This window comes from Halomonas eurihalina, assembly GCF_008274785.1.
Taxonomy (GTDB): Bacteria; Pseudomonadota; Gammaproteobacteria; order Pseudomonadales; family Halomonadaceae; genus Halomonas; species Halomonas eurihalina.
The window spans coordinates 1-46,801 of sequence record NZ_VTPU01000023.1 but is presented as its reverse complement, the minus strand read 5'-3'; the positions used below and the strand labels follow the sequence as shown (position 1 = coordinate 46,801).

Annotated in this window: 37 protein-coding genes and 2 tRNA genes; 9 read left to right on the top strand and 30 right to left on the bottom strand. The window is 64.0% G+C overall.

The window, feature by feature from the left end; genetic code table 11:
* Positions 1-75: 75 nt before the first annotated feature.
* The 4 genes from parC to pgi all read right to left on the bottom strand — a co-directional run bounded on the left by parC (position 76) and on the right by pgi (position 6,832).
* Positions 76-2,328 (bottom strand): DNA topoisomerase IV subunit A, encoded by a 2,253-nt coding sequence (gene parC, locus FZZ93_RS16870; protein ID WP_149323462.1) that lies wholly within the window; start codon positions 2,326-2,328, stop codon positions 76-78.
* 151 nt (positions 2,329-2,479) lie between these two features.
* Positions 2,480-4,360, bottom strand: a complete 1,881-nt coding sequence (parE, locus tag FZZ93_RS16865; RefSeq protein ID WP_149323461.1) for a DNA topoisomerase IV subunit B — start codon at positions 4,358-4,360, stop codon at positions 2,480-2,482.
* Between the two features lie 106 nt (positions 4,361-4,466).
* Positions 4,467-5,093 (bottom strand): YqiA/YcfP family alpha/beta fold hydrolase, encoded by a 627-nt coding sequence (locus FZZ93_RS16860; RefSeq protein ID WP_223111802.1) that lies wholly within the window; start codon positions 5,091-5,093, stop codon positions 4,467-4,469.
* A 53-nt stretch (positions 5,094-5,146) separates the two neighbouring features.
* On the bottom strand, positions 5,147-6,832 hold the full coding sequence (gene pgi, locus FZZ93_RS16855) for a glucose-6-phosphate isomerase (protein ID WP_149323460.1): 1,686 nt from the start codon (positions 6,830-6,832) through the stop codon (positions 5,147-5,149).
* An 86-nt stretch (positions 6,833-6,918) separates the two neighbouring features.
* Between pgi and cmoA the strand changes: the two genes are divergently transcribed.
* The gene (cmoA, locus tag FZZ93_RS16850; RefSeq protein ID WP_149323459.1) at positions 6,919-7,662 is read left to right on the top strand and encodes a carboxy-S-adenosyl-L-methionine synthase CmoA; all 744 of its coding nucleotides are present in this window, start codon (positions 6,919-6,921) and stop codon (positions 7,660-7,662) included.
* A gap of 2 nt (positions 7,663-7,664) precedes the next feature.
* Entirely contained in the window at positions 7,665-8,672 is a 1,008-nt protein-coding gene (gene cmoB / locus FZZ93_RS16845) for a tRNA 5-methoxyuridine(34)/uridine 5-oxyacetic acid(34) synthase CmoB (protein ID WP_149323458.1), read from the top strand.
* A 123-nt stretch (positions 8,673-8,795) separates the two neighbouring features.
* Here cmoB and cysN read toward each other — a convergent pair whose 3' ends face one another.
* The 6 genes from cysN to FZZ93_RS16815 form a co-directional block, all read right to left on the bottom strand.
* Positions 8,796-10,223 (bottom strand): sulfate adenylyltransferase subunit CysN, encoded by a 1,428-nt coding sequence (cysN, locus tag FZZ93_RS16840; RefSeq protein ID WP_149323457.1) that lies wholly within the window; start codon positions 10,221-10,223, stop codon positions 8,796-8,798.
* A 227-nt stretch (positions 10,224-10,450) separates the two neighbouring features.
* The gene (gene cysD, locus FZZ93_RS16835) at positions 10,451-11,422 is read right to left on the bottom strand and encodes a sulfate adenylyltransferase subunit CysD (protein WP_149323456.1); all 972 of its coding nucleotides are present in this window, start codon (positions 11,420-11,422) and stop codon (positions 10,451-10,453) included.
* Positions 11,423-11,592: 170 nt separating this feature from the next.
* Entirely contained in the window at positions 11,593-12,324 is a 732-nt protein-coding gene (locus FZZ93_RS16830) for a metallophosphoesterase (RefSeq protein ID WP_187774562.1), read from the bottom strand.
* Positions 12,324-12,770, bottom strand: coding sequence for a DUF1249 domain-containing protein (locus FZZ93_RS16825; RefSeq protein ID WP_149323454.1), 447 nt, complete (start codon positions 12,768-12,770; stop codon positions 12,324-12,326). Before FZZ93_RS16825 ends, FZZ93_RS16830 begins: the two co-directional genes overlap by 1 nt.
* A gap of 1 nt (position 12,771) precedes the next feature.
* The gene (locus tag FZZ93_RS16820; protein ID WP_246146264.1) at positions 12,772-13,419 is read right to left on the bottom strand and encodes an NUDIX domain-containing protein; all 648 of its coding nucleotides are present in this window, start codon (positions 13,417-13,419) and stop codon (positions 12,772-12,774) included.
* Positions 13,420-13,498: 79 nt separating this feature from the next.
* Entirely contained in the window at positions 13,499-14,134 is a 636-nt protein-coding gene (locus FZZ93_RS16815) for a TRAP transporter TatT component family protein (protein ID WP_149323452.1), read from the bottom strand.
* A gap of 176 nt (positions 14,135-14,310) precedes the next feature.
* On the opposite strand from FZZ93_RS16815, the gene greB reads away from it, so the two are divergent.
* Positions 14,311-14,850 carry a transcription elongation factor GreB gene (gene greB, locus FZZ93_RS16810; protein ID WP_149323451.1) on the top strand — a complete coding sequence of 180 codons (540 nt, stop codon included), beginning with the start codon at positions 14,311-14,313 and terminating at the stop codon, positions 14,848-14,850.
* A 66-nt stretch (positions 14,851-14,916) separates the two neighbouring features.
* Here the strand turns inward: greB and FZZ93_RS16805 are convergent, their stop codons facing one another.
* Positions 14,917-15,906, bottom strand: a complete 990-nt coding sequence (locus tag FZZ93_RS16805; protein WP_149323450.1) for a methyltransferase — start codon at positions 15,904-15,906, stop codon at positions 14,917-14,919.
* Positions 15,906-16,712 carry a methyltransferase gene (locus FZZ93_RS16800; protein WP_246146263.1) on the bottom strand — a complete coding sequence of 269 codons (807 nt, stop codon included), beginning with the start codon at positions 16,710-16,712 and terminating at the stop codon, positions 15,906-15,908. Before FZZ93_RS16800 ends, FZZ93_RS16805 begins: the two co-directional genes overlap by 1 nt.
* A gap of 119 nt (positions 16,713-16,831) precedes the next feature.
* Between FZZ93_RS16800 and FZZ93_RS16795 the strand changes: the two genes are divergently transcribed.
* Positions 16,832-16,908, top strand: a tRNA-Arg gene (locus FZZ93_RS16795).
* Positions 16,909-16,912: 4 nt separating this feature from the next.
* Here FZZ93_RS16795 and FZZ93_RS16790 read toward each other — a convergent pair.
* The 9 genes from FZZ93_RS16790 to FZZ93_RS16750 form a co-directional block, all read right to left on the bottom strand.
* A complete protein-coding gene (locus FZZ93_RS16790; RefSeq protein WP_149323448.1) occupies positions 16,913-18,895 on the bottom strand; it encodes a sensor domain-containing diguanylate cyclase in 1,983 nt (660 codons plus the stop codon).
* 219 nt (positions 18,896-19,114) lie between these two features.
* A complete protein-coding gene (locus FZZ93_RS18360) occupies positions 19,115-20,182 on the bottom strand; it encodes a hypothetical protein (protein ID WP_246146261.1) in 1,068 nt (355 codons plus the stop codon).
* Positions 20,183-20,282: 100 nt separating this feature from the next.
* Positions 20,283-21,383 carry a porin gene (locus FZZ93_RS16780; protein ID WP_149323447.1) on the bottom strand — a complete coding sequence of 367 codons (1,101 nt, stop codon included), beginning with the start codon at positions 21,381-21,383 and terminating at the stop codon, positions 20,283-20,285.
* A 391-nt stretch (positions 21,384-21,774) separates the two neighbouring features.
* Positions 21,775-22,866, bottom strand: coding sequence for a ProQ/FINO family protein (locus tag FZZ93_RS16775; protein ID WP_246146259.1), 1,092 nt, complete (start codon positions 22,864-22,866; stop codon positions 21,775-21,777).
* A gap of 64 nt (positions 22,867-22,930) precedes the next feature.
* Positions 22,931-23,470 carry a dihydrofolate reductase gene (locus tag FZZ93_RS16770; protein WP_149323446.1) on the bottom strand — a complete coding sequence of 180 codons (540 nt, stop codon included), beginning with the start codon at positions 23,468-23,470 and terminating at the stop codon, positions 22,931-22,933.
* The gene (locus tag FZZ93_RS16765) at positions 23,467-24,321 is read right to left on the bottom strand and encodes a thymidylate synthase (protein ID WP_149323445.1); all 855 of its coding nucleotides are present in this window, start codon (positions 24,319-24,321) and stop codon (positions 23,467-23,469) included. The genes FZZ93_RS16770 and FZZ93_RS16765 overlap by 4 nt, the downstream gene beginning before the upstream one ends.
* Positions 24,322-24,496: 175 nt before the next feature.
* Complete coding sequence (lgt, locus tag FZZ93_RS16760) at positions 24,497-25,276, bottom strand: prolipoprotein diacylglyceryl transferase (RefSeq protein ID WP_149323444.1); 780 nt, start codon at positions 25,274-25,276, stop codon at positions 24,497-24,499.
* 157 nt (positions 25,277-25,433) lie between these two features.
* Positions 25,434-26,228, bottom strand: coding sequence for a sulfite exporter TauE/SafE family protein (locus FZZ93_RS16755; RefSeq protein WP_149323443.1), 795 nt, complete (start codon positions 26,226-26,228; stop codon positions 25,434-25,436).
* Positions 26,225-27,316: a response regulator gene (locus FZZ93_RS16750; protein ID WP_187774561.1), complete on the bottom strand. Its 1,092-nt coding sequence runs from the start codon at positions 27,314-27,316 to the stop codon at positions 26,225-26,227. Before FZZ93_RS16750 ends, FZZ93_RS16755 begins: the two co-directional genes overlap by 4 nt.
* A 107-nt stretch (positions 27,317-27,423) precedes the next feature.
* Between FZZ93_RS16750 and FZZ93_RS16745 the strand changes: the two genes are divergently transcribed.
* Positions 27,424-28,188, top strand: a complete 765-nt coding sequence (locus tag FZZ93_RS16745; protein ID WP_187774560.1) for an NRDE family protein — start codon at positions 27,424-27,426, stop codon at positions 28,186-28,188.
* 23 nt (positions 28,189-28,211) lie between these two features.
* Here the strand turns inward: FZZ93_RS16745 and ptsP are convergent, their stop codons facing one another.
* Complete coding sequence (ptsP, locus tag FZZ93_RS16740; RefSeq protein ID WP_149323463.1) at positions 28,212-30,473, bottom strand: phosphoenolpyruvate--protein phosphotransferase; 2,262 nt, start codon at positions 30,471-30,473, stop codon at positions 28,212-28,214.
* A 77-nt stretch (positions 30,474-30,550) separates the two neighbouring features.
* Positions 30,551-31,045 carry an RNA pyrophosphohydrolase gene (locus FZZ93_RS16735; RefSeq protein ID WP_013331451.1) on the bottom strand — a complete coding sequence of 165 codons (495 nt, stop codon included), beginning with the start codon at positions 31,043-31,045 and terminating at the stop codon, positions 30,551-30,553.
* Positions 31,046-31,203: 158 nt separating this feature from the next.
* Between FZZ93_RS16735 and FZZ93_RS16730 the strand changes: the two genes are divergently transcribed.
* A complete protein-coding gene (locus FZZ93_RS16730; RefSeq protein ID WP_149323440.1) occupies positions 31,204-31,860 on the top strand; it encodes a histidinol-phosphatase in 657 nt (218 codons plus the stop codon).
* Positions 31,861-32,155: 295 nt separating this feature from the next.
* Here the strand turns inward: FZZ93_RS16730 and FZZ93_RS16725 are convergent, their stop codons facing one another.
* Entirely contained in the window at positions 32,156-33,130 is a 975-nt protein-coding gene (locus tag FZZ93_RS16725) for a malate dehydrogenase (protein WP_149323439.1), read from the bottom strand.
* Positions 33,131-33,353: 223 nt separating this feature from the next.
* On the opposite strand from FZZ93_RS16725, the gene FZZ93_RS16720 reads away from it, so the two are divergent.
* Both FZZ93_RS16720 and FZZ93_RS16715 read left to right on the top strand, forming a co-directional pair.
* Positions 33,354-34,460 (top strand): efflux RND transporter periplasmic adaptor subunit, encoded by a 1,107-nt coding sequence (locus tag FZZ93_RS16720; protein ID WP_149323438.1) that lies wholly within the window; start codon positions 33,354-33,356, stop codon positions 34,458-34,460.
* A 1-nt stretch (position 34,461) separates the two neighbouring features.
* Entirely contained in the window at positions 34,462-37,581 is a 3,120-nt protein-coding gene (locus FZZ93_RS16715; protein WP_149323437.1) for an efflux RND transporter permease subunit, read from the top strand.
* Positions 37,582-37,634: 53 nt separating this feature from the next.
* Here FZZ93_RS16715 and rsd read toward each other — a convergent pair whose 3' ends face one another.
* From rsd to rnr, 6 genes are all read right to left on the bottom strand, one after another.
* The gene (gene rsd, locus FZZ93_RS16710; protein WP_149323436.1) at positions 37,635-38,147 is read right to left on the bottom strand and encodes a sigma D regulator; all 513 of its coding nucleotides are present in this window, start codon (positions 38,145-38,147) and stop codon (positions 37,635-37,637) included.
* A gap of 63 nt (positions 38,148-38,210) precedes the next feature.
* The gene (locus FZZ93_RS16705; protein WP_149323435.1) at positions 38,211-38,762 is read right to left on the bottom strand and encodes a disulfide bond formation protein B; all 552 of its coding nucleotides are present in this window, start codon (positions 38,760-38,762) and stop codon (positions 38,211-38,213) included.
* Complete coding sequence (gene gshA, locus FZZ93_RS16700; RefSeq protein ID WP_149323434.1) at positions 38,759-40,390, bottom strand: glutamate--cysteine ligase; 1,632 nt, start codon at positions 40,388-40,390, stop codon at positions 38,759-38,761. The genes FZZ93_RS16705 and gshA overlap by 4 nt, the downstream gene beginning before the upstream one ends.
* Positions 40,391-40,608: 218 nt before the next feature.
* Positions 40,609-42,966 (bottom strand): Tex family protein, encoded by a 2,358-nt coding sequence (locus FZZ93_RS16695; protein WP_149323433.1) that lies wholly within the window; start codon positions 42,964-42,966, stop codon positions 40,609-40,611.
* Between the two features lie 117 nt (positions 42,967-43,083).
* Entirely contained in the window at positions 43,084-43,875 is a 792-nt protein-coding gene (gene rlmB, locus FZZ93_RS16690; RefSeq protein ID WP_149323432.1) for a 23S rRNA (guanosine(2251)-2'-O)-methyltransferase RlmB, read from the bottom strand.
* A 35-nt stretch (positions 43,876-43,910) separates the two neighbouring features.
* Positions 43,911-46,340, bottom strand: a complete 2,430-nt coding sequence (rnr, locus tag FZZ93_RS16685; RefSeq protein ID WP_149323431.1) for a ribonuclease R — start codon at positions 46,338-46,340, stop codon at positions 43,911-43,913.
* Positions 46,341-46,574: 234 nt separating this feature from the next.
* On the opposite strand from rnr, the gene FZZ93_RS16680 reads away from it, so the two are divergent.
* Positions 46,575-46,661, top strand: a tRNA-Leu gene (locus tag FZZ93_RS16680).
* The last annotated feature ends 140 nt before the right edge of the window (positions 46,662-46,801 follow it).

Genomic DNA, 46,801 nt, shown 5'->3' with positions numbered 1-46,801 from the left:
GTAGCTCGTAGCTCGTAGCTCGTAGCTCGTAGCTCGTAGCTCGTAGCTCGTAGCTCGTAGCTCGTAGCTCGTAGCTCAGGATTCTACTTCTAGGCGGTCGACTTTCTGCAATCCCCTCGGCAGTTTGCTGCCGCGGCGGCCACGCTCTCCACGATAGTAGTCCAGGTCGCTGGCCTTGAGTGTCAGCTTGCGCTTGCCGGCCTGCACCACCAGTGCTTGATCGGGGCCCAGCAGCGTCAGGTCGCGCAGGAACTCCTCGCGACGGGCGGCGCGGGCGCCGGGAATGTCGATCATCTTGTTGCCCTTGCCCTTGGCCATCTCAGGCAACTGGTCGAGTGGGAAGACCAGCAGGCGTCCTTCGTTGGACACCGCCGCCACGCTGACCCCGTCTCCTTCGGGCACAATCAACGGCGCCAGCACGTTGCAGCCCTTAGGCACCGAAAGAACGCCCTTGCCCGACTTGTTCTTGCCGATCAGCGCCTCGATCGGCGCGACGAAGCCGTAACCGCCATCCGACGCCAGCAGGTAGCGCGTCGTGGGCGGCGCCAGCATCACGCCGGCCATGTGGGCACCGGCGGCCACATTGACCCGACCGGAGACTGGCTCGCCCTGGCTGCGCGCGCTGGCCAGGTTATGAGCGCTCAGCGTGTAGGCACGCCCGGTGTCGTCGAGCAGCACCAACGGCTGGTTGGTCTTGCCCCTGGCGGCCAGCGCGAATCGGTCACCGGCCTTGTAGGAGAGCCCGGTGGGATCGATGTCGTGCCCCTTGGCGCTACGAATCCACCCCTTCTCGGAGAGCACGACGGTGACGGGATCGGCGCCGACGAGCTCGACCTCGGACAGGGCGCGGGCTTCCTCGCGCTCGACGATCGGCGCGCGACGCGAATCGCCGTATCCCTCGCCGGCGGCACGCAGTTCGCGCTCGATCAGATCGGTCAGGGCCGCCTCGTTGCCGAGCAGCTCCATCAGGTGCTTGCGCTCTTCCTCCAGCTCGTCCTGCTCGCCGCGGATCTTCATCTCCTCGAGCTTGGCCAGGTGGCGCAGGCGCAACTCGAGGATCGCCTCGGCCTGACGCTCACTGAGATCGAAGGCCTTGATCAAGGCGGGTTTGGGCTCATCCTCCTCACGGATGATGCGAATCACCTCGTCGATGTTTAGGTAGGCAGCCAACAGCCCCTCAAGGATGTGCAGCCGGTCCTCCACCTTGCCGAGCCGGTGCTCGAGACGCCGCCGCACCGTGCTGCGCCGGAAATCCAGCCATTCGCCGAGCAGTCCGGCCAACGATAGAACCCGGGGGCGGCCGTCCAGGCCGATCACGTTCATGTTGACGCGGATGTTCTTCTCGAGATCCGTGGTGGCAAACAGGTGCGCCATCAGCGACTCGATATCCACCCGGTTGGAGCGCGGTTCGATCACCAGTCGCGTCGGCTCCTCGTGGGTCGACTCGTCACGCAGGTCGGCGACCATCGGCAGCTTCTTGGCCTGCATCTGAGCGGCGATCTGCTCCAGCACCTTGGCGCCGCTCACCTGGTACGGCAAGGCGGTGATCACCACATTGCCCTCTTCACGCACGAAGCGGGCCCGCACCTTCACCGAGCCCCGGCCACTCTCGTAGATCTTGCGCAAGTCGGATGCCGGCGTGATGATCTCGGCCGCGGAGGGGAAGTCCGGCCCGGGCAGATGGGCCATCAGTTCGGCGGTGGTCGCCTCGGGCTGACGCAGCAGATGACAGGTAGCCTCGACGACCTCGCCCACGTTGTGCGGCGGGATGTCGGTAGCCATGCCCACGGCGATACCGGTGCCGCCGTTGAGCAGCACATGGGGCAAGCGCGCCGGCAGCACCACCGGCTCGTTCATGGTGCCGTCGAAATTGGGGGCCCAGTCGACGGTGCCCTGGCCGAGTTCACTGAGCAGCACCTCGGCGAACTTCGATAACCGCGCCTCGGTATAGCGCATGGCGGCAAAGGACTTGGGGTCATCGGGGCTACCCCAGTTGCCCTGACCGTCCACCAGCGGGTAGCGATAGCTGAAGGACTGCGCCATCAGCACCATGGCCTCGTAGCAGGCGCTATCGCCATGCGGATGGAACTTGCCCAGCACATCGCCGACGGTACGCGCCGACTTCTTGTACTTGGCATTGGCACTGAGCGCCAGCTCGCGCATGGCATAGACGATGCGCCGCTGCACCGGCTTCATGCCATCGCCGATATGCGGCAAGGCGCGGTCGAGGATGACGTACATCGAATAATCGAGATACGCCTTCTCGGTATACTCGCGAAGGGACAAGCGCTCGACGTCGCCCTCCGCCACCTGGATATCCATGGTCATGGCACCTTGACCTTATTCACGATCGTGGAATCGTCGAGGACAACGCCTCATGAAGTTTTCGCTTCGAGCTGCGAGTCTCGAGCCACGAGCCGTCCTGAGCCAACCCAAGAGCTCGAAGCTCGTAGCTCGTAGCTCGTAGCTCGTAGCCGGATCAGACTTCGATCTCCGCGAGGTTGCCGTAGTCTTCCAGCCAGCTCTTGCGGTCGGAGGCACGCTTCTTGGCCAGCAGCATGTCCATCATTTCCAGGGTGCCGTCGCCGACTTCGCGGGTCAGCTGCACCAGCCGCCGGGTCTCGGCCGCCATGGTGGTTTCGCGCAGTTGCAGCGGGCTCATCTCGCCGAGGCCCTTGAAGCGCTGGACGTTGGGCGTGCCGCGCTTACCCTCGAGTCGACGCAGGATGGCGGCTTTCTCGCTCTCGTCCAGGGCGTAAAAAACTTCCTTGCCAAGGTCGATGCGATACAGCGGCGGCATCGCCACGAAGACGTGGCCGGCATCGACCAGCGCCGGGAAGTGGCGCACGAAGAGTGCGCACAGCAGGGTCGCAATGTGCAGGCCGTCGGAGTCGGCATCGGCGAGGATGCAGATCTTGTGATAGCGCAGTTTGGAGAGGTCGTCGCTGCCCGGCTCCATGCCGATGGCCACGGCAATGTCGTGGACTTCCTGGGAACCGTAGATGTCGTGGGACTCGACTTCCCAGGTATTGAGGATCTTGCCACGCAGCGGCAGGATCGCCTGGGTCTCGCGCTGGCGCGCCTGCTTGGCGCTGCCCCCGGCGCTGTCGCCCTCGACCAGGAAGAGCTCGCTGCTCGCGGGATCCTGGCCACTGCAATCGGCCAGCTTGCCGGGCAACGCCGGACCGGAGGTGACCTTCTTGCGCGCCACCTTCTTGGCGCTCTTCTGGCGTCGCTGGGCGGCGCTGATCACCAGCTCGGCGAGCGCCTCGCCCTGATCGACGTGATGGTTGAGCCACAGCGAGAAGGCATCCTTGACCACCCCGGACACGAAGCCGGCCACGGTGCGCGACGACAGGCGTTCCTTGGTCTGGCCGGCGAACTGCGGTTCCAGCATCTTCACCGACAACACATAGGAAACCCGTTCCCAGAGGTCTTCGGCGGTCAGTTTCACCCCGCGCGGCAGCAGGCTGCGGTATTCGCAGAATTCACGCAGCGCCTCCAGCATGCCGGATCGCAGACCGTTCACGTGCGTTCCGCCCAGTGGCGTGGGGATCAGGTTGACGTAGCTCTCGAGCAACGGCTCGCCGCCTTCGGGAAGCCACTGGATGGCCCAGTCCACCGCCTGCTCTTCATCGGCGAAGTGCCCCACGAAGGGCGAGGCCGGCAGCACCTCGTAACCATCGGTGGCCTGGGCGAGGTAGTCGCGCAGGCCATCCTCGAACTGCCATACGCTCTCGGTGCCATCGGCCTCGACAAGCGTCACCTGGAGCCCCGGACAGAGCACCGCCTTGGCTCGCAGCAAATGCTTGAGCCGGGTCAGCGACAGCTTCGGCGAGTCGAAATAGCTCGACTCGGGCCAGAAGCGTACCAACGTGCCCGTGGCACGCTTGGCGGCGGAACCGATCACCGTCAGGTCGGAGGCTCGCTCGCCATGCTCGAAGGCCATGTGATGGCGACTGCCATCCTTGAGCACTTCCACCTCGAGGCGCCGGGACAGGGCATTGACCACCGAGACACCGACGCCGTGCAGCCCTCCGGAGAAACGGTAACTGGACGCCGAAAACTTTCCGCCGGCATGCAGCTTGGTCATGATCAGCTCGATCCCGGAGACACCGTGCTCGGGATGAATGTCGATGGGCATGCCGCGACCGTCGTCGCTGACCTCGACGCCACCGTCCTCGAACAGGCGTACGGCGATCGCCTTGGCATGGCCGCCCAGCGCCTCGTCGACACTGTTGTCGATGACTTCCTGAATCAGATGGTTGGGCCGGGAAGTGTCGGTGTACATGCCGGGGCGCTTGCGCACGGGCTCGAGCCCGGCAAGCACCTCGATCGAACTGGCGCTGTACTGTGTCATGCGTCACCCAGACTGGTTACGGTCATTCGATTGTCTCCTGGACGCGGGCTCGTCCCTTCCGTGAATGCTTGACGCGCCAAGATGCCCCATGGCGCGACGCCACCACTCAACGCTGCATCGCCACCGCCCCGACCGGCAGAGCATGGCCGCCGTGGGCCAGAATCGCCGGCAGGTAGTCGGCCAGGGCGGCAAACCCATGATCTCCTCCCGGATGCAGGATGCTTGCCGCACCCCGGTAGAACGCCCAGGCATCCCGCGGGTCCAGCGTCTCGTCGGCCGTGCCCAGCAGCAGCAGATAGCGTCGTGGCTCGACCCGCTCGGGAGTAAGGGCCTCCAGGGCCCAGCGATGCGACTCCTCAATCCGGAAACGCTCGCCGCTGTACGGATTGACGAAGGTCTCGCCGACCCAGGACGTCACCAAGCGGGCAGGCGTCACGGCCGGATTGATCAGGGCGGCCGGCAGGTCGTGGCGCTCGGCGACCAGGGTCGCCAGGAAACCGCCCATCGAGCTGCCCACCACCATGGGAGCCGTGCCCAGCGCTTCGAGGCATGCCTCGGCTACCGCCAGCGCCTGATCCGGCCGGTGCGGCAACTGGGGCGTCGCATAGGGCAGCGACAGGCGCTCGCAGGCCGCGCGCATCAGTGCCGCCTTCGGCGAGGCACTGCCGCTGTTGAAACCATGCAGATAGAGTACGCCACTGGCAGGCATCGGCGATCGCATGGCACTCAGCATACCCGAACCCCTGTATATATGGCCAGCGTCATCATGCCGATCAGTATCGGCCCTCAACTCGACTCTCGCGACTCGGCCTCCCAGACAGCCTCGATGAGGCCGCGCGTGGAAGCATCCATGCCCTCGAGCCCGGCCTGGTGCTCGAGGATGCGTCGCGTCTCGCCGGCCAGCGTCTTGCCGAGCTCCACGCCCCACTGGTCGAAGGGGTTGATGTCCCAGATGGTCGCCTGAACGAAGACCTTGTGCTCGTACAGGGCGACCAGCGCTCCCAAGGTGCGGGGCGTCAGGCGATCCAACAGCAGGGTACTGGACGGCTGGTTGCCGGCATAGCGCTTGTGGCCCGGGCGCGGCCCCTCGTCCTCGAGCGCCGCATCGCCCAGCATCAAGGCCCGAGACTGGGCAAAGCAGTTAGCCAACGTCAGGCGATGCTGGCTCATCAGGTGGTCGCGGGTGGCGGGATCGGCCACGTCATCATAGCGCACCCGGGGCGCGATGAAGTCGCATTCCACAGATTGCGTGCCCTGATGCAGCAATTGGTAGAAGGCATGCTGGGCGTTGGGGCCAAGCTGCCCCCAGAGCACCGGGCAAGTGGAATAGTCCACCGGCTCGCCGTCATGGTTCACCGACTTGCCGTTGGACTCCATCTCCAGTTGCTCGAGATAGGCGGCAAAATATTCGAGGCGTCCGTCATAGGGCAGGATGGAATGCGCGCGAATATCCAGAAAGTTGACGTTCCAGATCCCCGCCAGCGCCAACAGCACGGGCAGATTGTCGCCCAGCTCGGCCTCGCTGAAGTGGCGGTCCATGTCATGGGCGCCGGCCAGCAATTCGCGGAAGTTCGCCATCCCCACCACCAGGGCAACCGGCAGGCCAATGGCCCCCCACAGCGAGTAGCGTCCACCGACCCACTCCCAGAATTCGAGCTGGTGTTCGTCAGCGATGCCCCACTCGCGCATCTTGTCGGGGCTGGCCGAGACGCCGATGAAGTGCTGACGCATCACCAGTGCCTCATCGACGCCCTCCTGCCGGTCGCCGCCGAGCAGCCTGGCCTTCAGCCAATCCCGGGCGGTACGGGCATTGGTCAGGGTGTCGATGGTAGTGAAGGACTTCGAGGACAACACGAACAGCGTCGTCTCGGGATTGAGCCGCGTCAGATAGTCGGCGAGCTGCGAGCCATCCATGGTCGAGGCGAAATGCACATCGATGCGGTGGACACCCTCGAGCCGATGGTCGGCCAGTGCATGAGTAACCATCAAGGGGCCAAGATCCGAGCCACCCACGCCGAGATTGACCACATCGCGAATCGGCTTGCCGGTGGCGCCACGCCACTGACCCGCGTGGAAACGCTCGACCATGGCCGCCATGCGATCCAGGGTCGCGTGCACCGAGGCCACCAGATCCTCGCCTTCCACCTCGAGCCTGGCATCGGCTGGCAGGCGCAGGGCCGTGTGCAGCGCCGGTCGGTTCTCGCTGAGGTTGAGCCGCTCTCCGGCCAGCAGTCCCTGGATGGCATCCGGCACACCGGCGTCGCGCGCCAGTTGCAGCAGCAGCGCAAGCGTTCGCTCGTCCCAGCGCTGTTTGGAAAGATCGAGTGTCAGACCGGCGGCCTGCCGGCTGAAATCGGCGAAGCGTCCCTGGTGCTCGGCGAAGAGCTCGCGCAGGTGCCGCTGGCCCATGTCGTCAGCATGCTCGGCCAGGGCGCGCCAGGCATCCCGCTGTTCGACGGGGGAGTGGCTCATGGATTCCCTCCTGGTGATCCTATCGTGCAGCCCGGGGCAGGGAAGCGTAGAATGGCGGGCTTCCAGCCCAACGCTTCAACCTGCCCATGAGTGACGCATCTTACCGTGACGCCATCTTTTCGACACCCCTCGACCGGGTGGCGAGTTTCTCCTTTGACGAGCGAGTGGTGGCCTGCTTTCCCGACATGATCCGACGTTCGGTGCCCGGATACGGCCAGATACTCGCCATGCTCGGCCCCCTGGCCCGCCGCCATCTGCGCCATGGCGGTCATGTCTACGACCTGGGCTGCTCGCTCGGTGCCGCGGGCCTGGCGCTGGCCGGCCAGCTACCGGTGGACGCCTTTCACTACACCGGCATCGACCTCTCACCGACGATGGTCGAACGCGCCCGCCAGACCCTGAAGGAGGAATGCCCCGGGCACGACATGACGGTGATCGAGGGCGACATCCGACACCAGGCCTATGATGCCTCGGGCATGATCCTGCTCAACTTCACCCTGCAGTTTCTCGACCCGATGGATCGCGACGCCGTGGTCGCCCGCCTCTTCGAAGCCCTGGAGCCCGGCGGCGTGCTGATCCTGTCCGAGAAGATCGTCGCCGACGACGAACAGGACAACGCCTGGCTGGTCGAACGCTACCACGATTTCAAGCGCGCCAACGGCTACAGCGAGCTGGAAATCAGCCAGAAGCGCACGGCCCTGGAGAACGTCCTGGTGCCGGACAGCCTGGCAGCCCATCACGCGCGGCTCGAACGCGCCGGCTTCAGCCGCTCGCTGACCTGGTTCCAGTACTTGAACTTCGCGTCACTGATCGCCTTCAAGGAGGCCTGACGTTGAGCATTCCCGACGTTCACCGCCCCCTCTATCACGCCTTTCTCGACCAGGCCTGTATCAGCCGGGGCTTCGACACCTGGCTGGCGCGGCTGCCCGAGCAGCTCGCCCGGGGGCTCGATCCCAAGCGATACGGCGATCTGAAGGCCTGGGAGAAGGCCGTCGCCAAGCTGCCGCCATTACCCGAGGCGCGCCGCGTCCAGCTCGATGCCGACAGCGTGACGGTCGAGTGCGGCCTGGACGACGCCCGGCGACGCCAGTGCGAGAACCTGCTGCGCGCGCTGGCGCCCTGGCGCAAGGGGCCTTACCGGCTGAGTGGCGTGACCATCGACACCGAGTGGCGCTCCGACTGGAAATGGCAGCGCGTCGCCCCCCACCTGGCGCCACTGCATGGACGCCGAGTGCTCGACGTGGGCGGCGGCAACGGCTATCACGCCTGGCGCATGAGCGGTGCCGGTGCCGCCTTCACGCTGGTGATCGACCCCTCACCGCGCTTCTTCTGGCAGTTCCAGGCCGTGCGCCACTTCGTCGGTGACGCCGACAGCGGCCGCACCCACTTCCTGCCGGTGGGCATCGAGGACGTTCCCGACGAACTGGCCGCCTTCGACACCGTCTTCTCCATGGGCGTGCTCTACCACCGCCCCTCGCCACTCGAGCATCTGCTGCAACTCAAGGCCGCCTTGCGGCCGGGCGGAGAACTGGTGCTGGAAACCCTGGTAGTACGCGGCGACGACACCACGGTGCTGCTGCCGGGCGAGCGCTACGCTGCCATGCCAAATGTCTACTTCCTGCCGTCCTCCGCGGCGCTGGTCGGCTGGCTCGAGCGTTGCGGCTTCGAGAATGCCCGCGTGGTGGACGAGGCCGATACCAGTCTCGATGAGCAGCGCGCCACCGACTGGATGACCTTTCAGTCCCTGGCCGACTTCCTCGACCCCGAGGACGCGACCCGCACCCGCGAGGGCTATCCGGCGCCACGCCGCGCCGTGGTGATCGCCAACCGACCGGCCTGAGCCACCAGCGCTCGATCCAGGCTACGTTAAAATGACGAGGCCCCGCCGCGAATCACACGGCGGGGCCTCGTTGCTTTCGACCAGCGCTGCTCCCCCTTCTCGCTCTGGAAGCAGCGCGGATGCTCAGCGGCTCATCAGCTGGCTGATGTCCTTGGCCTCCCAATGCGGAAAATACTTGCGCACCAGGGCATTGAGCTCGACTTCGAAACTCGCCCAGTCGACCTCGCCTGGCGTTGTATCCTGTGCCTCGGCCGCGCCGCGAATCATGCCAGCCCCCACAGTAACGTTGGACAGGCGGTCAATGACGATGAAGCTGCCCGTACCCGGACTGACGGCGTAGTCATCCAGGGCAATCTCCTCGGTCAGCGCCACTCGGCAACGCGCGATGGCGTTGAGCTCGAGCCGCTCGGCCGGATGACGGGCCAGCGTGTTGACATCGACCTGGTACTCGATGGCCTCGACCCGCCCCGACACGGAACGTCCGGCGAGACGAATGTCGACCTGCCGCCCCGGGTCCAGCGGCTGCTCGTGCATCCACACGATGTCAGCCTCGAAGGCGCTGGCGTGGATGACCTCGGCATCTTCGGCGACGAGCCAATCGCCACGCGAAATGTCGATCTCGTCTTCCAGGGTCACGGTGATCGCCTGCCCCGGCCAGGCGGCCTCGAGATCGCCATCGAAGGTAACGATGCGCTCGACCCTGGAGCGCTTGCCGGAAGGCAGCGCGCGCACGGCCTGGCCAGGGCGCAGAATGCCCGACTCCAGGGTGCCGGCATAACCACGGAAGTCCAGGTTGGGCCGATTGACGTACTGGATCGGCAGACGAAGATCGCGCAGATTCTGGTCGTGGCGCACCTCGATGGTCTCGAGCAGTCCGAGCAGCGTCGGCCCGTCATACCAGGGCATGGCCTCGCTCTTGTTGACCACGTTGTCGCCCTTCAACGCCGAAAGCGGCACGAAGTGGATATCCTCGGCACCGAGCTGCTCGGCAAACTCGCGGTACTCGGCGACGATCTCTTCGAAGCGCGCCTCGCTGTAGTCAACCAGGTCCATCTTGTTGACCGCGATGACCAGATGGCGAATGCCGAGTAGATCCGCAATGAAGCTGTGCCGCCGGGTCTGGGTCTGCACGCCGTGGCGGGCGTCGATCAGGATCACCGCCAGCCCCGCCGTCGAGGCACCGGTGGCCATGTTGCGCGTGTACTGCTCGTGCCCCGGGGTATCGGCGATGATGAACTTGCGCTTGTCGGTCGAGAAGAAGCGGTAGGCGACATCGATGGTGATGCCCTGCTCCCGCTCCGACTGCAGCCCATCCACCAGCAGCGCCAGATCCACTTCCTCGCCGGTGGTCCCGCTGGTCTTCGACGCCTGGGTGATCGCCGCCAGTTGATCGTCGAAGATCATCTTGGAATCGTGCAGCAAGCGACCGATCAGGGTCGACTTGCCATCATCGACACTGCCGCAAGTGATGAAGCGCAGCAGGTCCTTGTTCTCGTGTTCGTGCAGATACTGCTCGATGTTATCGGCAATCAAGCTGGATTGGTGTGACACGTTTCTTTCTCCATCCTGGTGCGGAACACGAGAGCTGCGAGCCTCGAGACTCGGGCTACGAGCAGACCGTGCTCAGAGAGAACTTCAGTTATGAGCTGCGCGCTACGAGCGGCGAGACTCGAACCCCAAACCCCACCTCAGAGCGGTGAGACTCGAGACTCGCAACTGTGTGTTTGCTCGCATCTCGTTGCTCGAGGCTCGCGGCTTTCTAACGCGCCGAAGGCGCGTTAGAAGTACCCTTCCCGCTTCTTCTTTTCCATGGAGCCGGCCTGGTCGTGGTCGATGGCGCGGCCACTGCGCTCCGAGGTCCGGGTCAGCAACATTTCCTGGATGATCTCGGGCAGGGTGGCGGCCTTGGACTCCACGGCACCGGTCAGCGGATAGCAACCCAGGGTGCGGAAGCGCACCCACTTCTCTTCGGGCACCTCGCCGGGCTCCAGCGGCATGCGCTCGTCATCGACCATCACCAGCATGCCATCGCGCTCCACCACCGGGCGCGGGGCGGCATGGTAAAGCGGGACGATGGGAATCGACTCCAGGTAGATGTACTGCCAGATGTCCAGCTCGGTCCAGTTGGAGAGCGGAAAGGCGCGAATGGATTCGCCCTTGTTGACCCGGGCATTGTAGAGGTTCCACAGCTCGGGACGCTGGTTCTTGGGGTCCCAGCGGTGATGCTTGTCGCGGAAGGAGAAGACCCGTTCCTTGGCGCGAGTGGCTTCTTCGTCGCGACGCGCGCCACCAAAGGCGGCATCGAAGCCGTATTTGTCCAACGCCTGCTTGAGCGACTGGGTCTTCATCACGTCGGTGTAGCCGCTCGAGCCATGATCGAAGGGGTTGATACCCGCCTCGACGCCTTCCTGGTTGATATGCTCAATCAGCTCCATACCGGATTCCGCCGCCATGCGATCGCGGAACTCGATCATCTCGCGGAATTTCCAGGTGGTGTTGACGTGCATCAAGGGGAATGGCGGCGGCCCGGGATAGAAGGCCTTGCGCGCCAGGTGCAGCATCACTGAGGAGTCCTTGCCGATGGAGTAGAGCATCACCGGATTGGAGAACTCGGCGGCCACCTCGCGGATGATGTGGATCGACTCGGCCTCGAGCTGCTGAAGGTGAGTCATCCGGCGCGGCGTCAGCCCCGAGGCATGCTCATCGGTCCGAGGGGTACGCTGGTGTGTGGGGGCATCAAGACTGGTCATGGGCCCGACTACCTCGCATGAATTGGGGAAACACGGCTTGCGCCTCACAACGCTCGTCGATTTATGCAGCGTTGCCTTGGGAGGAAAGCGCATCATGCGGGCCAGCTTATCGTGCCATGCAAAATAACGTAAAAGAATTAATATCTATCTTTTTATACTTTAAGAAGATATCAGAACGCCACTCGTTCCACCCTAGTGCTCAGGCCGTCATCCAGATCGAGCACCCGGAACCCCGGCAAGGCCGCCGCATCCACGGCGAACGTCTCGGCGCCGGGCAGGAACTGATCGGACGTGGCGGGACATGCATAGACGGGCACGTCACCATGAGGCGTCGCCCGATGGTACTCGAACGCCTGGTGGATATGACCACACAGGATCGCCTCGATCCGCTCGTGCGTCGCCAGGACTTCCCAGAATGCCTCGGCGTCGACCAGCCCCAACGCATCTACCCAACGCGACCCGACACCGATTGGCGGGTGATGCATGGCGATCAGGGTCGGTCGATCGTCCTCCGCCAGGCGTTCCGCCAGTGCCTCGAGGCGAGCTGCCCCCAGGGCGCCATGGGTCTGGCCGGGAATCTGGGTATCGAGCAGCAACAGGCGCCGCTGCCCCAGAGTCACGCTGTCCTCGAAGGCACGACACTCGGCCATTCGGGCCGGCTCATCATGGTTGCCAGGCAACCAGTACCAAGGACAGTCGAGCCGCGCCAGCTCGCGCGCGGCCAACGCGTAGGAGGCCGCCGTTTCATCCTGGCTGACATCGCCGGTAACCAGCACCATGTCGGGACGCCAGGACGCGACCGCCTCGATCACGCGGACGAACTGGTGATGGGGAATCCCGATACGGGAGCGGGCGGCGGGGTCGGCGTGCAGATGGCAGTCGGAAATCTGGATCAGTCGCATCAAGGCAATTCGGGCAGATCGATGGAATGGCCATGTGCCAGGCCGTGATCCAGCCACTCGCCGAGGAAACGATTAAGCTGGAGTTTCTCGTCGGGCTGATGCATCCGGGAATTGGGGTAGCGGTAGCGACCATCAAAATGCCGCTGCCGCTGGAAGTCGGTCACTTCGGCCATGCGCACGTCGTGATAGAGGTGAACGCGCATCTGCGGCGTCTCCAGTACCGCGTCGAGAACGCCCCGCTGGGAGACACGCACGATGCTGGTATAGGGCGCACGCTCCTGGAGCTTGAGGCACAGCACACCGAGGCGCCGGCCATGGTTGGCCAACACCACCTCACGGGTCTCGCCAGCCTCCAGGTCGCCCAGCAGGCGAGTCAGGCGCACATAGTTGGCAGTGCACTCGCCCTGGAGGCCTTTCAAGTCGGTGACATAGGCGCTTTTCGACACGCTACCTCCTTGCTCTCAGTGAGGCCCGCTCCGAGGCCAGCCAGTGGAAAGCGATCAGACACATGGCATTGTCGAGTCGCCCGGCCAGCAGGAGTTCCCAGGCACGAGCGAACGATAGCACATGCACGCGAATGTCCTCGTTCTCCTCGGCGAGCCCGTGCACGCCTCCCAGACCGCGACTGTCGATCAGGCCGCAGAACAGCGACACCTGCTCATCGCAGGCGCCGGGGCTGGGATAGTAGGTGTGCAGCTCGATCAATTCACCAACCGGGCAGCCCGCCTCCTCCATGGCTTCGCGACGCGCCACCTCGACGGCGCTTTCCCCGCGCTCTACCAGGCCGGCGACGATTTCGAGTTTCCACGGCGAATCAGGATCGTCGATGGCCCCGGCACGGAACTGCTCCACCAGGACCACGGCATCTCGTTCCACATCGTAGAGCAACACGCCCACGGCGTCATGGCGATGATGCACCTCGCGCGTCACCGGCGCACTCCAGCCACCCTCGAAGAGGCGGTGGCGCAGGTGCAGCTCATCCAGACGAAAGAACCCCTCGTGCAAGCAGCGGCGTTCGATCAGCTCCACATCGCCGACGCCGAAAGCGGCGCTGGCCAACCGATGAGAGGGATCGGCGGCATCGGTCTGAGACATGCGGACCTCCGGTGTTCGCGAAAGCCCCATTATCGTGGTCCCGAGGCAGGTTCTCAATGGGACCGCCGCCAATGCCCGCCTAATCCTCCAGACGCTCGACCATGCCCTTCGCTTTACGACGCAGTATCTCGTCGGACGCATGTCGACCTTCGCGAGCCTGCCCTTCCATGGCACGACGCGCGTGCTTCAGAGCTTGCTCGTCGCGCCCTTCATCCGCCAGAAAGGCGGCATAGTAGTAGTGGACATCGATGCCATCGGGGCGGATTTCCAGGGCACGCTGGAACATCCGCTCAGCGGTGTCGTCATTGCCGAAGGCCACCGGCCAACCGGGCGCTCGATCATACAACGCACCCAGGGTGACATAGGCGGAACCTTGATACCCCTCCGAGTCGAGCTCGATGGCACGTTCCAGCACCCGGCGCGCTTCCTTGGCCGGCCCCAGGGCATCCAGCCCACCGACTTCCCGCGCCAGGGAAGCCAGGATGATACCCTGCCAAACCAGTACCTCGCTGGTGTCGGGATTCGCCTCGGCCAGCGCCCCTGCCTCCCCGGCCAGCGACGACAAGGCATCGGCGCGGCGCGCCTCATCCATAGCGGTGGTGATGTTCTCCCAACGATTGCGCAGCGAAAAGACTTCGTTTTCCCAGGCCTGAACGACCGGCGCAAGGCCCAGTCCCAAACACAGGGCGGTGGCGAGCAGATGGCGTTTCGACATAACGGCCTCCTCGGATTATGAGTATCGGAATGGCCCTTCATCTCAGAATGTAACGAACGTTTGATTAAGTCTCCACCTGAATCATCCCCGACACGGTTTTCTGCACATCGGAGCAATTGCCTACCAACGGACCCATGGCGTATGTTGCGGCCTTCGACGAGCAAGAGGCGCGACTCATGAAAGGCCGTAACATGACCCGTTGGCGCGATCCCGCCAAGGACCCGCGCCAGGAACCCAAGAGCAATCTGATCACCGCCGAGGGGGCCGAGCGCCTGCGTGGCATCCTCGATCATCTGTCGCGGGTCAAGCGCCCCGCCCTGTCTACCAAGGTGGGCGAAGCCGCCGCCCTGGGCGATCGCAGCGAGAACGCCGACTACACCTACAACAAGAAGGAGCTCAACCGGGTCATCGCGCGCATCCGCTACCTGACCAAGCGGCTGGACGAGCTGCAGATCGTCGACCGCTTGCCGGCGGATACCGACCGGGTCTTCTTCGGCGCCTTCGTGACACTAGAGGACGAGGATGGCGAGGAGCTACGGCTACGCATCGTCGGACACGACGAGACCGACACTGGCAAGCACTGGATCAGCGTCGACGCACCGCTTGCCAAGGCCCTGCTCGGCAAAGGGCTCGACGACGAAGCAACGGTGGCCGCCCCCGGCGGCGAGACGACCTATCTGATCACCGAGATCGACTATCGCGATCCTCGGGCCTGAGGCTCGCGAGATACGAGCCACGAGATACGAGCCACGAGATGCGAAGCTCGAAGCTCGCATGCAGGATCAGCGCTTGACCGCCCGATAGACCCGGAAACGACGGTCGTCGGCGAGGATCTCGAAGCCGCCGAAGGCGCGTTCCAGCAGGTCCGGATACGGCAGGAAGGCATTGGCGACCATCACGAGCTGGCCACCCGGTTCAAGGCGCTCGGGAGCACCGGCGATCAGCCGCCCGGCGGGACCGTAGTCGACGGCACGCTCCTGATGGAACGGCGGGTTGCTGACGATGGCATCGAAACGCGCCGAGGGCAGGCCGGCATAGACATCGCTGTGAAACACCTCTCCTTCCAGGCCATTCGTCGCCAGGGTCCGCCGGGTCGCCTCCACCGCGAAGCCATTGACGTCCGCCGCCGTCACCGCGAGCCCGCGCCGCGCCAGCCAGGCGGCGATGATCCCGTCGCCGCACCCCATGTCCAGTACCCTGCCTTGGTCCGGCAGGCATGACGCCAGCCGCGCCAGCAACAATCGGGTGCCGTCATCCAGCTTGCCGTGACCAAACACGCCGGGATGGCTGACCAGCGTCAGCCCTTCGGCCTCGAAGCTCGTCCAGGCGGCATCCGGATCGATATCGACCCGATCCAGCCGTGAGGCGAACAGGCTGCACCGGCGAGCGCTGTCCACCTTTCGACAGCCAAGCCCCAGCGCGGCCAGCACCTTGAGCACGCGCTTGATGCCGCCCTGGTTCTCGCCGACGACGTGCAGCGGTGTTCCCGGCGTTAGCCGAGCGCACAGCCACAGCAGCCACCACTCACCCTGGGCGTGTGCCTTGGGCCAGAACAGCACCACGCCCTCCGGTGCCAGCTCGTCCACCGCGAAGGGAGAACTAGCCCCCCTGCCGCCCTCGCGCCATGCCGAGAGCAGCGTCTGATCGGCGGACAGCAGATGACCTTCGCCCTCCTCCAGCCAGCGGTCCTGGGGCGGCGCCACCCACAGCCAGCCACGATAATCGGTCGACTGGCGCTCAAGCAGTTGGCAGACAGGCGTTTCGGCACTCATCAAAGCGTTTCCTCGGTATTGGCAGGAACGGCGCGCAAGGTATAGAGCAAATAACGGCCCAGCCGCCAATACGGTTCACTGCGACTGTAACGCCACTCGAGCTCGAGCAACTTGCGGCATTGCTCGTCGTCGGCCGGTGGATCCTGCAGGTAGTCGTGAAAGATCCGCACCCCGGCGCAATGCGTGACGGCCAGACCATTCTCCCCGGCCCAGGCGAGGATCTCGTCATGACGCAACGGCGAGATGGGCGTCAGCCGCTTGCCGCGCCCCTGACCGGCCAGCCGGTCGGCCAGCACGCGGTCGAGATTGCCCTTGACCACATTGGAGAAACGCAGGGCGTCATAATTGAAGACCATCAACGACAGCTGCCCCTGCGGCGCCAGCAAGCGCGCCAGGATGGCAAGAGCGGCACGCGGGTCGGCCATCCACTCGAGCACGGCATGACAGGTGATCAATGGCCAGGGGCCGGGCACCTGCTCGGGCAATGCCTGGAGCGGCAACGGCAGCGCTGACACCGAGGTGCCGGCAAGCGACTCGCGTGCTCGCCGCAGCATGTCATCGGCGGGCTCGCATAGCGTCACCTCATGTCCGCGCTCCGCCAGCCAGCCGGACAACTGGCCAAGGCCACCGCCGACATCCAGGGCCGGCTGGCCGTCGAGCGTCAGCATCTCGGGTAACAGGCGATCGAGCAGGGCCAAGCGTAGTTCACCGCGCGATTTGCCGTAGAGGCTGTCGGCGAACTTGTCGGCCATGCCATCGAAATAGCGATCACCGTCCGGCGATAGATGTGTCGCGATACCGGTCATTCCCGTCGTGTGCATGAATGGACGGTATTTTAACCGAGAATGCCGAACAACTCATGGCCGCGGCGGGTTTATCTTGCCCGGTCAGGCGCTTATACTATGGCCCGTTTTAAGCTGGCCCCGCCCTCTTAGCTCAGCAGGATAGAGCAGCCGCCTCCTAAGCGGCAGGTCGCAGGTTCAAATCCTGCAGAGGGCGCCATCCGTCATGCTTCCCCATGCATGATCACCCAATCGCCCCCCATGCGCTTGGCACGATAGCTGGCGGCGTCTGCTCGCTGCATCACGCCGCTGATGCGCTGATCACCACGCTCGAAGCAAGTTACACCCATGCTCAGGGTCACGCTGAATACTCGGTCCTCGTGAGCGACCTGTAGTTCGCGGATAGTCTCGCGAAGCGCTTCAGCAATTTCCCGCGCTCGTTCGAAGGAACAGCTCGGCAACAGTACCGCGAACTCGTCACCGCCCTGGCGAGCGACATGATCACTGCGGCGAACCGTCCGCGAGAGTTCCCGGGCAACTCGGCATAACATCTCATCGCCCATAGCATGGCCACCAATGTCATTGATCGGCTTGAAACGGTCCAGATCGAAGATCAGCAGCACCGAGGGCGTACCGGTCTTGCGCCAGTCGGCCAGCGCTTCCTCCAGGCGACGCTCCAGGCCGCGGCGATTGAGCAGGCCGGTCAGCGGGTCATGCTCTGCCTCCCATTGGCGCAGCGCCTCTTCCTCGCGCCGCTCGGTAATATCCTTCACCGTCCCCACGAACCCCAGATAGGTATTGCCGGACGCAACTCGCCTAGCGTGCACTTCGAGCCAGAGCTGCTCGCCGCCACAGCGATGAAAACGATACTGCTGGAGATAATCGTCGCCTCTGTCCAGGCTGTATTGCCACAGGTCCAGCGCCGACTGCCGATCGTCGGCGTGAATGCGCTCTACCCATGCCGCAGCCTGATGCTCCTCGGGATCAAGACCACTCAGCTCAACCAGTGCCGGATTGACATAGGACACCTCACCGTCTCGATCGGTCACGAAGATACCGACCGGCGACGAGGATAGCGTGGCATCGAGAAAGGCCTGGCGCTCCTGCAGTCGGGCGATCGCGTGCTCGCGCTCTACCTCAACCCGATTGAAGGTCCGCGCGACACGCTGCAGCTCCTGCATCCGCGTTGTCAGGGCAACCCGGGAGCGACGGCCACGCCCGACCTCCTCGATCTGCGTCTCCAGCCGATAAAGTGGGCGCAATGCTAACCAGACCAGCCATCCCATGACGGGCATCAGCAAGCTGGCAACCAGCAACGCCCACCAACCCAGCCGGCTCACCCACTCCCACAAGGGCGACATGGCCTGAGACCTGGGCAGGACGACCCCGACAACCCAGTTCGCCGGCCATATCTGGCGATATGCCTGGTAGGCCATGTCACCGCTGAACAGTGTGCCAAGTGCCTCGCCTTCCCAACCATCCAGCGCTAGATTCACCCATGGGTTGTCCTGCGGGTCGGGAACAGAATCGAGCACCAGCGAATCATCGGGATGATAGAGAACCCTGCCGGATGACGTGACGACGACGGCCTCTCCCTCGGCTCCCAAGCGAATGCGATCCAATCGGTTGAAGAGGCCACCTCCGCGGATATTGACGATACCGCCGACCAACCCCTGAAAGGTGCCGTTTTCGTCCAGGCGTGGCGCCATGAACACCACCAGCGGGACGTCACTGGCCCGCCCATGGAGAGGCTCGCTGACATACGGGCGCTTGAAGGCCCTGACATGCCGGAAGTATTCACGATCCTCGATATTCAACCCTGCTCGGCGCTCGACCTCCGGCCAATCGGAGACGACGCGACCTTCGGCATCGATGATCACCAGACCATCGAACCATTCGAGAAGAGCATCGCTCTGGCGCAGGGCACCGCGCGCCCCACCATTGGTGTCTATGGCATCCAGCCGGGCTGCCAGACGCTCCAGCGCCGACAGCCTCGAATCCACTTGCTGGGTCAATTCATCGGCAATCAGCCGAACTTCATAGCGCAGATGAGTACGACTGGACTCACCGACCAACGTCTCGCCGGAGCGCCAGCCAAGACCCAGCAACAAGGCCACGACCACGCCCCAGGTAACCAGCAGGCCCAGTAACAACCGCCCCTTGAGTGACAACGCCCCATGAAGATAACGGGAGAAACACGACGGCATCTCACCTCCTCTCGACAAGGGCCATCTCGATCACTCCAGGAAGACAAGCCGTTCCGCACCTATCGGGGCAATAGCCTGACATCTCCCGCCAGACCGGCAAGCCTTTCCCTCTTTTGTACAGGGTTGAGGCACAATGCCAGCAGGAAACATCGGCATCCCGATCACCGGCCGGGATGCCGATACGCATGACCAGTGGATGTCCCAGGCCCTGACCGACGATCAACGCCGGTCGAGCTGCTCCACCTTCAACTCATAGTTATTGACGCCGGAATGCGCCGAGCCAAATTTCTGGCCCTGTACCTGAACGCGATAGCGTCCCGGCTCGAGCACGGTCTGCATGTCGATATCACCATCGAAGCCTTCTCCGGCACCTTCGGCCACGACACGACCGGATTCATCCAGCACCTCCAGGGTGAGCCGGTAGGTATCCTCTTGGCCGGGCGGGTAAGTGGAAGTGGTGATGGCAATCGTGCCGCGCTCAGCGACATCGAAGGTCAACACTTCGCCCTTGGCACGGATCTTCACATCGGTGACGATGGTTTCGAAGCCTTCCTGTTCGGATGACGCCTGCTGTGTCTGGCTGGCCTCGGGCGTCGCCTCGTCATGCTCCTGCGCTCCAGCAACAGCCCCTGCTGCCGCACCGGTCGCTGCGGCGGCACCGCTCGCCGCCGCAGCGCCAGCCGCTCGCTCCGCCGTGCCATCATTGTTGGCACGCACCGTGGCCACGGCATCGTCGCCACGTACGAACACCGAGCGGCCACCCGAACGGTTCTCGCCGACGAACTGAATATTACCGCCATCATCGACGGCGTTCTCGACACGCCTTCCTTGTTCGTCCAGCCCTGCCACCTTGATGGAGTAGGCATCGCCTGCCTTGCCTCGGCTTCCAGGACGCTGGGCCTCGACGCGCAGCACATAGTCGCCGGGTTCGAGTTCCGTCTGAAGTTGCAGACCACCGTTCAGTCCCAGTGCCTGGGTGCGCGCGAGCTCCTGGCCCTGGCTATCCAGCAGTACCGCAGCGATACGGTAGTCGTTGGAATAGCCTCCGGTCACATCGCTGGTGAACCGATAGGTGCCGGCCTGCTCCACGGTAAAGTCATGCTCGTTGACACCACCGAACAGGAAGCTGCGGCTATAGGCATCGGTCTCCGCCTGGAAGAAGCCGGTCAGGTCCATTTCCTTTCCTTCTTCCCGGAACCTGTCCTGCGTTTCGCTGGCCATCGTCGGCACGGCTACAAGGCTCAAGCCCAGGGCCAGCAAACCCGCGGTTACGATCGGCTGTTTCATGGAACCTCGCTTGCGTCATTCTCGCCAATGAAAAAAGCCGACCCCGGGGGATCGGCTTTCGTTTTGCAACCCTTCGGGCAGGTTACCCTGCAACCGGGGTTTAGAACATGTAGGTCACACCGGCAGCAACACCGTCGCCTTCATCTTCTTCGCGATCGTAGAAGGCGGCTTCGACCCAAGTATACATGGCATCGGAGATGTTGTAGGTACCACCGATGATGAACTCGTTGTAGGTGTCGTCGCCACGATCCGAGGCAGTATCACTCGGGGAATCGCCGCTACCAACATCGCTAACGACATTGCCGAAGGTGTCACCACCGACATCGACGTACTGGTAGGCGCCGTAGATGTCGCCGTTGCCGTAGCCATAACGGGCACCCAGACCATAGAAGTTGGTCGAGTCGACATTATCGAGATCGGAGTCAAAGCGCTCGTACTTGAGCGCGACGCGCAGGCTGTTCCACTGGTACTGACCAGTCACGCCATAGCGATCGCCGAAATCCTGCTTGTTGTCCACGCCAGTCTGCGTCACCTCGTAGTTATCGAGGTTGTCGTACATGGCGGCCACGGAGAAGTTGCCGACGGTATACTTGGCGCCACCGAAGACGGAAGCATTGCCTTTACCAGTCACGTTCTCCTCTTCCATGTCACCCTTGTACTGGGTGCCGATGGCCAGTTCCAGGCCATTGAAAGACGGAGAGACATAGGTCAGCTGATCGGTTTCGACCTCGCCACCGACAGCAATGTCAGAGGAACCGCTGCCGCTGGTGTCGCTGAGGTCGAAATACTCGTTGTTGGTGACGGGATCCTGGATCCAGTCATCCATCAGGGTGTCGTAGGAACCCAGCTTGACGTCACCGAAGTTGCCCTTCAGGCCGACATAGGCAGTGTCACCGGCATCACGACCTGCGGTCTTCATCTCGTCGGCTTTGAAGTCGTCGAATTCGATCTTCATGTAGCCGGTCAGGCCATCATAGATGACATGCTCAGCGGCGAAGCCGATGGTGGAACCGTTGTCGAAAACGTCGTTTTCGGTCTGAACGGAGCCATTGTCCTGGCCCACCTCGATGTTACGGAAACCGATCTGGACGTTACCGTAGATGTCGAGCTTGGTGCCGTCCTGGTTATAGACGGTGGCAGCCTGGGCGCCGGAGGCAGCCATGGCACCGGCGATGGCAGTCGCTAACAGTGTCTTTTTCATTGCAATCTTCCTTATGACTAGCTTGCTGTTTCGATCGTTGCTGCTCTAGCAGCCGGCTTGCCTGTCAGGTGCCGGTCCTCGTCGCTGCTCGGGTCCCTCCCGGGAAGTGGCAGCGTGAGCCAGACCACGGCCAAGCCTTGTTATAATCCAATGCTCGCAGGGGCAACTCTATACCGGGATTCTCGAGAGCGCAACAAGAAAAAACACTGTTTTCCTTCGTTGCGCAACCAAGTTACCGCACATTACCCCACGATGGCGGTCAGGCGCCGTCTCGGCGGGCCCGCCGCGCCACCGGGACAATCGCCCCATCGGCACGGTGCTGGATCATCATGCACTGCTGATATGACGCTTTCAAGTCAACCGAAAGGTGGAATCGGCCTCGTACTCGCGCTCAACGCGGGTTGTGGCGCGCCATCAGTTCCCCCAGCTTGCGCTGCAGGCGGCTATCGTCGGGCTCGTCATCACGCTCGTCGACCTCCCGCTGTGGGGTCGAGACTTGAGCCTGATGGTCGGGCCGGTCGTGACGAGAGGAGCGTGCCTCCTCCTTGCCATGCGACTTTTTCGAGCGTGGCGTACGGCGAGCGGGTTTCGCGCCCTTGCGACGATCAGACTGCAATCGGTCGAGCTTCTTGTGGGCATGTTCGGCGGCACCCGCATCGACTTCCCCGGCGGGCGCACCGGTCAGGTCGATGCGTTCGGCGCCCTCGCGTACGGCCTTGAGATAACGCGGCAGGTTCACATAACAGGCAAGCGCACGCCGCACCAACTTTTCGGGCCAGGGTTCACGCTCGGCGAGCGATTCGTGGATCCCTACCTGAAGCGGGCGGGTATGCCCCTTGAAGAAAGCATTCGGGTAACGCTGATACCACTGCTCGAGCAGCGCCTGGGGAGATGGCGCCTCCTCGATGCTCGGCAACCCATCCTGCTGGCCCGACGTATCAGGCGCCGCCGCCGTATCCGGCTCGGCAACCGTGGGCTCGGCGGCCGGGAACTCATCGGAAGTGGTCTCGCCACGCGGCGCTTCACTGTCTCGGTGACGATGCCCGATCAAGGCCGAAAGCCCCTGGGCGGGCCGTCCCCGACGCGAAAAGACCGAAGCGGCATCCCCTTCGCTCGGCACTTCGCGATCTTCACGCAAGTGCCGATTGTGGGCCTCGAGCTCGCGGTTCTGTTCGTCGAGTTCGCGATTCTCCTCGAGCAGTTCCAGGCAGGAGGCCTCGGCATCGGCCAGGCGTCGTTCCAGCTCCACCATGCGCCGTTCCAGCGCTTCGCGCTCGGCGCCACCTTCCCTGGCCTCGGCCGTCAGCTCGGCATTGCGTGCCTCCAGCGACTGCCGCTGACGTTCCAGCTCGTCGAGCCTTGAGGACAGCGCCTCCCGCTGAACGCGTGCGTCCCGCAACGCCTCCAGCAAGGCATCGGCGCGCCCCTCTAGCGCCACCATCAGGCGCGTTGAGCGTTCCTCGATCAAGTCCTGATCCTCCAAGTGCGCCTTCCCGAACACGCCGGGCGACGGCAAGTACGCGCCGGCGTCATCCTGACAGTCTGTGTCAGTCGCCTGCCTCTGGCAAACCCCGACGTCGATATGACACGAAATCATAGGCAGGCTGCCCTTCACCGGGCGAGCCGGGCAAACGCTGACACTCTTCCCATTCGGCCATGTCCAGTACCGGGAAGTGCGCGTCGCCCTCCAGTTCGACCGCCACCTCGGTGAGGTAGAGACGACTGGCATGCGCCAGTGCCTGAGCATAGATCTGAGCGCCGCCCATCACCATGATCTCGTCGACCCCGTCGATGGTCGCCTGTCGATCCGCCAGCGTCAGTGCCGAGACCAGATCATGGCAGACCTTTATGCCCTCGTGGTGAAAGCCGGTGTCCCGAGTGACCACGATATTGAGCCGGCCGGGTAACGGCCGGCCGATCGATTCGAAGGTCTTGCGCCCCATCACCAATGGCTTGGCCTGGGTCATGCGCTTGAAGAACTTGAGGTCCTCGGGCAGGTACCAGGGCAACTGGTTGTCAACGCCGATCACTCGATTGCTCGACATTGCGGCAATCATCGCCACCGGCACCAGGGTCGTATCGATCATACGGCCACCTCCGCCTTGATATGGGGATGCGGGTCATAATCCTCGATGGCGATATGCTCGAAGCGAAAAGCGAAGAGGTCGTCGACGCTCGGATCGAGCGTCAGCCGCGGCGCGAGCCTGGGGGTCCGTGTCAGTTGCAACTCGGCCTGCTCGAGATGATTGAGATACAGATGGGCATCGCCGAGGGTATGCACGAAATCCCCCGGCTCCAGGCCGGCCACCTGGGCGATCATCCGCGTCAACAGCGCATAACTGGCGATGTTGAAGGGCACGCCGAGGAAAATATCGGCGCTGCGTTGATAGAGCTGGCAGGACAGACGCCCCTCGGCCACGTAGAACTGGAACAGGCAGTGACAAGGCGGCAGCGCCATTTCATCGACCAGAGCGGGGTTCCAGGCCGACACGATCAGCCGCCGCGACTGCGGATTGCGTCGCAGCTGCTCGAGCAAGCCGGCGATCTGGTCCACGTGGCCGCCTCGCGGATCCGGCCAACTGCGCCACTGATAACCGTAAACCGGCCCCAGGTCGCCGTTCTCGTCGGCCCACTCGTCCCAGATTCTCACCCCGTTTTCCTTGAGGTAGGCGATGTTGGTATCGCCGGACAGGAACCATAGCAACTCATGAATGATCGAGCGCAGATGCAGCTTCTTGGTGGTGATCAGCGGAAAGCCACGCGAGAGATCGAAACGCATCTGGTGGCCGAACAGTGAGCGGGTACCCACGCCGGTGCGGTCATCACGCTCGACACCATGCTCGAGCACGGTGCGCATCAGGTCGAGATAGGGCTGTTCCAATGGAGGGAGAGTATCGGCTGTCACGGCATCGTCGCAGCAGGGAAATGGGACACTCATTCTACACAGAGGTCTTCATCGCTTGAAGCTCGACACTTTCAGCCGACGAGCCACGAGATTCGAGACACGAACCCCGCGTTACACGATACGAATGACGATCACGCCCTCATGGCTCGTAGCTCGTAGCTCGTAGCTCGTAGCTCGTAGCTCGTAGCTCGTAGCTCGATACTGAGCTTCAGGGCGTCGGCTGGTGACGCGACCACCCCATCAGCAGCAGGCCTGCGAGTATCATCGGCAGCGACAGCAGCATGCCCATGGTCAGCCAGTCGAAGGCGATGAAGCCAAGCTGCGGGTCCGGGAGCCGCACGAACTCGACCGCGAAACGGAACGCGCCGTAAAGCACCAGGAAGAGCCCCGACACGAAACCACGCCGGCGCGGCTGGGCCGATACCCACCACATCACGACGAACAGCACCAACCCTTCCAGCAACGCTTCGTAGAGCGACGAGGGATGACGCGGCTCGGGCCCCATGCCCGGGAATGGCATGCCCCAGGGCAGGTTGGTCAGGCGACCGGGCAGCTCATGGTTGATGAAGTTGCCGATACGCCCTGCCCCCAGGCCAATGGGCACCAACGGGGCAACGAAATCGGTCAATGTGAAGAAGGCCAGCCCCTTGCGACGAGCGAAGATCCAGGATGCCAGCAGCACACCGATCAACCCGCCATGGAAGCTCATGCCGCCATCCCAGATACGCAGGATCCAGAGCGGATCGGCCAGCCATTGGTCCAAGCCGTAGAAGAGCGCGTAGCCCAGGCGACCACCCAGCACCACACCGAGCGCCCCGTAGAACAACAGGTCTCCCACATCGTCGCGCGTCAGCCCGATACGCTCGGCACGCTGCCTCCCCAGCCACCAGGCTGCGATAAAACCGATCACGTACATCAGGCCATACCAATGCACCTGAAAAGGCCCCAAGGAGACGGCAACGGGGTCGATGGAGGGATAAGTCAGCATGGAATCCTCGAAAAAATAGAAAGAAAGACGGAAGACGGAAGATCGAAGGTGGAAGGCAGAAGACAAGCTGCTCCTGCCGGTCAGGGGATGGGTTTTCTCATACAGCGGCGAAGCCGCGCTCTTCCCTCTTCAAGACGCATCGCGCCGTTCTTGCGTCTCAAATCAAAAACTTCAACCCGACCGCCGCCAACAGGGCGGCGAACGCCAGGCGCAGCAGACGAGCCGGCAGGCGGTGCGCCAGCCAGACGCCGAGACGCGCGCAGGGCACGCTCGCCAGCACGATGCCGAGAAAGGCCGGCCACATGACATAGCCGAGTGCTCCCGGTGGCAATCCCGGGGCCTGCCAGCCCACGACGATGAACGTCGCCGTGCCGAATAGGGCGATCGGCAACCCACAGACCGAGGACGTCCCTACCGCCTGGGTCATCGTCGCCCCGCTTCGAGACAGCCAGGGCACGCTCAAGGTTCCCCCGCCGATCCCGAAAAGCGCCGACACCGCACCGATCACGCCACCGGCCAGCATCATGGCGCCCCGCCCGGGCGCCAGGCTACCGGGCCTGGGCCGCAGCCCCAGCAGCATCCGGGCCGCCACCAGCAGCATGAAGATGCCGAACAACATGCCAAGCAGACCACCCGACAAATTGCCAGCCACGAACACGCCGGCAATGGCGCCCAGCATCAGACCAGGCAACAAGGCCAGGAACCATGCCCAATGCACGCTCCCTCGCCGATAATGCCCCCAGGCCGAGGATGCCCCGGTTACCACGATGGTCGCCAGGGAGGTTCCCACCGCGAGGTGCATACTGACCTCGGGCGCCACGCCCTGCAGGTCGAAGGCAAACACCAGGGCCGGCACGATGACCAACCCTCCGCCGATACCGAACAGTCCCGCCAGCGTGCCCGCGATACCGCCCAGCGCCAGATAGCCAAGCCATAACGCCAGGATACTCACGACCGCTCCCCGTCTTCCGCCAGTACGCCGGGCAGCCAGTGGCGCACGGTTTCCAGCAAGTCCTGTGGGCGATAGGGTTTGGCCAGATAATCGTCCATCCCGGCCTGTTCGAAACGCTGGCGATCGGCCTCTCCGGTATTGGCGGTCAACGCCACCACCACACTGCGCGAGCGTTCCGGCATCGCTGCCTCCCTGTCGCGCCAGACTCGACACGTTTCGACGCCATCCATGTCGGCCATGAAGATATCCATGAAGATCAGGTCGACCGGCATTTCTCCCAGTCGCTGCAGGGCTTCCGTCCCGCTCGCGGCGGTGACGACCTCAAGCCCCTGTCGTTCCAGCACCTGCCGCGCCAGCATCAGATTGACTGGCCCATCATCGACGATCAGCACCCTGGCACTTGACTCGCCCTGCGGGGAAGGCGACTCGTCCAGCGTCTCCAGCAATGCCAGGGCATCGGCCAGTTGTTCACGCAACGTCTCGACAGCCTCCGAGCGCCGTGTGCTGTCGTCCAGCGTTTCCTCCAGCGCCGTCAGCGATGGCATTAATGTCTGTTGCAGATGGGCAAGGTAATCGGACTTGAGTCGCGATGCTTCCCTGGCTCTCTCACGCTCGGCTTCCAGGCGTTCCACCCGGCCACGCTGAGATTGCAGTTCTTCGGACAGATGACGTTCCGATTGGCGGGTCCGGGTCATTTCCTCTTGCCACTGCCCGATCAGCCCCTCGACGGCCGCCACCATGTCATCGAGCCGCGTCACCGGCGAACGCGACGTATCATGGGGAACGACAGTGGCATCGGCATGACGAACCAGGCATTCGGCCAGATTGGAGAGGCGCGCTTCGATGTCGTGCTCGCAGTGGCGCAGGCGTTGTTTCAGCAGCATCAGAAAGACGGCCACATTGAGACCGCCTCCCAGCAACAGCGCCAGCAGCAACCAGAAGGCGATACTCCAGGAAGCCTGGGATGGCACCAGCCACCAGTAGATCAGGCCCACCGCCACCAGCAGCAGCTGGGCAAGCAGTACCGGCCAAAGAATGGGGGTAACCAGCCGTGACCAGAAGCGTTCCTTGCGTGCCTCGACTCGCATGTTCATCCCTGTGACGGGTCGACGATGTGAAAGGAGTGTACGCCGGGATAACGCGCCTGTCATGGCTTCGCTTCCCAGCGCGCCGTGGGCGGGTTACGCTCACGGCCATGTGTCTGATCGCTTTCGACTTCCGCCCCTCGAGCACGGTACCACTCCGCCTGGTGGCCAACCGCGACGAATTCCATGCCCGTCCGACAGCAGCGCTTGGTGCCTGGGAAGACGCGCCCTCGATCATTGGCGGACGCGACCTGGCCGCCAGCGGAGGTTGGCTGGCGATGCACGAACATGGCCGCTTCGCCGCCGTGACCAATTTTCGCGATCCACGCCTCGAGGTCGCGGAAGGCGCTCCCAGCCGCGGCTCCCTGGTGCGCACTGCCCTGGAGTGCGACGACCTGCCGGGCTGGCTCGCCAGCCTGGCCGAGGGAGACGCGCTCCGCTATGCCGGCTTCAACCTGCTGGCAAGCGATGGGCAACGCCTCTGGCACCTGCACCGTGGCCGAGAGACTCTTACCCTGGCCGATGTCGCCCCGGGGCTGCACGGGCTGTCCAACGCCACCCTCGACACGCCCTGGCCCAAGCTGGTCCACGCGCGCCAGGGGCTCGCCGCCAGCCTGCGTGCTCGATGGCCCGAGGATGCCCTGTCCGCCTTTGCCGACACCCGCCAGGCGAGTGACGATCAACTGCCCGATACCGGCGTGGAACGCGAACTGGAGCGGCGGCTTTCGGCGCCTTTCATCATCGGCAGCGACTATGGCACGCGAGCCACCACCTGGCTCGAATGGCACGCCAGCGGCCGCTTCGACATCGGCGAGCGGCGCTTTGGCCCACAAGGCATCGCGCTGGGAGAAAACCGACTCTCTCGCGAGCCGTGAATCACGACTCGGCGAGTGCAGGGTCAATCCTTCGGCGGCAGCAGATGGCCCAGTTGCCACTCGCCCATGCGGTCATCCAGATGACGACGCACCGCCAAGGGGCAATCGAGACGCAGGGTATCCTCGACCAGTTGCTTCGCTGCCTCCAGCGTCACTCGCCTGACGGCGGCTCTCACCTTGGGTAGGCTCGGGGCATTCATCGACAGCGCCTCGAAGCCCATGCCCATCAGCAGCAGCGCGCCCGCCGGGTCGCCAGCCAGCTCACCACACACCGACGCCGGCACCCCGAGCGCCCGGGACTCCGCCGCCAAGCGCGCCAGGGCGGACAACACGGCAGGATGGCAGGCATCATAGAGCTCCGCCACCCGCGGATTGTTGCGATCGACCGCCAACAGGTACTGAGTCAGGTCATTGCTGCCCACCGAGAAGAAGTCGACACGTTTTGCCAGTGCCTCGAGCTGGTAGAGCGTGGCCGGCACCTCGATCATCACGCCCACCCGAGGCCTGGCCACCACGACACCCTCCTCGCCAAGCTCGCTGATGGCACGCTCCAGCAACCGCAAGGCGTCGTCGACCTCACCGACATTGGTCACCATCGGTAACAGGACCTGGAGGTTGTCGAGCCCCTGGGAGGCACGCAGCATCGCCCGCAGCTGCACCATCAGGACTTCCGGATGATCCAGGGTCACCCGAATGCCACGCCACCCCAGGAAAGGGTTGGCCTCATCGATGGGGAAATAGGGCAGATCCTTGTCGCCGCCGATATCCAGGGTCCTCATCACCACGGGCAAGGGCGAGAACCCCTCGAGCTGTTCACGGTACAGTCGCGTCTGCTCCTGCTCCCCAGGAAAGCGCTCGGTGATCATGAAGGGGACTTCGGTGCGATACAGCCCCACGCCACCGATGCGAGACTTCAGCGACGCCACCGCATCCACCGCCAGGCCAGTGTTGACCATCAATGGCATGTCATGGCCATCCGGCGTGCGGCTCGGCTGGTCTTGCTCGTGCTCGAGCACTTCGCTCAGCGCCCGCTCCTCATCAATCATGCTCTGGTAGCGGCTTTCCAACTCTTCGCTGGGGCGCACGAACAACCGGCCACGGTGCCCGTCCAGTACCGCTCGGGCACCATTGAGCCGCGGTAACGGCAGATCGACCATGCCCAGCACCGTGGGAATCCCCATGGCACGGGCCACGATAGCCACGTGTGAGGTGCTGGAGCCACGCACCGAGACCAGGCCGGCCAGCCGCTCACGGGGCACTTCACCAAGCATGGCGACACTAATCTCGTCGCCGACCAGAATCGTGCTCTCCGGGTAGACATCCGGCGTCGAGCGGGCGCCCTCCTGCAGGTGTGCCAGCACGCGGCGCCCAAGGTCACGAACGTCGGCGGCCCGCTCGCGCAGATAATCGTCATCCACGCGTTCCAGGTATTGGACGTGGCGTCGCACCACGTCGGCCAGCGCCCCCGGCGCCCACTGCCCCTCACGAATGCGCTTGACCACCTCCTGGGACAACGCCGCCTCGCCCAGCATCTGCTGGTAGACATCGAACAGGGCCAGTTCCTGGGAGGAAATGCGATTGGCCAGGCGCTCCCCGGCGGAGCGAATCTCGTCGCGCACCTTGCCGATCGCCTCCTGCAGACGCTCGATCTCGTAGTCCATATCGGTGGGAATCAGGTCCGGCACACTGTTGAGATCCGCCGGTGGCGCGATCACTACAGCCTCGCCAATGGCCATGCCCGGCGAGGCCGCCACCCCGGTAAAGGTCGCCTGCCCACCCGGCAGGGTCGGCCGATTCAGACTGCCGGTGGCCAGAGCATGGGCCAGCACGCCGGCGAGCTGAGCGGCCATGGTGACCAGGAAGGCTTCGTCGGCTTCGTCGTAGCGGCGCTTCTCGGATTGCTGCACGACCAGCACGCCCAGCATCCGCCGCTGGTGGATGATCGGCACACCGAGAAAGCTCGAATAGCGCTCCTCGCCGGTGGCCTCGAAATAACGGAAATGGGCGTGGGATTGGGCATCCTCGAGATTCAACGGCTCCTCGCGCTGGGCCACGAGCCCCACCAACCCTTCCCCCACCGGCAGGGTCACCTGCCCCACCGCCTGGGTGCGCAGGCCGATGGTCTCCATCAGCACCAACCGATCGAGATCGGCGTCGAAGAGGTAGAAGGAACACACGTCAGTACGCATGGCCTTGCGGATACGGCGCACCATGGTCGACAGAGCGGCGTCCAGGTTGCGAGCCCCGTTGACCTCAAGAATGATGCGCCGCAACACCTCGAGCATCGGCGTCCTTCTCTCCATTGTTGTCTCTCGCCTCGCGGAGTATGGCACCGAGGGCATCCTCGGCTCGTCTGGGGTCGTCAGCTGCGTTCGAGAGCCAGGCGCTGTGCTCGAGGCGACAGCTCGCGCAATGCACGGCGGTAGACCTCGCGCTTGAAGGGCACGACCTGCCCCAAGGGATACCAGTAGCTGACCCAGCGCCAGCCGTCGAACTCTGGCTTGGCCGGACCGCTATCCATGCAGATCCGGTTATCCCGACAGCGGATCCGCAGCAGGAACCACTTTTGTTTCTGTCCGATGCACACCGGCCGGCAGTGTGTTCGCACCATGCGTCGTGGCAGGCGATAGCGCAGCCATCCCCGGGTACAACCAAGCACCTCGACGTCATCAGCCGTGAGGCCGATTTCCTCATGCAACTCGCGAAACAGAGCCTGTTGCGGTGTCTCGTTCGACTTGATGCCTCCCTGGGGAAACTGCCACGCATTCTGCCCAACCCGACGCGCCCATAGCAGCTGCCCTCGGTCGTTGGTGATGATGATCCCAACGTTGGGGCGAAAGCCGTCTGCGTCGATCACGGGCTTCACCTTATGAATCCAGTATTGAAGTCATTCTTCCACAAGCGCGTGAAAGGGTTCAATACGACAAACAACCACTCTCGAATCCGCCCTTGACGTCTGACATAATCGCGGCTCCGCCTCTCCCCAACCACCTCCCGACCACCAAGAGGAATGCCGTGAGCCTCGCCATCTTCGACTTGGACAACACCTTGCTCTCGATCGACAGCGACCATGCCTGGGGCGAGTTCCTGCTCGAGCAGGGCGCCGTGGATCCTGTCGCCTACAAGCAGGCCAACGACCGCTTCATGGCCGACTACGAAGCCGGCACCCTCGACATGCACGCCTTCCTGGAAGTGGCCCTCAAGCCGCTGGCGGACAACACGCCGGAACAATTGGCGGCCTGGCACCAGCAATTCATGGCCAGCAAGATCGAGCCCAGCATTCAGCCCCGAGGCGAGGAACTGGTGGCCCGCCACCGGGCGCGCGGCGATACCCTGTTGATCATTACCGCCACCAATCGTTTCATCACCGGCCCGATCGCCAAGCGACTGGGGATCGACGACTTGATCGCCGTGGAGCCCGAGATGATCGACGGCCGCTATACCGGTCGGGTCAGCGGAATCCCGAGCTATCGGGAAGGCAAGGTCGAACGCCTCGACGCCTGGCTGGCGGATCGCGAGGAAACCCTGAACGACGCCTGGTTCTACAGCGATTCCCACAACGACCTACCGCTGCTGGAAAAGGTCGACCACCCCGTGGCCGTGGACCCGGACGCGCCCCTGCGAGAGACCGCCGAAGCACGCGGCTGGCGAATCATCAGCCTGCGGGACTGATCCGGGCGTCGCCGGATCAGAGCTGTAAGCGACAAGCTGTAAGCCGTAAGAACGGCGCTTCGCGCCTTGAAGAAAGAAGGCACAAGAAAACCCCGAAGGCCGCAACCTTCGGGGTTTTTCGTGTCTTGCGAATACTGCTCTGTAAACCACCAGGGATGTGCTGATTTATATCGCGAGCGACGAGAGGCTGGCCGCCGCCGGAACAGAAAAACCGCAGTTTACACGAGCGTAAATGAGGATTTTGAGTACCGCCGGTGGCCAGGATATCGAGCGCAGCAATAAATCAGGGCGTCCCTTAGCCAAGCAGATGCTCGACGGCACTCCGCTCCTCACGCAGCTCCTGCTCGGTGGCGTTCATGCGCTCGCGGCTGAAGTCGCCGATCTCCAGGTCCTGGACGATCTCGTACTTGCCGTTCTTGCAGACGACCGGGTAGGAATACATGATGCCCGGCTCGATGCCGTAGCTGCCATCGGCGGGAATCCCCATGCTGACGATACCGTCGCTGCCCAGCGCCCAATCACGCATGTGATCGATCGCCGCGGAGGCCGCGGAAGCGGCGGAAGAAGCACCGCGCGCCTTGATGATAGCGGCGCCACGCTGCTGCACGGTGGGAATGAAATCGTTCTCGTACCAGGCTTGGTCGACCAGTTCGAGCGCCGGCTTGCCGTCCACCTTGCAATGCGCCAGATCCGGATACTGGGTGGCACTGTGGTTACCCCAGACGATCATGGACTCGACATCGGTGACGTGCTTGCCGGCCTTCTGGGCCAGTTGGGTCTTGGCGCGGTTGTGGTCCAGGCGCATCATCGCCGTGAACTGACCAGCGTCCAGGTCGGGCGCGTTGCAGGAAGCGATCAGGGCGTTGGTGTTGGCCGGGTTGCCCACCACCAGTACACGCACATCGCGGCTGGCATGGTCATTCAGCGCCTTGCCCTGCACGGAGAAGATGGCCGCGTTGGCCTCGAGCAGATCCTTGCGCTCCATGCCCGGACCGCGCGGACGAGCACCGACCAGCAGGGCAAAGTCGGCATCCTTGAAGGCGACATTGGGATCGTCGGAGGCGACGATGTCCTGCACCAGCGGGAAGGCACAGTCGTTGAGCTCCATCACCACGCCATTGAGGGCGTCCATGGCCGGCGGGATCTCGAGCAGCTGCAGGATGACCGGCTGGTCCTTGCCCAGCATGTCGCCGGACGCGATGCGAAACGCCAGGGAATAGCTGATCTGACCTGCGGCACCGGTAATGGCTATACGGACGGGGTCTTTCATCGTGGCTCCTTCGGTTATCGCCGTGAGGATGAGCCAGACGGGCCAGTGACCCGCCTCGGCCGGGATTCGAACCGAGGAAATGGTATGCCTGCAGTGCACAAAACTCAATTCGACCTGAGACTAGACGCCTACATCACGACAGAATTCTCCTCCTGCTTCCGCTATGCTGAGGGAATTTCACTCTCCTCTCATACGGTTACGTGACCCACCAGGGAAGGTCCGAATGCCACGCCGACGCCCCTCTAATCCCATCCTGCTGGCCATCGCACTTGGTCTGGCCCTGTTGCTATGGCTCGCTTTCGGCGATATATCGAGCTTCCGCGATGAACCACCATCGGCGACGGAGTCCGAAACGCCTCCCCCGCCTCGCGTCGAGATCGAGACGCATCATGCCGAGCCCTATGCACCGACCCTGGTGGTACAGGGCCACCTCGAGGCGTATCACGAACTCGAGCTGCGCGCCCGGCTATCCGGCCGGGTGGAAGCACTCCCGGTTTCTCAGGGTGGGCGCGTCGAGCGCGGCGACGAGTTGCTGCGGCTAGAACAGGACGCCCTGCCCGAGCGCCTGGAACAGGCCGAGGCGGAATTGGCGCTGGCTCGCGCCGAGCTGTCCGGTGCCCGTGGGCTACGCGACCGCGAGCTCATCTCCAACCCCGAGCTCCTGCGTCGCCAGAGTGCAACGAGCGCCGCCGCTGCCGAACTCGCCGACCTGCGCCAACAGTTGGACGACACTCGCCCCCAGGCGCCCTTCCCCGGCGTGCTGGATCGGATCGACGTGGACCCGGGCGAACTGCTGCAGGCTGGGGAGACCTGGGGGCGGCTGGTCGACGATTCACGGCTCACCGCCAAGGCCTGGGTTTCCCAGCGCGAGGCCCTGCCGCTGGAACCCGGCCTGCCCGCTCGGATACGCCTGCTCGATGGCTCCACCCTAGAGGGTGAACTCGACCATGTCGCCAGTCGCGCCGACGAGGCCACGCGCAGTTTCGCCATTGAGGTCACGCTGGACAATCCCGAGCACCGACGTCTGGCCGGAGCCAGCGCTACCGTCGAGCTGACGCTTCCATCACGCCGCGTACATCGCCTGTCGTCGGCCCTGCTGGAGCTCGACGAACGAGGCCAACTGACGATCAAGCACCTGGATCGCCAGAATCGGGTCACCCGCGACACCATCGAGCTGGTCAGCAGCGATGAAGAACAGGCCCGGGTCGCCGGCCTACCCGAGCGGATTCGCCTGATCACCCTGGGCGGCGGCTTCGTCGATCCCGGGGATGTCGTCACGCCGGTGCCTGCCGATGAAACCGATGCCTCGGTCGACATGGAGCGCCCCTGACATGCGCACCTTGATCTCGGCCGCCCTGGACCGCTCGCGGACCACCCTGCTGCTGCTGATCGCCCTGTTGCTGGCGGGTCTGGGCGCCTGGCAGGCAATTCCCAAGGAGGCCAATCCGGACATACCCATTCCGATCATCTACGTCTCGATGACGCTGGAAGGCGTCAGCCCGGAAGACGCTGAACGCCTGCTGGTCCGCCCCATGGAGCAGGAACTGCGCAGCATCGAGGGACTGCGCAAGCTGACCGCCCAGGCCGGTGAAGGTCATGCCTCCCTGAACATGGAATTCGACGCCGGCTTCGATCCCGACCAGGCCCTCACCGACGTACGCGAACAAGTCGACATCGCCAAGGCCGACCTGCCCGACGAGGCCGAGGAACCTCGGGTCATCGAGGTCAATGTCGGACTCTTCCCGGTGCTCTCCATCGGCCTGTCGGGGCCCATCGAGGAAAGCCGTCGCGTCGCCGTGGCACGCCGACTTAAGGAAGAAATCGAAGGCATACCCGAGGTGCTCGAGGTCGACATCGGCGGCGATCGGGAAAACCTGCTGGAAATCGTCGTCGACCCGCTGGTGCTGGATAGCTATGGCGTCGATTTCGAGACCCTGTTCAACCGCGTGAGCCGCAACAACCGGCTCGTAGCGGCGGGCAGCCTGGATACCGGCGCCGGTCGCCTGGCGCTCAAGGTGCCCGGCGTAATCGAGCAGCTCGAGGACGTGATGAAGATGCCGGTCAAGGTCGACGGCGACCGGGTGGTGACCTTCGGCGATGTCGGCTGGATTCATCCCACCTTCAAGGATCCCCAGGGCTTCGCCCGCATCGATGGCCAGCCGGCACTCGTACTGGAAATCGCCAAACGTGCCGGCGCCAACATCATCGCCACCATCGAATCGGTGAACGAGCTGTTCGACGAGGCCGACGGCCTGTTACCCGAAGGGCTCAAGGTCACCACCATCATGGACCAGTCCGAGATGGTCGAGTCGCTGCTGTCGGAACTGCTCAACAACGTCCTCACCGCGGTGGTGCTGGTACTGATCGTCATCCTTGCCGCCATGGGGCTGCGCCCTGCCCTGATGGTGGGGCTGACCATCCCTGGCGCCTTTCTCACCGGCATCCTGCTGATCTGGGCGATCGGTTTCACCCTCAACATGGTCGTGCTGTTCGCCCTGATCCTGGTCGCCGGCATGCTGGTCGACGGCGCCATCGTCGTCAGCGAGCTGGCCGACCGTCACCTGCGTCAGGGCCAAGCGCCCCATGATGCCTGGATCAATGCCGCCAGCCGCATGAGCTGGCCGGTTATCGCCTCTACGGCCACGACCCTGGCGGTCTTCATCCCCTTGCTGTTCTGGCCCGGCGTGGTGGGCGAGTTCATGAAATACCTGCCGGCCACGGTCATTCTCTGCCTGCTGGCCTCCCTGGGCATGGCCCTGGTCTTCCTACCCACCCTGGGCGGCGTGTTCGGCGCCCGCAGCGGCCGGGCATTGAGCGACACCGAGCTGATCACTTATGGCGGTCGTCTGTATCGCGCCCTGCTGGCCCGCCTGCTGGCCCGCCCCGGCCTTACCCTGCTGGTCGCCCTGTTGCTGATGGCACTGACCTACACCGCCTACGCCCGCTTCAATCACGGCGTGGAATTCTTCCCCAGCGTGGAGCCCGACAGCGCCCAGATCCTCGTCCATTCCCGGGGCGACTTCTCCGCCCGGGAGAACGACGCCATCGTCCAGCGGGTCGAGGCACGTCTCACCGACATGAGCGAGATCCAGGCTCTCTACGCCCGCTCCTTCGCCACCGCCGACCAGCAGCTCGGCGCCGATGTCATCGGCGTCCTGCAGTTCCAGTTGATCGACTGGCACGAGCGCCGGCCAGCCAGTGACATCCTCGCCGACATGGCCGAGCGCACGGCCGATATCCCGGGTATCGAGCTGGAATTCCGTGAACAGGAGCAGGGGCCGGCCGCCGGCAAGCCCATCGTGCTGGAGGTCGGAGCCACCACGACCGAGCAGGCCGAACAAGCCGTGGCGTCGCTGCGCCGGACCATGAACGAACTCGGAGGCTTCCGCGGCATCGAGGACGACCGTAGCCTGCCCGGCGTGGAGTGGCGCGTCAGGGTGGATCGCGAAGCCGCCGCGCGCTTCGGCAACGATGTCGCCACCATCGGCAGCGCCGTGCAATTGCTCACCAACGGCCTGCAGGTGGCCAGTTACCGCCCCGCTGGGGTCGATGACGAGGTCGATATCCGCGTTCGACTGCCGGAGGGCTCACGCACCCTGGATCAGCTAGGCCGCCTGACGTTGAACACATCGCGCGGCCAGGTGCCGATCTCGAACTTCGTCAGCATCGAGCCGGCACCCAAGGTCAGCACCCTGCACCGCATCGATGGCCGTCGCGCCATTACCCTGGAAGCCAACGTCACGGAGGGTGAAAGTCCTGACGAGCGCCTGCGCGCCCTGACCGACGCCATGGAAGAATTACCTGATGGCGTCAGCATCCAGGTCGCCGGCGAACAGGAGGATCAGCAGGAGGCCATGACGTTCCTGATGACCGCCTTTCTGGTCGCCGTCTGCCTGATGGCACTGATCCTGGTCACGCAGTTCAACAGCCTCTACCAGACGCTGCTGGTGCTCTCGGCCATCATCTTCTCCACTGCCGGCGTGCTGCTCGGCCTGCTGGCCAATGGCCAACCCTTTGGCATCGTCATGGTGGGGATGGGCATCATCGCCCTGGCCGGCATCGTGGTGAACAATAACATCGTGCTGATCGACACCTTCAACCAGTTGCGTGCCGAGGGCCTTTCGCCAAGCGAGGCCGCACTCCAGGCGGGTGGACTGCGCCTGCGACCGGTACTGCTCACCGCCGTGACCACGGTGCTCGGCCTGATGCCGATGGTGCTCGAGATCAACGTCGACCTCTTCACCCCCCGGCTCGGCCTCGGAGCCCCCTCGACCCAGTGGTGGGGCCAGCTCTCCAGCGCCATCGCCGGCGGCCTGACCTTCGCCACGGGGCTGACACTACTGCTGACGCCCTGCATGCTGGTGCTCGGGCCAGGAGGGAGGAAAAGCCGTAAGCCGCGAGCATCGAGCTACGAGACTCGAAGGGCAACCCCAAGGCAGCGTAGCTCGTAGCTCGTAGCTCGAAGGCAACGTACCCCCAACCTCTCTCGGGTCAAATGGGGACTTCAGACCCCCGGCGAGCTTCCGGCGTGAAGTTCGGCGCTGGCGGCGTCGGGGGCATGGGCGGCGTGCAGGCGGCCGATCAGCCGGTCTTCCAGGGAGAAACGTTCGGTGAGCCCCTTCTGCAGGCGGTCGAGCCAGGCAGGCAGGCGGGCCATGTGGTATTCACAACGCGTGGCGCTGGCGTAGTCCTCATCGAAGGCAAGTACCAGCTCGGTGGACATGTCGAGGCGTTGCAGCAGGTTATCCGCCAGCGCCAGGGCGGCGTTGTCGTTGAATGCCTCGGCCTCGGCACGCAGTTGGGGATAGACCTCGAAGTGGCCGGCACTGATGTAATCCATCAACAGTTCGCTGAAGGCATCGATGCGCGCCTTGTTCAGGGCTTCCAGATCGGCGTCGCAGGCGTCCTGAAGCTCACGAAAATTCGTCAGCAACGCCCGCCTCTCGGCGAGCCAACGATCGATCAGTTGGTGAACGCCCCCCCAGCGTTCCTGCGCATTCTTGCAGTCTTCCAGCATGGGTGTCTCCCTCGAATGGACCGCCGACCCTGAGCAACAGACTCACCCCTGCCGGGGGCACTGTCAATCCCGACCGGGCACCCCCTGCCAACGATATCCATGATCGCGACGCAGCGACCTGGCCAACAGGCCCAGCGGTGCCAGCATCAGCACCACGAATCCGATCAGCGTCCAGCCTGGCAACGACAGGCCCAGCAGGGTCGCGCCGACCTCGGCGCACTCACCGGAGCCGGTTAGCACCGTGGCCAGCACGTCGCGCAGCGGCAGGATCTCCATCATGTAGTCCAACCCCGGGCCACAGCTCGGCACCTGGTCCGCTGGCAACGATTGCAGCCACAGGTGGCGGCCGGCCAGCGCGATACCGACACCGACCGCGACCACGCCCAGCAATCCGTAGACCACCGCGCCGGCACGTCCCTTCGGGTCATGCAAGGCGGCGATCACGAACACCATGCCCGCAGCGATCACCGCTACCCGCTGGAAGATGCACAGCGGGCAGGGTTCCAGGCCCGCGCCATGTTCCAGCCCCAGCGCCACGGCCATCATCAGCACGCAAAAGGCCAGCCCTGCCAGGCTCCAGCGGCGCACGCTCCAGTTCTCGAGTTCCATGATCATGGCCGTCCTCCCGTGGCTCGCAATGGCGTCAGGGCTCGGGTTTCCCGGGCCCGCTCGAAGTAATCGGCCAGGAAGTCAGCGAAGCTTTCGCTTTCCGCCGCCTCGATCTCTCCCTGCTGCTGGAGGGAGGTCTCGACCAGTTGGTCGAAAAGTGCCGAGCGAGCCGGCCCGATGGGTTCATCGCGTAACTGCTCGGCCTGCTCTCGCGCCATCGCCATGATGGCGTCGACGAACTCTTCGTCTTGCGTCTCCAGGCGCTCCAGCAGACGGCCGGAAGGCGTCAGCGACGGATCATCGATCCAGGGCGTCAACTCGGCCAGGGCCTCGGCATGCGGCGCCCCTTCCTCCAGGCGATCGAGCAGGGTGGCAACGTCGCGCAGCTCGGCGAAGATCTCGTGCCCCCAGTCGGCAATCGAGCGCTTGCGACCATGATGGTCCAGGCGCAGTTCGGGATCGCGCCCCCGCGACACCACCAGCCGGCGGTTATCGTCGAGATGCTCGCATTCCTCGTCGGTGATCCAGGGACTTTCCGACAGCAGGCACCACATCAGGAAGGTATCGACGAAGCGACTGCGGGTTGCATCGAAGCCCAGCGGATTGAAGGGATCGAGATCGAGACAGCGCACTTCGATATATTCGACGCCCCGCGCTTCCAGCGCCTGGCTCGGTGTCTCGTCGTGCCGCGCGACGCGCTTGGGGCGGATGTCGCTGTAATATTCGTTCTCGATCTGCAGGATGTTGGCATTGAGCTGTCGCCAGTCATCGTCGCCGTCGCCCTTCACGCCAAGCGCACCGTAGTCGGGCCAGGGTGTCGAGATGGCGTGACGCAAGGTGTTGACGTAGTTGGACAGCGAGTTGAAACAGATCTTGAGCTGCTCCTGCACCTTGTTCTGGTAGCCCAGATCGGACATGCGCAGGCTGGTCGCGTAGGGCGACACCAGCGTGTGCTCACCGCGGGGTTGCAGTCCTTCCGGCACGCGTCCGTCGGGTAGAAAGCTGCGATCCACTGCCGGCGAGGCGCCGAACAGGTAGAGCAACAGCCAGCTGTGACGACGGAAATTGCGGATCAGATCGAAGTAGCGCGACGAACGATACTCCTGCATGGAGGCCTGTTCATCGCCATCCAGGCTCTTGAGCAGTGTCCAGAAGTCGTCCGGCAGGGAGACATTGTAGTGAACACCGGCAATGGCCTGCATGATGCGTCCGTAACGCACATCCAGCCCCTTGCGGTAGACATGCTTCATCATCCCCACATTGGAGCGGCCGTAATCGGCGATGGGAATGCTTTCGTTGCCGTCGAGCCGGGCCGGCATGCTGGCCGGCCAGATGAACTCGCCGTTCAGGCGACGGTAGCTGAACCGATGCAGGTCGGCGAGAAACGCCTGAGCATCCTCGGGCCGACTGTAAACCGGCGTGATGTACTCGAGCAGTGCCTCGGAATAATCCGTGGTGACATGCGGGTGAGTCAGCTTCGAGCCGAAATCGGCAGGATGTGGCGTCTGAGCGATACGACCGTCGGCGTCGACACGCAGTCCTTCTTTTTCGATGCCACGGCGCAGGCGTCCGAAACGCCCCTGACTGGCCGGCCCGCTGAGTCGTTCGATGAGGGTGGAGAGCGATTCGGACAAGATGACACCCCATGTCGTGGCAGCCGGCCGGGCGTTGGCCGACTTCCCGGTTATCAGTCGGGCGCCGTGGCACCCATAGAATTTCAGATTATGGCGCCGAAAAACGGCGATTCAAGCTAATGGACCGCGGGATTCGAGATTCGGGTTTCGCATCTCGCATCTCGCATCTCGTAGCTCGTAGCTCGTAGCTCGTAGCTCGTAGCTCGTAGCTCGACATGCTAGCCATCGCGCTTGGCCTTGAGCAACGCCGCTCCCAGGGCGCCGAGCTGGCCCTCGCCCTGGCCGCCACCCTGCCCCTTCGTCTTGCCGCCACCCTTGCGGGGTGCCTTGCCACGGCCTTGGGACTCGCCTCCCTTGCGCGGCCGATCGCTGTCGGCCTCGCCGGGCTGATCGTCGAGACGCATGGAGAGTCCGATGCGCGAGCGCTCGAGATCCACACTCATGACCTTGACCTTGACGATGTCACCGGCCTTGACCACCGAGCGCGGATCCTCGACGAACTTGTTGGACAACGCCGAAATGTGCACCAGACCGTCCTGATGGACGCCGATATCGACGAAGGCACCGAAGTGAGTAACGTTGGTCACGCTGCCTTCCAGCACCATGCCGGGCTCCAGGTCCTTGAGCGTCTCCACGCCTTCGCGGAACTCGGCGGCCCGGAATTCGGGACGCGGGTCGCGGCCGGGCTTGTCCAGTTCCTTGAGGATATCGTTGACGGTAGGCACACCGAAGCGCTCGTCGGCGAAATCGGCGGCCTTGAGCGATTTGAGAGTCGCGCCGTCGCCGATCAGCCCGGCCAGTTCGCGCCCGCTGCGCGCGGCGATACGCTCCACCAGTGGATAGGCCTCGGGGTGGACCGCACTGGCGTCCAGCGGATTGTCGCCATTCATGATGCGCAGAAAACCGGCACACTGCTCGAAGGTCTTGGGGCCGAGACGGCTGACATCCAGCAGTTGGCGACGCGAACGAAAGGCGCCTTCGGCGTCACGGCGGGCGACGATGTTCTCGGCGAGGCCGGCATTGAGGCCGGCCACCCGCGACAACAAGGCCGAGGAAGCGGTGTTGAGATCCACGCCCACGGCATTGACGCAATCCTCGATCACCGCTTCCAGGCTGCGCGAAAGCTGCACCTGGGAGACATCGTGCTGGTACTGGCCGACGCCGATGGACTTGGGCTCGATCTTGACCAGCTCGGCCAGCGGATCCTGCAGGCGACGGGCGATCGATACCGCGCCACGTACGGTCACATCGAGATCCGGCAGTTCGCGGGAGGCATATTCCGATGCCGAGTAGACCGAGGCGCCGGCTTCGCTGACCATCACCTTGGAGAGGCGACGCGTCCCGGCCATGGCCTTGACCAGCTCGCCCGCCAGCTTGTCGGTCTCGCGACTGGCGGTGCCGTTGCCGACGGCGATCAGGGCCACGTCATAGGCGTCGACCAGGCGGGCCAGCTCGGCCAGGGATTCATTCCACTGATGGCGCGGCGCATGGGGGAAGATGGTCGACTGGCCCAGGAACTGGCCGGTGGCGCTGACTACTGCCACCTTGCAGCCGGTACGCAGGCCGGGATCAATGGCCAGCGTCGCCTTGGCGCCGGCCGGCGCCGCCAGCAGTAGATCCTTGAGGTTGGCGGCGAAGACGCCGATGGCTTCGGCCTCGGCGCGTTCGCGCAGGCGGCCCATCAGTTCTGTCTCGAGATGGGTGTAAAGCTTGACCCGCCAGGTCCAACGCACCACCTCGGCGAGCCAGCGGTCGGCGGCGCGCCCCTGATCTCGAATTGCGAAGTGCCTGGCAATGGCCACCTGTGCCGGATGCACGGCGGCCTCGTCTTCGCCCGGCAGGCGAATGACCAGCGACAGCACGCCTTCGTTGCGTCCGCGGAACATCGCCAGGGCACGGTGCGAAGGGACCTTGGCGATGGCCTCGTCATGCTCGAAGTAATCGGAGAACTTGGCCCCTTCGCGCGCCTTGCCGTCGATCAGCCGGGCACTGAGCACGCCTTCGTTCCACAGGCGCTCGCGCAGTTGGCCGACCAGTTCGGGCTCCTCGGCGAACCGCTCCATGAGAATCTGCTTGGCGCCATCCAGCGCCGACTTGGCGTCCTCGATGGCCGGAATATCGCCATCCGCCGCACACAGATAGCCAGCAGCCTGCTCCTCGGGCGACAGGGTCGGATCGGCCAGCAACGCTTCGGCCAGCGGCTCCAGACCTGCCTCGCGAGCGATCTGCGCCTTGGTGCGACGCTTCTTGCGATACGGCAGATAAAGGTCTTCCAGGCGCTGTTTGGTATCGGCGGCACGGATGCTCGCGGCCAGCGCCTCGGTGAGCTTGCCTTGCTCGTCGATGCTGGCCAGTACCGACTCGCGGCGCTCTTCCAGTTCGCGCAGATAGCCCAGTCGCTCTTCCAGGGAGCGCAGCTGGATATCGTTCAGCCCGCCAGTGGCTTCCTTGCGATAACGGGCAATGAAGGGAACGGTGGCACCACCGTCGAGCAGTTCCACGGTAGCCGCCACCTGGGGCGCGCGAACGCCGAGTTCCTCGGCGAGACGATCGATGATCTTGGCTTGTGCGTCCATGAAATCCTTGGCAATCCAGGTCCAGATGATCGCGACAAGGTATCACAAGCCCGGCGCCGACGGCAGGCGAGATATTCGAGGCCCGTAGCTTGTGGTGCGTGACGCCAAGCTCGTGGCTCAGCGCTGCCCCGAGCCCCGCTGCCGCACTGCTTCGAACAGGCAGATGCCAGTGGCCACCGAAACATTGAGGCTGGCCACCTGCCCCGCCATGGGGAGCTTGACCAGGCTATCGCAGGCTTCGCGGGTCAGCCGGCGCATGCCCTTGCCTTCGGCACCCATCACCAACGCCGTGGCCACGGTGAAATCGGCGTCATAAACAGACGCCTCGGCTTCGCCGGCGGTTCCGGTTACCCAGACGCCCAGCTCCTTCATCCGCGCGAGCGAACGCGCCAGATTGGTGACCCGATAGACCGGCACGCTCTCGGCGGCACCACAGGCCACCTTGCGCACCGTGGCATTGAGAGGCGCGGCCCGGTCCTTGGACACCACCACGCCATGGGCACCGGCGGCATCGGCGCTACGCAGGCAGGCCCCGAAGTTGTGCACATCGGTGATGCCATCGAGCACCAGCAACAACGGCGCTGCCTCGGCCGACCAGCCCTGGAGCCGGTGCCAGAGCGACGCTTCGGCTTCGAACGCCAACGGCCGGCAGAAGGCCACCACGCCCTGATGCACAGCGTCCTGGGCGAGCCGATCGAGGGTGTCGCGTGGCTGTGTCACCACCTTGACCTTACCTTCGCGGGCAAGCGCGACCAGTTCGGCCAGGCGATCGGAGGCGTCCCCGTCCTGCACCCAAAGTTCACGCGGCATCTCGCCACGTTCCATCAGCGCACGCACGGCGTGAACGCCATATACCGCATCTAACCCGCCGGGGGCCTTGGGCCCTCGGCGGTGGGATTGCTTGCTCATGAGAAAGGTCTCGTCGCTGGAAGAGGCGTCGCTGCTCAGCGGCGACGCGGACCACGGCGGCGGCGTTTCTTGCCTCCACCCTCTTCGCTGTTGCTGCCCTCGGAGGCCTTGCCACTCTTGCCGTCACCGGCGCTCTTGCCGCCCTCGGCAGGCGACGAGGTCTTCGGCTTGTCGGTGACGTCATTTTGCTTCGAGCGACGCTTGGGCGCGCGGCGCGGGCGCGGCTTTTCGTCGGCCAGTTCGAAATCGATCTTGCGGTCGTCCAGATCGACCCGCGCCACCTGGACGCTCACGCCATCACCGAGCCGATAGCTCATGCCGCTGCGCTCGCCCTTGAGGCGGTGCTTCTCCGGCTCGTAGTGATAATAGTCGGAGGGCAGCGAGGTAACGTGTACCAGCCCCTCGACATAGACCTCATCGAGGCGCACGAAGATGCCGAATTGGGTCACCGAGGCGATGGTGCCGTCATAGACCTCGCCGAGCTTGTCGGACATGAACTCGCACTTGAGCCAGCCTTCCACGTCGCGCGTGGCGTCGTCGGCGCGGCGCTCGGTCATCGAGCAGTGCTCGCCCAGCTCCAGCATCTGCTCGAAGGTATAGGGGCACCACTTGCTGGGCGGCTCCACCGGGGGATTCTCGGTGCGCAGCACGGTGTTCGTCTGGCGCGGCCCGCGGATCACCGAGCGGATGGCACGGTGCACGAGCAGGTCCGGATACCGGCGAATCGGCGAGGTGAAGTGCGCATAGGCCGGATAGGCCAGGCCGAAGTGGCCCTCGTTCTGGGGCGAATAGACGGCCTGGCTCATGGAACGCAGCATCACCGTCTGGATGATGTCGGCGTCGTCGCGTCCCTTGATCGTTTCGGCCAGGTCCCGATAATCCTGTGGCGTCGGCTCGTCGCCGCCGCCCAGGGACAGGCCGAGTTCAGCCAGGAACAAGCGCAGCTTGTCGAGCCGCTCCGGCGAGGGCCGTTCGTGAATGCGGTACAGCGCCGGCAGGTCGTGCTTGTCGAGGAAACGAGCGGTGGCGACGTTGGCCGCCAGCATGCATTCCTCGATGATCTTGTGAGCGTCATTGCGGGAACGCGGCACGATCTTCTCGATCTTGCGCTCGTCATTGAAGACGATGGCGGTCTCGGTGGTCTCGAAGTCGATGGCGCCCCGCTCCTCACGCGCCTGGCGCAGCAGCTTGTAGAGCGAATGCAGGTTCTTCAGCGAGGGCACCAGCTCGCGATATTCCTCGCGCAGTGCATCGCCTTCTTCGCCCTCGTCCCCGAGGATCGAGGAGACCTTGTTGTAGGTCAATCGGGCATGGGAGCGGAAGACCGCCTCGAAGAAGCGATAGCGGCTGATGGCCCCCGTCTTGGAGATGTTCATCTCGCAGACCAGCGCCAGGCGATCGACATCGGGGTTCAGCGAGCACAGGCCATTGGAGAGCAACTCCGGCAGCATCGGTACCACTTGCCCCGGGAAGTACACCGAGTTGCCCCGGGCGATGGCTTCCTGGTCCAGGGCACTGCCCGGGCGCACATAGTGGGAAACGTCAGCGATGGCCACCAGCAGCTTCCAGCTCCCGGATTTGGTCTTCCAGGCGCAGACAGCGTCGTCGAAGTCCTTGGCGGATTCGTCGTCGATGGTTACCAGGGGATAGTCACGCAAGTCGACCCGCTGCTGCTTGTCATCCTCGGCGACCTCGTCGGACATGCTGGCGATCTGGTCCAGCACCTCCGGAGGAAACTCCGAGGGAATCTCGTAGCTGCGCAAGGCGATGTCGATTTCCATGCCAGGGTCCATGCGCTCGCCGAGCACCTCGCTGACCTCGCCTACCGGCTGCACTCGGGTGGCAGGCTGTTTGACGATGTTCGCCGAGACCACCTGGCCATCCTGTGCTCCGCCATTGGCGTTATGTGGGATGATCACTTCCTGGGTGATGCGAGAGTTCTCGGGAATCAGCACCCCGAACTCGGGCGTGTTCTGACGATACACGCCGACGATGGTCTGGGTGTTGCGCGCCAGCACCTCAACGATGGTCGCCTCGTCACGCCCTCGCCGATCGCGACCGCTGATGCGCACCAGCACATGGTCGGCATGGAAGACGCGGCGCATCTGGCGCGGCGGTATCACCAGGTCAGGCTTCTTGCCATCGTCACGCAGCAAAAAGCCGAAGCCGTCACGATGGCCGAGCACCTTGCCCTTGACCAGGTCCAGCTTGTCGATCAGGGCGTAGGCGCCGCGGCGATTGCGCAACACCTGTCCATCGCGTTCCATGGCCGCCAGCCGCCGCCGCACGGCTTCCTGGAGGTCCTCGTCCTCGAGGCCCAGCATCTGGCTCATGGCCTCGTGGGTGATGGGTTTACCGCACTCTTCCAGGCGCGCCAACAGGTATTCGCGGCTGGGAGCGGGGTTATCGTACTTGTGAGCCTCGCGGCTGGCGTGCGCGTCGTCTTCGAGCGTCCAGTGGGTCATGCGGAGAGCATCCTTGGCAGGGTCGGGGACGGCATGCGTTGCGTGACGCGCGGGTGCCGCGGGCAATCATTGTTGCAATAGAAATATGGTGTCATGGGCGGCAGTATAGCGCCGCCATGTCCATCACCCAACCATACTGCAACTATACTGAGAGACCAGCGCGCCTCAGCCCGCACCCGACCATGCACACGGGGCTTGCATTATCGCCAGAATTCGGTAACATACGCGCCACTTGCCCAGATGGCGGAATTGGTAGACGCGCTAGCTTCAGGTGCTAGTGTCCTTACGGACGTGGAGGTTCAAGTCCTCTTCTGGGCACCATTGATACTCTGATCATTCGAGCTTCGGGTATCCTGCTCTTTATCAGCTTGATTCGTTCGTGTTCGCCCAGGTGGCGGAATTGGTAGACGCGCTAGCTTCAGGTGCTAGTGTCCTTACGGACGTGGAGGTTCAAGTCCTCT

Coding starts and splice junctions, on each gene's coding strand:
- FZZ93_RS16860 (WP_223111802.1), bottom strand. CDS start 5,093: ATGCTGAGTGCCATGCGATCGCCGATGCCTGCCAGTGGCGTACTCTAT.
- rlmB (WP_149323432.1), bottom strand. CDS start 43,875: ATGAGCAAGCAATCCCACCGCCGAGGGCCCAAGGCCCCCGGCGGGTTA.
- parE (WP_149323461.1), bottom strand. CDS start 4,360: ATGACACAGTACAGCGCCAGTTCGATCGAGGTGCTTGCCGGGCTCGAG.
- FZZ93_RS16820 (WP_246146264.1), bottom strand. CDS start 13,419: ATGTCTCAGACCGATGCCGCCGATCCCTCTCATCGGTTGGCCAGCGCC.
- FZZ93_RS16695 (WP_149323433.1), bottom strand. CDS start 42,966: ATGGACGCACAAGCCAAGATCATCGATCGTCTCGCCGAGGAACTCGGC.
- FZZ93_RS16725 (WP_149323439.1), bottom strand. CDS start 33,130: ATGAAAGACCCCGTCCGTATAGCCATTACCGGTGCCGCAGGTCAGATC.
- FZZ93_RS16830 (WP_187774562.1), bottom strand. CDS start 12,324: ATGCGACTGATCCAGATTTCCGACTGCCATCTGCACGCCGACCCCGCC.
- FZZ93_RS16750 (WP_187774561.1), bottom strand. CDS start 27,316: ATGCGAGTCGAGGCACGCAAGGAACGCTTCTGGTCACGGCTGGTTACC.
- FZZ93_RS16720 (WP_149323438.1), top strand. CDS start 33,354: ATGCCACGCCGACGCCCCTCTAATCCCATCCTGCTGGCCATCGCACTT.
- parC (WP_149323462.1), bottom strand. CDS start 2,328: ATGACCATGGATATCCAGGTGGCGGAGGGCGACGTCGAGCGCTTGTCC.
- FZZ93_RS16790 (WP_149323448.1), bottom strand. CDS start 18,895: ATGCCGTCGTGTTTCTCCCGTTATCTTCATGGGGCGTTGTCACTCAAG.
- pgi (WP_149323460.1), bottom strand. CDS start 6,832: ATGAGCCACTCCCCCGTCGAACAGCGGGATGCCTGGCGCGCCCTGGCC.
- FZZ93_RS16705 (WP_149323435.1), bottom strand. CDS start 38,762: ATGATCATGGAACTCGAGAACTGGAGCGTGCGCCGCTGGAGCCTGGCA.
- greB (WP_149323451.1), top strand. CDS start 14,311: ATGAAAGGCCGTAACATGACCCGTTGGCGCGATCCCGCCAAGGACCCG.
- FZZ93_RS16770 (WP_149323446.1), bottom strand. CDS start 23,470: ATGATCGATACGACCCTGGTGCCGGTGGCGATGATTGCCGCAATGTCG.
- FZZ93_RS16765 (WP_149323445.1), bottom strand. CDS start 24,321: ATGAGTGTCCCATTTCCCTGCTGCGACGATGCCGTGACAGCCGATACT.
- FZZ93_RS16815 (WP_149323452.1), bottom strand. CDS start 14,134: ATGTCGAAACGCCATCTGCTCGCCACCGCCCTGTGTTTGGGACTGGGC.
- rsd (WP_149323436.1), bottom strand. CDS start 38,147: ATGCTGGAAGACTGCAAGAATGCGCAGGAACGCTGGGGGGGCGTTCAC.
- cmoA (WP_149323459.1), top strand. CDS start 6,919: ATGAGTGACGCATCTTACCGTGACGCCATCTTTTCGACACCCCTCGAC.
- rnr (WP_149323431.1), bottom strand. CDS start 46,340: ATGACCCACTGGACGCTCGAAGACGACGCGCACGCCAGCCGCGAGGCT.
- ptsP (WP_149323463.1), bottom strand. CDS start 30,473: ATGCTCGAGGTGTTGCGGCGCATCATTCTTGAGGTCAACGGGGCTCGC.
- FZZ93_RS16780 (WP_149323447.1), bottom strand. CDS start 21,383: ATGAAAAAGACACTGTTAGCGACTGCCATCGCCGGTGCCATGGCTGCC.
- FZZ93_RS16745 (WP_187774560.1), top strand. CDS start 27,424: ATGTGTCTGATCGCTTTCGACTTCCGCCCCTCGAGCACGGTACCACTC.
- cysD (WP_149323456.1), bottom strand. CDS start 11,422: ATGACCAGTCTTGATGCCCCCACACACCAGCGTACCCCTCGGACCGAT.
- FZZ93_RS16800 (WP_246146263.1), bottom strand. CDS start 16,712: ATGACCGGTATCGCGACACATCTATCGCCGGACGGTGATCGCTATTTC.
- FZZ93_RS16805 (WP_149323450.1), bottom strand. CDS start 15,906: ATGAGTGCCGAAACGCCTGTCTGCCAACTGCTTGAGCGCCAGTCGACC.
- FZZ93_RS18360 (WP_246146261.1), bottom strand. CDS start 20,182: ATGAAACAGCCGATCGTAACCGCGGGTTTGCTGGCCCTGGGCTTGAGC.
- FZZ93_RS16715 (WP_149323437.1), top strand. CDS start 34,462: ATGCGCACCTTGATCTCGGCCGCCCTGGACCGCTCGCGGACCACCCTG.
- lgt (WP_149323444.1), bottom strand. CDS start 25,276: ATGCTGACTTATCCCTCCATCGACCCCGTTGCCGTCTCCTTGGGGCCT.